Genomic DNA, 44,935 nt, shown 5'->3' on the forward strand with positions numbered 1-44,935 from the left:
GCGCCACCGCCCGGGCGGGCCGCCTCCGGCCAGTCGTCCTCGTCGTTCGCCGACGCGACCGGCTGCGCTGCGCCCGGCCGGGACGAAGCGTGCGCGGCGGGCGGCGTTCCGCCCTGCCGACCCGAACCGGGCGCACCGGGGCCTGCCCCGCCCCCCTCGGCACGCGCCCCCACGCCTCCCGGCAGGCCACCACGGGCACCCGAGTCGGCAACACTCGTCGAGTTCGGCGCTGTCACCGGGCCGGCGGCGCTGCTCGGGTTCGGCGCGCTGGGCGTCGCTGTCACCGAACCAGCGGCGCTGCTCGGATTCGGCGCGGCGGACGGTGCGCTCGGCCGGCCGGCAGCGGCCGACGGGTTCGGCGCGGCGGACGGTGCGCTCGGCCGGCCGGCAGCGGCCGACGGGTTCGGCGCGGCGGACGGTGCGTTCGGCGGGCCGGCAGCGGCGTTTGCGTTCGGCGCGGCGGTGGGATTCGTCGCGGGAGCCGGCGCGGCGGACTGGGCGCGCTGGGGGCCGGACAACGACACGCCACCGCGCTCACCGGCGACCTCGCAGCGGATCTGCCAGCGCCCGCCCAACTCCTCGTAGAGCGCGTCGGTGAGCACCGCCGCATGATCGGCCATCATCTTGGCCAGCACCGTTGACTTCACTGTCAGCACCAGCATGTCGCCGTCGAGTTCACGCACCACGGCGTCGCGCATCAGGGCGGCGATCCGCTTGTTGGTCCGGTTTACCTTGCCGACCACGTCGGGCCAGACGCGGCGGACCGCGACGGCGTCCAACGCGGCGGCCGGCGCGCCCGGTCGGGGTGGCTGGGGCGTGGCCGGGTCGGGCAGCACCGCCGACGGTGGCACCACCCGACGGGGGGCCGGCCCAGCGGGCGAGACGGGTGCCGGCCCGGTGCCGGCCGACGCGCCCGGTGACGCCGGGATCGGCGAGTCGGCGGCCGAGCCGTGCCCGGCCGGTACGCCGGACGTCGGACCGTACGAGGCCGGTGCAGCGGACGTCGGACCGTGCGAGGCCGGTGCACCGGCGGTCGGGGCACCCGGGACCGGGCCGGGCGAGGCGGGTGCGCCGGGGACCACGGCAGCCGACGCGGGCGCACCCGGGACCGCAGCGCCGGGGGTCGGGGACGCGGCCGGTTCGACCGCCCAGGGCGGTGCGGAGGTCGGGGCGTTCACTGGTGCTGGATGTGCGGCAGCCGGGACCGGGGTGCCGGGCTGTGGGCGTACTCCCTGGTGGGTGGGCGGAGCGGAGCCGGCGGCGGCCGACGGCGCGTCGGTGCCGCCCAGGGTGAGCCGACGTTCCATCCGTTCGAGGCGTTGGAGCAGGCCGCCGGTGGAGTCGTCCACGCCGGGCAGCAGCATCCGGGCGCAGATCAGCTCCAGCAGCAGGCGGGGCGCTGTGGTGCCGCGCATCTCCACCAGGCCGTCGTGCACGATGTCGGCGCAGCGGGAGAGCGTGGCCGAGCCGAGTTGTGAAGCCTGGGCGGCCATCCGCTCGATCTGGTCGGCCGGGCCGTCGATCAGACCCTTCGCGGCGGCGTCCGGCACCTGCTGGATCACGATGAGGTCGCGGAGCCGCTCCAGCAGGTCGGAGGCGAACCGGCGCATGTCGTGCCCGGCCTCGGCGACCCTGTCGACTGTGGCGTACGCGGCGGCGCCGTCACCGGCGGCCAGCGCGTCGCACATCTCGTCGATCAGCGCCGAGTCGGTGACCCCGAGCAGCGAGACGGCCCGGGCGTAGCTGACCCCCTCCGGGCCGGCGCCGGCGATGAGCTGGTCGAGCACGGAGAGGCTGTCCCGCATGCTGCCACCACCGGCGCGCACCACGAGCGGGAAGACCGCCGGCTCGACGGCGACGCCCTCGGCCTGGGTGAGCTGCTCCAGGTATGGGCGGACCACCTTCGGCGGAAACAGCCGGAACGGGTAGTGGTGGGTCCGCGACCGGATCGTGCCGAGGACCTTCTCCGGCTCGGTGGTGGCGAAGATGAACTTGACGTACTCCGGGGGCTCCTCGACCAGCTTGAGCAGGGCGTTGAAGCCCTGGGTCGAGACCATGTGCGCCTCGTCGATGATGTAGATCTTGAAGCGGCTGTTGGCCGGCGCGAAGAAGGCACGCTCGCGCAGCTCACGGGCGTCGTCGACACCACCGTGGCTGGCCGCGTCGATCTCGATCACGTCGATCGAGCCGGTGCCGTCGGCGGCCAGCGAGCGGCAGGACGCGCACTTGCCGCACGGCTCGGGAGTGGGGCCCTGCTCACAGTTGAGCGAGCGGGCCATGATCCGGGCGCTTGTGGTCTTGCCGCAGCCGCGAGGGCCGGAGAAGAGGTAGGCGTGGTTGAGCCGACCGCTACGCAGCGCCTGCGACAGCGGCTCGGTCACGTGTTCCTGGCCGATGACCTCAGCGAAGGTACGCGGCCGGTACTTGCGGTAGAGCGCCAGCGTCACTCGTCCCGCCTCCTCTCGACCGAGCCATTCTGCGCCGGTCGGGCGCGGGTGACCACCCACCCCGCCGGGGCGCCTGGGCCCTCGGGCTTGATCGACTCGGCTTCCTGGAAATCGGGGTGTCCATGTGCCCGGGATGCCCCGACATCAGGGATGTCGAGTGGATCAACCGGCCCACAGACAAAAAGGCCTCCCGTGCACCCGGCAGAGCTCGCTTATCCTTGCTGCCTTCCGGCCCTGGGGAGGTTCACGAGATACCGCCGCACGGGAGGTGCCGCCAAGCCTACCCGACCGCCCGTCGATCTTCAGGGGGTGGTGGGGTGGCCCGGCCGACGGGGGCCTGTATCCTGGCTCGCGGAGGATTCGCCTAGAGGCCTAGGGCGCACGCTTGGAAAGCGTGTTGGGTTTACACCCTCACGAGTTCGAATCTCGTATCCTCCGCTCGCCTCACCAGGCAAAGCATGAGGGTCGGCCCCGATCTGGGACCGGCCCTCACTCGTCTGTGGTGCCACGTCGTCTCAGTTGCCGTCTCAGTACGCGTCTGGAGGCCGCCCAATCCGACCACCGAAGCCAGGCGCAACCCACCTGGCGATCAGCCCACCACCTCCGCCATGGTGCAGCCGGAGCGGAGGGAGCTTGAGCGTAGGCACCAAGGCCGTTCGGCAGGGAAGCGCGATCGTTACTGCGGCGCGGTTGAGGAAGCCCTGCCTGGTCCGATTGCTCGCTCGGCGACTTGACTGCCAGTTCTTTGATCTCGTCCGGCAGATGGTGCATTAGTTCCAGGCTTCGAACGTGTTCATCGCCCACAATGTCGGTAACACGTAGCGAGAATTCAAGGCGTCGCAGTCGGCGTATCGTCCTGAGGTTCATCCTTACCAGACGTTTGCCCTCTCGCGGTCCGGCAGCTGGCACAAGAGGCGCGTTCTTCGCCAACCACAAGAGTTCAAAGTCAGACCCATGCGAAAGGCCGAGATCACCCAGGGCTCTACGTAACTCAAGGGGCGAAACCCAAGAGGAAGTGGAGAAAGTTCCGTCCGGGAGAACGAACTCGCCCCTATATGTAGCCGAGATCACCGTTGCGACGCCTGGGCCAGCGTTGAACATGTACGCCTCCCAGTAGTCGCTCTTCAACTCCTGCTCTTGGTCAGCACCCTCCACAGAGAAGCCTATCGACGGGCGGTGGGTTCTCGCGAACTGGGCACGAGCAAGAAGTAGACCGGCCAGAGCAGCGGCGATACTGGCCAGCGTCTCGGGTGGCAAGATCGTGAGGCGGTATGGCCACTCGGATCTCGTCTTGTCGCCAACATTTGCTCGAATCACCTCCCAAACGAGAAGGGTCAGCAGTAACAGCAGAACGGCCCAGGGAACGCCAACAAACAAAGGAGACCTTTTTAGCACCCGTTGTTGACTTGCTCCGCCGGTCCGCCCCTCCGGCCACCGTTCGCCCATGAACAGCACCGTACACAAGTCGGACCACTCGAGGACCCTTGAACAGGTAGCCGTGCAGGGAGATATCAGAAAAACGCAAGCGGGGCTAATCAAGGCCACCCTCGCCATTCGTCTTATTTGCCGCCTTCACCCCAGAAGAGGCCGCCGAACTGCTGGGCAATGTCGCGGCGCACTGGTCGGTTGAGTCGTCGCTGCGCCAGCCTCAGCCCAGCACCTGGACGCCCTGCGCGCCCTGCGCCGAGAGCCACCGTTCGAGTTCGGCACCGCCGAGGGACCGGGTCGCGGCCTCGTTGACGAAGACCGGGCCGACGACGGCCCCGGTCGCGCCGTCGAGCTGGCAGCCGAACATCCGCGCACCGCTGAGCACCGTCGGCATGCTCGGGCCGCCGAGGGTGCACCAGCGCAGGCTGGCGTACTCAAGGTTGGCGCCGCGCAGGTCCGTCTTGTAGAGCTTCGCGGAGTTGAGGATCGCGCGACTGAGATCGGCGTCAGCCAGCACCGCGTCGTCGAGGTGCGCCGCGAACAACCGCGCCGAACCGAACCGCGCCGCATCCGCCGCGCAGCCGACCAGGTCCGCCTTGGCCAGGTCGGCACCGGAGAAATCCGCGCCCTGCGCCTCGGCATTGCTCAGGTTGGCGTCGCCGAGGTTGGCGGCCTCGAACCGCACCCCGGCCAGCTGGGAACCGGCGAGGTAGGCGCCGGCCAGGTCGAGCCGGCTGAGGTCCGCGCCGCGAAAATCAAGAGAGTCACCCGACAGGTACGCCCCGACCGACGAGTCGGCGAACCATTCCGTAAGCGCTGCCCGAGCGTCGGGGCTGTCCGGCCACCGAAGAACGTCGCCGCTGGTCCGCATGTACGTACTCATCCGTCGAACACCACCCTGCCGTCCTACGCCGGAGAAAGGGTCCGCGACCCACTGCCGCACATCGGCAAACGCGCTCGCCGACCGGCCGGCGTTCACCACTGGCCACGCCGATCGCACCGCCCGGATCCAGCAGCCCGCCCGCGGGTGGCACCTCGGCAGTCATGTGTCCCCTCGGTCGCTCAAGGTGATCATGTGAGCGGACGGAGATTAACATGAGCCGCCCGTCGCAACTGTCCAGGCGAGACGCTGCTGTGGTCTCATCGACGTCGTGACCGAGGCGACGTGGCAGTGGGACGAGACCCTGTACGCGGGCAGCGCCCGCCACTACAGCGTCGGACGGATGCCCTACCCGCCAGGTCTCGCCGACGCCATCCGTACCGCGCTCAACCTCGACGGCACCGGTCGACTGCTGGACGTGGGCTGCGGACCCGGATCGTTGACGCTGCTGCTCGCGCCCCTGTTCGAGGCGGCGGTGGGCGTCGACGCCGACCAGGACATGCTCGCGGAGGGGCGGCGCAGAGCTGACGGCGTCGGGGTGACGAACGTCGAGTGGCGACACCTGCGCGCCGAGGCCCTGCCCGCCGACCTGGGTACCTTCCGGGTGGCCACATTCGCCCAGGCGTTCCACTGGATGGACCGCCCGCTCGTGGCGCGTCAGGTCCGCGACATGCTCACGCCCGACGGGGCCTGGGTGCACGTCGGCGCCACCACACATCAGGGCGTCATGGGAGACGACCCGTTGCCGTACCCCCGGGCACCCTGGCCACAGATCGACGAGCTGGTCGCCAGTTACCTGGGGCCGATCCGCCGGGCCGGGCAGGGCTTGCTCCCGGCGGGCACCCCCTCTGGCGAGGCCGAGATCATGCGCGGGGCGGGCTACGCCGGCCCTACCCGGATCACCATCGAACAGGGGATCGTGGTGGAACGCTCGGTGGACGAGGTCACCTCGGCGGTGTTCTCGCTGTCCAGTTCGGCACCGCACCTGTTCGGCGACCGACTCCCGGCCTTCTCGGCGGATCTGCGCCAGCTCCTGACGACGGCAGCACGGGACGGCCGCTTCGCCGAGCGGCGACAGGACATCGGCGTGACGATCTGGCGACCCTGACAGTCGCCCGCGCACGGCACCGGGCCCAGCGGCGCCGACGTCAGCTCAGCCACGGAAGCGGCCTCAGAAGGCAACGACCGGGCCAGGGGACAACGTCAGCTCAGCCACGGCAACGGGCCCAGGAGAGGAAGCGTTCGCTCAGCCGGGCGGGGTCCACCTCGGGTAACTGTTCGCCGGCTTCGGCCTGGAGCGTCGCCAGGTAGACGGTCAACGCCAGCCGGTCGTGCCGATACTCGCCGAGCAGCCGTAGCTTCGCCGCCGAGCACGGCCAGGCGATGCCGCACGCCGCGCAGCGCCAGGTGGGTCGGGTCGGTAGGTGGTTCCGGTGGCGACGGCGGGGCATGGGCGGGCTCCTTCGCTGTGGAAGCGGGTCGCCCCGCCCTCCCCGCCGGGGCGACCCGCTGACTGACGCCCACCGCCGGGCTGCTGCGCCTCCACCGGTCGCGCCGTCTTCTCCAAACCACTCTCGGTTGCGTCACGGGACAGATACACCGCGTAGCGATATGGTCCTCAGATATTCGAAACATTTCGATGGAGGGGCCGTGAACGACGCGTTGCGGGTGGCGCTCAGCGACACCGGGCACACCACCGAATCTCTCGCCGAGACCGTCGGCGTCGACCCGAAGACCGTGGGGCGGTGGTTGACCGAGGGGCGCATCCCGCATCCCCGGCACCGCCTGGCGGCGGCCGAGGCCCTTCGCAAGGACGTGTCGGACATCTGGCCGGACACTTCAAGACGTCGTGACCCCATTTGGTTTCGTCCGTGGCAGGAGATCGAGCGGGAGGCGGTGTCGCTGCGGTGGTTCGAGTCGACCGTCCTGCCGGGGTTGTTGCAGACCGAGGCGTACGCCAGGGCGGTGCTGAGCGGCGCGGGCCTGATCCCTCGCGGCGAGATCGAGCGGCATCTCACGGTCCGGCTCGGCCGACAGGGCGTGCTCAAGCGCGACGACCCGCCGCAGTTCACGGCGGTCGTCGACGAGGCGGTCATCCGTCGCCCGGTGGGCGGCGGGTCGACGATGCGCGAGCAACTGCTGGCCGTCGTCGCCGCGTGCGCCGAGCCGCACATCCGGGTGCACGTCGTGCCCAGCGCGGTCGGCGCGTACGCCGGGCTGAACGGGCCGTTCGTGATCGCGCACAGCCACGACCACCGGGTCGCCGGCTACCTCGACAACCAACTCCAGGGACAAGTCGCTAGCGACCCCGAGGACATCGCGGCCATGATGGCGGCATGGGAGAACGTGCGCGGGGAGGCGCTGTCCCACTGGCAGTCGGTCGACCTGATGAGGGAAGTGGCGGAGTCATGGAGCTGAACGGCGCCCGGTGGCGTAAGAGCAGCCGCAGCAGCGGCAACGGCGGCGCGTGTGTCGAGGTCGCCGACAACCTGCCCGGCGTGGTCGGCGTACGGGATTCCAAGGACCCGAACGGCCCGGCGCTCACCTTCGCGCCGACGGCCTGGCGGGCGTTCGTGAGCCGGCTCGCCACGCGAAGCTGACCGAGCCCCGACCCGTCGTACACATGTTCTATCCACAGGCTGTGGACGGCGGTGTCGGGCCTGCGTCAGGAGCCGTCGCGGAGGTCGGCGAGGCGTTCCGGTCGGAAGCTGACCTCCTCGAAGGTCACGCTGCATCCGTCGCCGGTCGGCGACTGGCCGGCGAAGCCGATCCGATCGCCTGACGTCTCGCCGTCGAAGCCGAACACGCGGATCAACTGCCAGGTCCGCCCGTCGACCGAGGCGTGGTAGGCGTAGACCCGACCGATCCGCGAGACCCGCAGCCACACCGTGCGGTCGGCCACCACGAAGGCGTTCGCGTCGTCGGCGACGCCTCGGCAGATGACGGACACGATCATGGGCTCACCCTTGGGTGAGAACTCGAAGCACAACTTGCCCCAGCACCGCTCGTCGCGCCAGAGCAGGAGCACCCCGGCGTCGAAGGTCGCGGCGAAGGCCACGCTGACCCGGGCGCTGAACTGGAAGTCGCCCTCCGGCGGCAGGTCGGCGAGCAGTGTCGCCGCGTTGAGGACGGGTGCCGCGTCGTCGCCGCCGCCGGGGTCGATGAAGATGTCAGTACGCGGCTGCGCCGACACCGTCACCGCCCCGGAAGTCTCGTCCACCCGCCAGAGCCCCTCGGGCGAGGGCACGAGCGGCGACGGCATACCGGGGACTGTCAGTTGGTCGACCATGACCAGGACGGTACAACGGGTCCCGGCAGCGAATCCGCCGCCGCCGGCCGGGTACGGTCCGGGAATCGACGACGACCAGCCCCGCTGGCGTCGTACACATGTTCTATCCACAGGCTGTGGACGGCGGAGGGTTCGATGACTTACCAGCTCAGCGCGGTGGTCGCGGACGTCGAACTGCTCCGTGAGCAGACCGCCGAGCTGGATCACGCGGTCCTCGGCGAGCTGCGCCAGGATTTCGGGCTGTTGCCGGTCACGCCGCAGTTGGTGGTGGAGCTGACCGGGTCGTTGCCGGATTTCGCGACGGACGACCGGAGCGCCGAGCACCCGTTCGGTCTGGTGCTGTCGCCGACGCTTGCCGAGTTATTGACCCGCTGGTCAGAGGCGGGGCCGGTGGCGTACCTGGAGGCGGAGTTCGGCGGTGGCGTCGGCTGCCAGTCGGCGGCGGTGTGGCTGGGTGGAGCGCTGTCGTGGGGTCCACACTTCGACGACGTGCTGGACGCGCCGCGTGGGCAGTGGCCGATAAACGCGGCGCTGACCCGGCTCGGTGTCGAGCCCGGCGAGTGGATCGACCCGTTCGCCGAACTGGGGTTGCACCTGGAACGGAACACCGACGGCTGGCTGGCGCACGGACGGCGTCGCCTCAGCGCCGACTACTGGGACGACCTGGTCGAGCAGTGGGAGGAAGACCGCTGACCGCCTCGGCCGTCCGGGCCAACCATCGCGACGCGCCCCGCAGCCGCTCAGAAATACACGGACTGGCAGCAACCTGAACGCCCGCGTTCCGTTGGGGACTGGGGGATTCCATGAAATTGCGACAATTTGCGTTTATTGCCACGCTGATGACGGCTGCCACGATTGCTGGCAGTGGAGTGCCGCCGACCGGGGCGATCCCGGACGGCCGGCCCGCCGGCAACGTGGAGATCATTGACCTGAACGGCCTGCGCAACATCGAGTTCGGTGACACCGAGGAGGAGCTGACCCGACGCGGCATCCTGCTCACCAATCTGGACGCCTGCGGGCCGACGCTCGCCGGCCATGACACGGTCAGCCCGGTCTTCGTGGAGGACAAACTGGTGCTGCTCTGGGTCGGCGACCCGATGCGGACACCGGAGGGCATCACCGCCGGCTCGCCCATCGGCCAGGTCTGGGCCCGCTACCCGCTGGTCACCCGACTGCCCGCTCCACAGGGGACACACCGCCTCGACGGGCTGCTCGCCCGCCGCGGCGACCGCGCGTACCTCTTCCTGCACGACGGGCGCACTGTCCAGAAAACCATCGCCGGGTACGCCGACTGGGCCCGCCGCCTCTTCGAGGAGGGAGCGGGCCCGTGCTGACCAACCGGCCGCCGTATCCAGTCGGGCGACGACATCAGCGCAACGACTCCGCGGCCGCGTAACCGGACCACGTCGGCCAGTGCGCCCACCACCGCCACATCACGGCTGAGGCCGTTCCCGGCGCTCAAGCGGGGGAACCTTGACGGCGTGTACGGCATATCCGCCGACGAGGATCGGATACCGGGGCCTCACTTGCGAGCCCGGAGGAAGGTCCGTCTCGGGATCGATGCAGCCGGTGGGCGGTGGCTCGCTGCCGTTCGTCGCCTGGGCGTCGACGATCTGATCCGGCCCCCGCCCGCCATCGATGATCTTCACATAGAAGCCGTGGTTCTTCGCAGCACCCTGCCCCTCCGGGACGATCGCGGTGAACACCGCAACGTTTCCGGTGACCCGCAGACACGTCACGTCGGCCCATCCCTGCGCCACGAGCGTGCCGTCCGCCCGTTCGTGCCGGTACCGAAACCGACCGTGCGCCGATCCCTCGGAGGCCGATACGGCGTGGACGCCGAACCAGATCCGGTGCCCCTCGGTGTTCGGCTCGTCGTACACGAAATGTCCCAACCCGACGACAGCCGACCACCCCGCGGCAGCGTTGCTCGTGCCGGGCCGGGCCTGGGCGGTGGTGGGCGCTGCCAACAGCCCCGCCACCGCAACCGCCGTCAGTGTCGTCGCCCGCAAACCAGATCTGAACACGTCGTTCCTTCCGCCCACCCGTCGCTGACGCGATTCAGCATCACCACCTGCGGAACCGACCAGATCCCTCCGATGAGCCAGCCGCGTCCCCTCCGCAAGGGAGCCGGCGCGGGTACGCGCTCAACCGAGGTGCCCCCCGGCCAGCGGCGGCGCTCGATAGATTGCCCGCCATGGCATCGCTGCACGAGCTCGACTGGTGGGAGTCGCTGTCGCCGGAGTTGCGGGACCGGCTGGCCAGCGTCGACCTGCCGGAATCACTGCGGCTCGACGAGTACTACCTGTTTCTCCTCGGCCCGGATCTGACCTTCCGGGACGGCCTGCTGCGATTCGGCTACGCCACCGCCGGGTTGAGCGGCGAATTCTGCCTCGATCCGGGCACCGGTGCCGTGCTGATCATCGACGACCTCCCGTCGCGGACGTTCGTGAACTCGTCGCTCGACCTCTACGCCCGCTCGCTACGCCTGGTCGCCGATCTCGCGCCAGCGATCGTCGGTGGCGACCCGGACCGCTGGGAAGACGCCAAGAACGAGATGCAGCGACTCATTGAGGAGTGGGACGCGCCGGCGATGATCGTGGACAGCTACTGGGACTTCATCTCGTGGGACGTCGCCGCCGGCAACTTCGCCGACCAGTCAGACCTCTGAACCGGGCCAACCTACCGAGAACGCCCGGCAGATCCGCGAGGATCGGCCGGGCGTTCTCGCACTTCAGAGCGGTGGCGGAGGGATTTGAACCCTCGGAGGGCGTTAACCCTCACACGCTTTCGAGGTCTGCGACCACCCGTACAGCGTGGGCCGACACAGTACGTGACCTGCGTCCATCCACCGACCTTGTGCCCCTACGGACGACGACGTACAGCCCTGAACGAGACCACAACCGAGACCACGGGTCCGCTACCCGCAGGCTGGCGGCCGGGAGGGAGGTGGACTCCCGTGTGCGGCCGTGCCGCCCCATGGGTGCCTCGCCGCTCGGCCCCGATCAGTGCCCCTGTGGTGCCTCTCGCCTGGCAAAGCAGAGGCGTCGACACCGAAGACGTGCAGCTTTTGAGATGTTCTGGGTTCCGCAACGTGACCACTTGGGTACTTAACGTAGAAGGCTCGATCGGCTAGGGTAAGACGTTGTCGGTTCGATTCGAATGCGGTCAGGAGAGGAACCAGGCATGCCTACGCGGGTCAATGTCGCGCCTGAGATGCTCCGCTGGGCGCGTCAAAGGTCACGATATTCCATCGCGGACTTGGCAAATCGGTTTCCGATGCTTGCGCAATGGGAGGCGGGCTCAGTGAAACCGACAATGAGGCAGCTAGAGAACTACGCGCAGGCGACCTACACTCCCGTAGGATTCTTCTTTCTGCCAAGCCCGCCGGAAGAGACGCTTCCCGTACCTGATTTTCGGACTTTCCGTGACGAAAGAAACCGGAACCCCACCCCCAACCTACTGGACACGATCTACGCCTGCGAACAGAGGCAGGAATGGTACCGGGAATACGCCGAGTCCCACGGCTATAGGCCCGCGCCGGTAGTCGGAAGCATGCATCTCGCAACACCCCCGGAGACAGCAGCAAACAGCCTGCGTGACTCCCTGGGGTTCAGCCTTGACATTCGCTCCGAATTCCCCACATGGACCGACGCGCTCCGTGGGCTATCGGAGCACGCTGAACGCCAGGGCATAATGGTGATGACCAGCGGCATCGTTGGGTCCAACACTCACCGCAAACTCGATCCAAAAGAGTTTCGTGGATTCTCACTTGCCGACCGCATTGCACCGCTGATCTTCATTAACGGGGCAGACACCAAGGCTGCTCAGATCTTCACGCTAGCGCACGAGCTGGCCCACATCAGCCTTGGCGGATCTGCGATCTCCAACCAGGATCTTGCGCATATCGCCAACGGTGACCGCACAGAGCGGTGGTGCAACGAGGTGGCCGCCGAACTCCTGCTTCCCTTGGCGTCCCTGCGAAGGGAATTCGCCGCAAGCCATAACCTGCCTGCGGAGCTACAACGACTAGCTCGGTTATACCGAGTGAGCACACTGGTCGTGCTGCGACGCATTTTTGACGCAGGATTCCTGCAACAACGCAACTTTGATCGCCTCTTCGAAGAGGAGCTGGAGCGAGTGCTTGCTCTGATGAAGAGGCAGTCATCCGGCGGAAACTTCTATACAACCCTTCCTGTTCGGGTAGGCAGACGCTTCGCCCGATCAGTTGTGGCCGACACTCTTGAGGGCGGCACCCTCTATCGCGACGCATTTCGACTTCTTGGCTTCAAAAAGACATCGACCTTCGAGCAGCTCAGCGAGAGCCTCGGGGTTGCCTAATGTATCTAATCGATACGAACGTTTTCATAGACGCGAAGAACCGATACTACCCTTTCGACATTGTGCCGGGGTTTTGGGATTGGCTCAAGTCTGCCCACTTGAGCGCCAAAATCTACACGGTGGAGGCCGTCTACGATGAAGTGGTGTGCACCGCAGACGAGCTATGCGACTGGATCAAGCGGATGCCGAAGTCATTTACTTTGCCAGCCAGTGATATCGGCGCGGCATCGCTTACTAGGCTCAGCGAATGGGCGAACAGCTGCCCTCAGTATACGAGGGCGGCCGTTTTTGAGTTCCTAGGCGCGGCCGATTACTTCCTGGTTGCGCATGCCCATAGCATAAGCGCGACAGTGGTAACGCATGAAAGGGCGGGGACAGGTTCGCGCAACCGAGTCAAGATTCCAGACGCTTGTGAGGCAGTGGGCGTAAGTTGGATGAACCCGTTCGACATGCTGCGAACCGAACAGGCAGCATTCAGGCTCTAGGACCCGCTGGTTCAGGGGCGCAAAAGCCCGGCTTCTACCGCCCGCGTGACGTGGCTAGCCAGGAGCTAGGCAACCGGCCATGCCTCCCAAGCATCCGCGAGAATCTCGCTCAGCTTGGATCTCCCTGGGGTCCAGCCAAGAACGGTGTGGGCGCGGTTGACGTCGGCGATCAACACCGGCGGTTCAGGCTTAGGTGGCTGACGGCGGACGGTCACCGGGTGGCCGGTGATCTGTTCGGCGGTGGCTACCACGGTGGCCATGCTCGTTCCGGTGCCTGAGCCAAGGTTGATGGTCTGGCTGGTGCCTGGTGTGCAGAGGGCCAGGGCGAGCCGCACCGCGGTAGCGACGTCGGCCACGTGCACGAAGTCCCGCACTGCCGCCCCGTCGCCGTTGAGGGTGACGTGGTCAAGGTCTCCGGTAATCGCGCGGAAGACGTTCGGGATGATCCGTGCGCGGTCGGTGTCGGTGACGCCGTCGACGGCTCCGGCGATGTTGAAGGGCCGGAAGGTAACCGCCCCGATGGCTCCGGTCGCCGCATACGCCGCGACCATGTGCTCAGCCGCGACCTTGGACGCTGCGTACGGGCTCTCGGGGTGCGGGTCGAGGTCTTCGGACAGTGCGCCGTGGTGCTGCGACCCGTAGACGATGTTGGTGGAGGCGAAGACCAGAGAGGCTGGGGCGGTGGTGGTCCGCGCGGTGTCTAGGGCCATGAGCAGGTTCAGGGTGCCGACCGCGTTGACGTCGAAGTAACCCAGCGGGTCAGCGAACGAGTCCCGCCCGCTTGTCAACGCCGCAAGGTGTACGACTCCGTCGTACCCGCCCTCCTGGACGATCTCGAAGACCCGCGTACGGTCCCGGATGTCTCCCGTCACCAGCTCGACGCCGGACGGTGCGGTGCGGTCACCGCGGCCTCGGCTCATGACCGTGACCCGGTGCCCGGCGGCAAGCAGGTCGCGGGCGACGGCGCGGCCGAGAAATCCCAGGCCACCAGTTACCAGTACGTGCACGTCAGCTTCTCCCCAGGATCGTGCGGCGGTGTTCCCACGCGAGTTCGAGGCATCCGGCCGCCGCCGGGGCCAGCCGCCCGCTGGCGGTCAGTTCGTCGATGGTGTGCCGGGTGAACGGCAGCGCCGAGGTTGGCCGTACCCGCCCGGTCTTGACCACAGTTCCCTCATCGTTGGAATCGACCATGTCGGCGAACAGGTGGTCATAGGTGGGACCGTCGTACACGGCGACGGTCAGAATCTCGCCCCAGAGGGTGAGTGCGTCCAGCGCGACGCCGAGGCAGAAAACCCGGACCCCGCCGGAGGTGTACGCGCGGTCGAAGGCTGCCAGCGGTTCGGCGCTGTAGTCCGCCGGTTCGCCGTCGCCGCCGTGCTCGGCACTGCCGAGGAATTCCTCGCTGTACTCCCGCATCATGTTGCGCCACAGGTCGAAGTCGGCCACTTGGGCGGCAGGCAGGACGCTCGATGGCTGGAACACTCCCGCCGGCATGATGTGCAGCATTCCCCCGGCTACGGCGACGTTGCCGGCTGCGCGGTTGTGCAGCACGAAGGACGCTCCGTCGTCGTCTACCCGCAGGGTGAGCGTGTCGGTTGACGGCGCTGTCGGTCGGCGGCTGGGCGTGAACGGGTCGCCCACGAGTCGCCGGAAGCCCAGGTTTCGCCAGGATGCCGGCAGGATGCCGCTCCCATCGCCGGCTACGTGGTACATGGCCATTTCGTGTGCGAGCGCTTCCGAGACATCGACACCGCCGAAGTACGTGCCGGTGGTGAACGTGAGCGCGTGGTCGGGCTGGCTCCAGTCGACTCCCGCAAGGTGCCACGCGAGCCGGTTCTCAAAGAGCCGCGGCTGTTCAACGTCCCGCAGGGCGAGGCTGTATCGCTGGTGCCGCCGCCCGTCTGAGGCCAACGGCCGTACGCCGGCCGCAGCGTCCTCGGTCCCGGTGACGAGGGGACCGGTTCCCTCCGGGGCGAGCCCGATTCCGAACTGCGCCAACTCGATCGGAGTCGACGGCAACCACTGCGGCGCCGCAATCAGGCCGCTGTCACCTAGGCGGTGCTCCACGTCATAGAGGCGCGCGGCCTCGCGTGCGAGCTGCACACGGTGAACGTTCAGCTTCCGCCGGACCGCACGCCACTCTTCCTGGCTGTCCTCGGCCTGCGGGTGAGACACCGGATCTTGGTAGATCGCGAAACCTCCGGAATCGTTCTCGGGACTGTCGCGCTGCTGGGGCGTGACGCGCTGCCTGGTTAGTCCAAGATCTTGCACAGAGACGCCGAAGTGCTCGGCAAGGAGCTGCCGGTAGAGCGCGGACGGATACGTGATCCCTCGCTCCCACCTGCTGACCTGATTGGCGGTTACGGCCAGTCTCTTGCCGCGCGCCACCCCCAGGCGGTTCAACCCATCCGCCACGTCCTGCTGAGTCTCGCCCGCCGCGTCGCGGAGGTTGTACAGCGCGAGATTCGGGGTGGCGTCCCTGGCGTGAGCAGGCACAACGGCCCTCCTTCGCTGGCGTAGACACCTGCCGACGCGCAACCGCGCCTAGTCGATGCCTAGCGGACGGCGGTTACCCGGCTGGTGAACGGCGTTCGGATGCGCGTTCGGAACTGGTGTCCTTATCGCCATGACCGACATCGACCGCCATCCGCTCTACGGCATCCGCGAGCCGCCGCACCTCGGCGTGCAGCTGGTCCAGCCTGGCGAGTACCAGCGACGAACTGTCCGCCCGCCCTACTCCCCCGCCACTGTCCGGCGGCGTGGCCCCGGTCAGCACGGCACGAAGATAGTCGTCCGGCCAGCCGAGAGCCTGCGAGATCGCGGCGAGCGTGCGCGCCGACCGCTTGCGGGTCGCGGTCGCCTTCTGCAGCTCACGCAGGGTGGCAACCGACACCTTGGACCGCTCGGCCAACTCCTGTTGCGACAGCGGCAAATCGGCCATCCGGCCGTTGATTGCGCTGGCCACAGCCTGCCAATCCTCCACCCGATGCCTCCCTGTCTGACTGCTTGATCCGCTGATCCTAGTCCTCCCACCTCGTTGACACCGCACAACTTCAGCGCTAATTTTAGCGCTGAAATCAGCTACGCCGGCCGGATGGTCCGGGGAACGACGGCACGTAGTTGCCGAACGCCCATGGGTCGCCGGATCAGGTCGTTATTTCTCAACTTCACAGCGACAGGAATGAGTACGCGTAGCGCTGCTGAGCAGCATCTCTGCCTTGAGCCACTTGGTGGTCGACCCCGGTAGGTCCCGGGCGAGCGGGGCGAGTGAAGCGGGTTGCGCGTACTGCATGACTTCCCCACTGCAACGACTCCCCGGAGGTTTTCCGTGCGGAACCGACTTGCCCTCATCACCGCCGAACCGACCGTCGCCGACCTCGCCGCGATCGACGCGGAGTGGCCGCTGATCGCTGCCGAGCTGGACCTGTTGGACGCCGAGATCACGCTGCTCTACGCCGAGGATCACGGCGGCCCGTCCCGGCTGGACTGGCGGCGGCTGCGCCGGGCCGAGGCCCGCGTCACCCGCGCCGCCACCGAGACGACCGTTACCCGTACCGACCCGCGCCGCGCGGCCTGATGTCGCGCATCCGCGCCGCCTACTTCGATCCGGACGGCACGCGGTACGGCATCCCCACCTACTGGTGGCAGGGTGCCCCGCCCGGCTACGCCACCCGCCGTCAACTGACCGCCGCCGGCCTACGCCCCGGTGGTCAACCCGTCGCCGCTCAGGTGCTCTGGCACGGGGTCGGCGGCACCCGGACCGCGTACCTGTACCGGGTCGACCTGGCTTCGCCGAAGCGCACCGCGACCCCCGCGCAGCGCGCCGCGATCGGCAAGGCGCTCACGGCCCGCCGGACCTGCCGTACCTGCCACCAGGTGCGGCCGTACTTCATTCCGCGCTCGCTGGGCGAATGCCTCGCGTGCGCCTTCCCCCAGGAGGACGCAGCATGACCGCCCCCACCATCAACGGCACCCGCTACCCCCAACCGATCGAGGACCTGTTGCCCGCCGCCCGCGCGTTGGACCTGCCGGACGGGGAAGCGTTCCCGTCACGGAACCGGCTCATGCGGGAGTTCCGCATCGGCGCACCGAAGGCCGGCGAACTGCTGACGCTGCTCAAGGCCGAGCCTGCCGCGCCGCCGGCCGACATCAGCGACCCGGCTACCTCGGACCCGGCACCCGCGCCGGCCGCACCCGAGGCCACGCCGCCGGTCGTACCGGACCCGACGCCCGCGCCGGAGATCACGCCGGCCGAGCCGGTCGAGCAGGTCGCGCCGGTCAGTCGCCCGGACACGCCCGCCCCGCCCGCGCTGGCCCGGTCGGCGGTGGTGTGGCCGGTGGTGCTGCTGGCCCTGCCGGCGTTCGTCGCGATCTGGTCCGGGTGGGTCGGGTTGGGCGGACTCACCGGATTCGGCATCGTGCACCCGCTACCGGGCATCTGGGACAGCTTCTCCATCAACAGCGCGATCACGCTCCCGATCGGGGTGGAGACGTACGGCGCGTACGCGCTCTACGTGTGGCTGTCCGGTCGGGTGCCCGAGCGGGCACGGCGGTTCGCCAAGTGGTCCGCCCTCGGTTCCCTCGCCATCGGCGCACTCGGGCAGGTCGCCTACCACCTGTTGGAGGCGGCCGGGATCACCTCGGCCCCGTGGTGGATCACCACCGCCGTTGCCTGCCTGCCCGTCGCGGTGCTCGGCATGGGCGCTGCACTCGCGCACCTGGTGCGCACGCACGACTAGTTCCGCCCGGCGGCGCGGCCCCTGGCTTCCCAACCTGCGCCGCGCCGCCGGCCCTCAACCCCCGACCCTCACGGATCAGATGGAGGAACACCATCATGACGTCCCCCAACGGAGACGACCGTTTCGACTGGCACGCTGCCGAGCGTGACCTGACTGACCCGGCCACCGGCCCAGATGCCGAGGTGGTCGACCTCGACGCGGCGCGCGCCGCCCGCACCCCCGACCCTGACGACGACGGTGGGCCGGTGCTGGTTGACTCGCCGGACGCGCAGCGGCCCCCGCGGTTCACGCTCGACGGCGTTCGCGCCGGGCAGCGGCGGCCGATCCTGCCGGCGTGGTTGCGCTCGCGCGCCGAGTTGCGCGACGTGATGCGGTGGGCGGTCGGGCACCTGCTGCACACCACCGGCTACCACGCGACCCGGCTGCCGAAGTACGCCGGCAAGCTGGCGTTGCGCGCCCCCGGTGGCGCATGGCGGATGGTGGCCGGGGCGACCCGGTGGCTGTTCGACTGGGAAGGTGAGCCGCACCGGCAGGCCACCTCCACCAGCAAAGACGGAGAGCTGTACCTGAAGCTGTCCAAGCAGCGCGATCGGCGGGTGCGGTGGCGCGGCATCGTCGTCACGTTCAGCCTCGCGGTCATGCTGGCCGGTGGCGTCGCCGTGGCGCTCGCCCCGTTGTGGGCGCGGTGGGCGGTGCTGGCGCTGCTGGTCACGCTGTGCGGGCTGCTCGGGCAACCGGCCGACAAGCCGCTGTTGGACACCGCCGTGGTCGTCCCGCGTGTGGCGCGGCTGACCTCCGATGTGGTGGTGCGCGCCCTGGCCGTGCTCGGAATCTCCGGTATCAGTCAGGCCATCGCCAAGCAGGGGCACCGGGCGATCGGCTTTACCGCGCCGATCGTGCGTGACGGCCCCGGCTGGCGGGCGGACATCGACCTGCCGCCCGGCGTGACGGCCGGGGACGTGATCGAGCGCCGCGACCGGCTCGCCGCCGGCCTCACCCGCCCGCTCGGGTGCGTGTGGCCGGAAGGGCAGCCGGAAGTGCACCCCGGGCGGTTGCTGCTCTGGGTGGGCGATCAGGACATGGCCGCGACCAAGCCGGCCGTCTGGCCGCTGCTCAAGGGAACGGGCGGGTTCGACCTCGGGAAGCCGGTGCCGTTCGGCACCGACCCGCGCGGGCGGGTCATCTCGTTCGAGCTGCCCTACACCAACGTGCTGATCGGGTCGATTCCCGGCTACGGCAAGACGGCCGCGACCCAGGTCCCGCTACTGGCCGCAGCGTTGGACCCGTACGCGGAGCTGTGGTGCTTCGACTTCAAGGGCACCGGCGGACTCGACCCCCTCGAAAAGGTGTCCGCCCGGTACGCGTCAGGTCAGGACGACGACACCGCCGAAGAGGGCTTGATGGCGTTGCGGGAGCTGCGCAAGGAGTGCCAGCGCCGCGCCGCGATCATCAAGGGCCTACCGAAGGCGGTGTGCCCGGACAACAAGGTCACCCCCGAGTTGGCCCGGCGCAAGAAGCTGGGTCTGCACTGGCTGGTGGTGGCCCTGGATGAGGTGCAAGAGCTGTTCTCGCACGCGACGTTCGGCAAGGAAGCCGGCGAGTTGGCCGAGAAAATCATCAAGCTCGGCCGCGCCCTGGGCGTGATCCTGGTCGTGGCGACGCAGCGGCCGGACGCCAAGAGCCTGCCCACCGGCGTGTCGGCGAACGCAGGGACGCGGTTCTGCCTGCGGGTCATGGGTCAGATCGAGAACGACATGATCCTGGGCACGTCGGCGTATAAGAACGGGATCCGGGCGACCATGTTCGCCAAGAAGGACAAGGGTGTTGGCTACCTGGTGGGCGCGGCCGACGACGCGCAGATCGTGCGCACGTTCTACATCGACGGGCCGACCGCCGAGAAGGTCACCGAGCGGGCGCGTGCCCTGCGGGAAGCGGCCGGCACGCTGACCGGCCATGCGATCGGGCAGACCCCGGCCACCCCGGCGGCGCGGCGAGACAGCCTGCTCGACGACATCCTCACCGTCCTGCCGGCAACTGAGCCGAAGGTGTGGGCCGAGACGCTGACCGAGCGCCTAGCCGACCTCAACCCGGAGGCGTACGGGGACCTGACCCGCGATCAGCTCACCGCCGCGCTCAAGCCCTACGGCATCACCACCGGGCAGGTATGGGGCACCGACCCGGCCACCGGCAAGGGCGCGAACCGGCGCGGCATCGACCGCGCCGACATCACCGACGCGGTTGCGGAGCGTAACAAGCGCCGAGGTGACAAAGCCGCCTAAGGCGGACAGCGATCGGCCGCTAGGTCTAGCACCACCCTCCGCTAGACCTAGCGGCCCCGCTAGCAACCAAACCCAATCCTGGCCAGCGCCCTAGTTCCTAGCGGCGTCAGCCTCACGCACCCACATTTCGGCCTGTGGAGGCATTCCATGACCCCCATCCTCCTGCTCGCTAGCCTCGCCACCATCGGTTACGCAGCGTGCTACCTGGCGGTGTGTGCCGCGTCCCCGTGGGGACGCTGCGGACGCTGCCACGGTGCCCGCTTCCACCGCACCACGATCGGCACCCGACGCGACTGCCACCGCTGCGACGGCACCGGCATCCGCGTCCGACCCGGCCGACGCCTCATCGACTTCATCCGCGCCGAATACCGCGACGGCCACCCATGACCCGCCGCGACGGGCACACCGACTGGTGCGGCAAAGACCACCGCTGCAATCTCGGCGAGCACCGCTCCGACGAAATCGTGGTCGACGTTGCCGGCCGCTCCCGCGCCGTCCTCGTCAGGGTGCGTACCGCCGCCGGCCGCGAGCACGCCGAGGTGCGCGTCAGGGTCGCGCTCGCCCCGACCGAGGTGGCCGCCCGCCGGCAGTTGGTCGGGCTGCTCGGTGACCTGCGGGAGACCGTGACCCGCGCTGCCATCGCGGGTCGCCCCCGACCGAGGCGGGCTGCCTGATGCCCGCCGCGCGCCGCGACGGGCCGTCTCCGCGTGACGCCCGGCTGTCCGGGTTGGAGGTGTGGCTTACCGGCACGCCGGCCGAGCTGGACGCCGTCACGGCCGCGCTGGTCGACGCCGGGCACCTCACACAGCACGGCACCCGCCACCCGCTGACCGGCACCGACGCCGGCCGCTACCGGCTCTATCTACGCCTGAACGTCACCGCCGGGCGGCAGCGGCCCACCGGCACCCCGGACGCCCCTGGCGGCGCGCTGATCGACCTCACGGCCGCTCGCGCCGCCCGCCGCCCGGCCTGACCCGATTCCCCCGAACCTTTGGGAGATCTCATGTCTGACCTGTTGACCGCCGCGCTCTCGCACGCTGCGCGCGGCTGGCACGTCTTTCCCCTGCGTCCCGACGACCAACCCGACAACCCGGATGCGGCCAAGCGGCCCGCGTTCCCCAACCGTTGCACCGCCGAGCGTTGCCCCCGCATCGACCCGCGCTGCCGCGCTGCCGGCCGTCACGTGGGGTGGGAGGAGCGCGCCACCACCGACCCGGACCGAATCCGCCGGGCGTGGTCGACCTGCCCCTATGGCGTTGGTGTTGCCTGCGGCCCGTCCGGGTTGGTCGTGGTCGACCTGGACGTGCCGAAGCACGCCGAGGACACCCCGCCGCCACGGTGGGCCGGAGCGTGTGACGGCCTGGACGTGTTCGCCACCCTCGCCGCCGGACACGGCGGTATCGACGCCACGTACACCGTGACCACGGCCAGCGGCGGCAGTCACCTCTACTACCGCCACCCCGCCGGCGGGCCGGAGCTGCGCAACACCACCGGCGACCGAGGCGGGTTGGGCTGGAAGGTCGACACCCGCGCCCACGGCGGGTACGTCGTCGCCGCCGGTAGCACCGTCGCCGGTCACCCGTACGCGGTGGCGTTGGACTGCGACCCGGCGCCGCTGCCCGCGTGGATGGCCGGGCTGCTCGCCCCCGCCCCGCGACCCGCGCACCGCCCGGCCCTGGTGGCGCTGCCGGCCGATCGGCGCGGCGCGTACCTCGCGGCAGCGATCCGCCGGCAGGTCGACCACCTCACCGCCGCACCGGAGGGGCAGCGCAATCACGCCCTGTTCGCCTCAGCCGTGGCGCTCGGGCAGCTCGTGGCCGGGGGCGCGCTCACCACCGCCGACGTAAGCGCCGTATTGGAACCCGTCGCGCTGTCGCTCGGCCTGTCCGCTGGGGAGGTCGCTCGCACGATCGCGTCCGGGCTGCGGACCGGGGCGAACAACCCGCGCACCCTCGCCAGGGTGGGAAGGGCGGCGGCATGACGACCCGGTTGCAGATCGGCTCTGGTCCCGAAACGATCCGCGTGCTCAAGGCCGCGCTGGTCGACGGGCTGCTACCCGACACCTACGTGTCTGCCGGTTCGCTCGTGCACATGGAGGCTGTGTCCGGTGGGCTGGCCACCGCCGCCGATGAGGACTCGCCGCTGCCGGTGTCAGCCAGCATGGTCAACCCTGCCGGGCTGGCCGGGCTGCTGGCCGAGCACGCCTACGTGTACCGGCTCAAGACCCGCAAGGGCGACACCGGAGATCCCGAGGTCTACGAAGACGAAGTGACCCCACCCCGGGACATTCTGTCGTCGGTGCTGGCCGGGAAGACGTGGCCGGGCGTGCCGCCGCTGCGCGGGATCATCGGCGCTCCGGTGCTGCGGCGGGACGGCACCCTGTTGCAGCAACCGGGCTACGACCCGGCGACCGGCCTCTACCTGGCGTCTAAGGTGGCGCTTCCCCCGGTGCCGGACGAACCGACCCGGGAGCAGGTCGACGAGGCGCGCACGTTCCTGCTGGATCGGTTCCTGCGTGACTTCCCGTGGTCCAGTCCGGCGGACCGGGCGAACTATGTGGCGTTGCTGGCCACGCCGATCCTGCGGCACTTCACCCGCTCCCTAACTCCGTTCGCGCTGATCGACGCCACCATGCCCTCATCGGGTAAGACGATCCTCACGGCGGGGCCGGGGATGCTCTACGGGCAGCGGGTCATGACCTGGGCCTACTCCGATGAGGAACTGCGCAAGTCCATCACGGCGGTGCTGGCCGAGCAGGTCGGCGTGGTGATCTGGGACAACCTGGCCGAGGGCACCGTCATCGACTCGGCCGTGCTCGCCCAACTCGTCACCTCCGGTGTCTGGTCCGACCGGCAGCTCGGTGCGTCGCGCAACGTCGCCACCGTCAACGACCGGCTCTGGATGGCCACCGGCAACAACCTCCAGGTAGGCGGGGACATGGCCTCCCGCACCGTGCGGGTGCGCCTCGACCCGGACATGCCCCGCCCCGAGCTGCGCGACCAACGCGGGTTCGGCATTCCCCACCTTGACCAGTGGATCACCGACCCGGCCAACCAACTCACCGTCCTGTGGCACCTGCTCGTGCTGGTGCTCGACTGGACGCGGCGGGGAGCACCTCGGGTGTCGGGGTTGTCAATGCGGCAGTTCACGCCGTGGGCGCAAGCCCTCGGCGGGTTCCTCGCCCATCACGGCATCGATGGGTTCCTGACCAACGCGGCCGATATCCGTGAGATCGATGAAGACGAAACGCGCTGGCGCGCGTTCCTCACCTGCTGGCACGACCGCCACGGCGGCCGTGCGATGACCGCCGCCGAACTGCGCCAAGACGGTGAGCCGATGCACCTCGGTAGCGATGTGAACGACCCGTGGGATGGGCAGTTCATCACCACTCACAACGGCCGCCTACCCAACCCGCTGCAACTCGGCCGACTCCTGACCGGGCAGGCCGGGCGATGGCGCGGCGAACACGTCGTCCGCGCTGGCCGCAACGACCGAGGCGACCGGTCCGTGTTCTGGGTCGAACGGCACGAGGGGTGAAACCCGCTGAACCATCTCCGCATCTCCGCAACGCCGCACCGACCCCTCGCCACCAGGGGAAACACTCTGCAGAGATCAGAACCATGAGGATCATCGATCTCCGCATCTCCGCAACCAACTGCGGAGATCCCGGCTCTTTGCGGAGATGACCCCTCACCACCCCGCTCTATCTCCGCAAGCATTTGCCCAGCTCACAGGCATGTTTGCGGAGATGCGGAGATGCGGAGATGGTTCAGCCGCTCTCACGCAGAACAACCGACCACCCGCCGCCGACCCACCACCGCGACCCGCTGAGAGCCACACAGCCAGATCCGCGCGTGGCCTAACCCCAACCCATCGCAGATCTTGGCTCTACGGCGTTCTCAGCGGTCGGCTCTACGCCCTCCTGCCGCACCACCACCCCGAGTCTCCACAACTGACCAGCACGGCCCGGAAGGCATCCACGATGCGAATCAGGCTGCACGGCACCCCTACCGAAACCGCCGCCACCCTCGCAGCGCTTGTCCACGTGCTCACCATTCGACACGCCGGCCGGCCTTACCCCGACCGGCCTCTCTCCACCCGCCACCGGATTTACCTCTTCACCATTCCGAGGGGCAGAAGTGACGACCACCGACACCCGCATTGTCCTGACCATCGAACAGGCCGCCCATCGTCTCGGAATCGGCCGCACGACGATGTACGCGCTCGTCAAGACCGGCCAGATTCGGACCGTGACGATCGGTCGTCTCCGCCGGGTTCCCGCGTTCTGCCTCGACGAGTATGTCCAAAACCTTCTGACCGACTCGACCACCTTGCCAAACGCCGCCTAGGAAAGGCTCGGAACTCATGGGGAAGCGCAAACCAAACGGGGCATCGAGCATCTACCAGGGCAGCGACGGGCATTGGCACGGCCGCGTGACCGTCGGCATTAAGGACGACGGCAGCCCCGACCGCCGCCACGTCCGAGGCAAGACCGAGGCCATCGTCACTCGCAAGGTGCGCGATTTGGAACGCGACCGCGACAAGGGCACCGTCCGCAAGGCGGGACAGTCGTGGACGGTCAAGAGCTGGCTCACGCACTGGGTAGAGAACATCGCCGCGCCGGCCGTTCGCGACAACACGATCGCCGGATACCGGGTTGCCGTGTACCGGCACCTGATTCCCGGACTCGGCGCGCACCGCCTGGAGAAGCTGCAACCCGAGCACGTGGAGAAGCTGACCCGCAAGATGCAGGCAGCCGGCAGCGCCGCCGCCACCGCCCACCAGGCCCACCGCACTCTGCGGACTGCCCTCAACGAGGCGGTGCGCCGGCAACACTTGGTGCGCAACCCCGCCAGCCTGGCGAAAGCGCCGCGCCTCGAAGACGGAGAGGTCGAACCGTATTCGGTAGAAGAAGTGCAGCGGCTATTGATCGACGCGAGCGAACGGCGAAATAGCGCGCGGTGGGCAATCGCGCTTTCACTCGGACTGCGGCAAGGCGAAGTGCTGGGCTTGAAATGGGATGACGTAGATCTCGGCGGCGGGACGCTTACCGTCCGCCGCGCCCGGCAGCGCCCCAAATGGAAGCACGGTTGCTCGAAACCGTGCGGCCGCAAGTTCGGCGGCCACTGCCCCGACCGGCAGCCGCTACGCGCGGAAACCGCCGACACGAAATCACGGGCCGGACGGCGCAGTATCGGAGTTCCGGATCCCCTGGTTGCCCTGCTACGCCAGCACCGGGAGGAACAGGATGCCGAGCGCGAAAAGGCCGCGCAACTCTGGACGGATACCGGCTATCTCTTCACCACACCGACCGGCGGCCCGGTCAACCCGCGCACCGACTACACCGAATGGAAGCGGCTGCTCACCCGCGCTGGACTGCGCGATGGGCGACTGCACGACGCCCGGCACACTGCGGCAACGGTGCTACTGATTCTCGGTGTGGCCGAGCGTGCCGTGATGGGCATCATGGGGTGGTCGGACTCCGGCATGGCACGGCGCTACCAACACATCACGGGGCAGGTTCGCCGGGACGTGGCTATGCGGGTGGGTGGTCTGCTCTGGCAACCGACGCAGAGCGCCGACAACGACCCGGACGACGGGGCAGCGGGGGTACTCAGCAAGGCGTCGTGAGAGCAACTGAGACCACAACTGAGACCACGACGAAGAAACGCCCGGTGACTCACGGAGAGTCGCCGGGCGTTTCGCCTGTTGCAGAGCGGTGGCGGAGGGATTTGAACCCTCGGAGGGCGTTAACCCTCACACGCTTTCGAGGCGTGCTCCTTAGGCCGCTCGGACACGCCACCGCCGACGAGGGTACAGGACCGCCGGTTCGGACGCCGAACCGGTATCGCCCGGGCCGGCCTGGCAGGATCTTTGCCATGAGTACGCACATCGGCGCGAAGCCGGGCGAGATCGCCGAGCGGGTCCTGATGCCGGGTGACCCCCTGCGGGCCAAGTGGATCGCGGAGACCTACCTCGAGGGCGCCACCTGCTACTCGACGGTTCGGGGCATGCTGGGTTTCACCGGCCGCTGGAACGGCGTCGAGGTTTCCGTCCAGGGCTCCGGCATGGGCATGCCGTCCGCCTCCATCTACGCGCACGAGTTGATCAACGAGTACGGCGTGAAGACGCTGATCCGGGTTGGCTCCTGCGGTGCCCTCAGCACCGACCTGCAACTGCGCGACGTGGTGGCCGCGATCGGGTCGTCCACCGACTCGAACATGAACCGGATGCGCTTCGACGGGTTGATCGACTACGCGCCGGTGGCTGACTTCGGGCTGCTGCGTACCTCGGTCGAGGTGGCCGAGCGGCGCGGCATCAGCATGCACGTCGGGCCGATCCTGGCGGCGGACGCCTTCTACACCGACCGGCCGGACCTCTACGACACCCTCGCCGACTACGGCGTGCTGGCGGTGGAGATGGAGTCGGCGGCGCTCTACACGATCGCCGCCCGGTTCAAGGCCCGGGCGCTCACCGTGCTGACCGTCAGCGACCACATCAAGACCGGCGAGAAGACCACCTCGGAGGAGCGGGAGCAGACGTTCAGCCAGATGGTCGAGATCGCCCTGGACACGATCATCGCCTGACCCGTGCCGAGAGCGGCATGACTCATTCGGTATAAGAATACCCCTGGGTCATGCCGCTCTTTCGGCTCATGCCAGCCAGACCGCCACACGCGCCGTCAGACAGCGGCCAGCGCCTCCGTCGGCGCTAGGCGGGCGGCGCGCACCGCCGGGTAGAGGCCCGCGAAACCGCCGATGACCAGTGTCGCGCCCACTCCGCCGAGTATCGCCCCGGCCGGGACCACAGTCGGCCAGTCCTGGGAGAACGCGTACCCCGAGGTGACAAGCACACCCAGCACCACCCCGCCGATCCCGCCGAGCGCGGAGAGCAGCAGCGATTCGGCGAGGAACTGGGTCCGTACCTGGCCACGGGTCGCGCCGAGCGAACGGCGTAGGCCGATCTCGGCCCGCCGTTCCAGCACGGAGATCACCATGGTGTTCGCCACGCCGACACCGCCGACCAGCAGGGCGACCGCGCCCAGACCCAGCAGCAGTCCGGTGAACGCGTCGTCGGTCGCCTCGGCGGCGGCGAGCGCGTCGGAGGGCCGGGACACCTCGACCTCGTTCGGCGCCTCCGGGTTGGCGGTCGCGCCGAGCACCGAGCGGACCGCCTCGACCTGTGCCTCCCGCGCCCTCGTGTAGATGGTGGTGGGGTGCCCGTCGAAGCCCAGGTAGTCGGCCGCCGCCGGCCAGCCGACAAGCGCCGAGGTGTCCAGCTCCGGCGCGAGTGGCGCGGCGGCGAGGACGCCCACCACCGTGAACGACCGCCCGCCCACCCACACCTGCACCTGCGGGTCGGCCGCGACGATCCCGAGCCGTTGTGCCGCGCCGGCGCCCAGCACCACCGCCGGATAGTGTTCGGTCGCCTCGTTGAGCCAGGTACCGCTTGTCAGCTCGGCCCCGACGGTGCCGAGCAGGTCCAGCCGGGCGGCCCGGGTGGCGATGCCTCCGGTCTCCGCGGCCGGGATCCGATCCGAACGGTAGACCTTGGCGTCGGTGACCTGCCCGGTTGCGGACACCTCGGTCACCGGGCCGATCCGCCCGATCATGGCGATCGACTCGTCGGGCAGTTGGGCGTCCGCCCCGAACAGGGTGTTGCCCGGCTCGACGGTGAGCAGGTTGGTGCCGAGGGCGTCGAGCGCGCGGTCCAACTCCGCCCGGGACGACGACGAGATCCCGACGACCGCGATCATCGCGGCGATACCGATGGCGATGCCCAGGGCGGAGAGGAACGCCCGGAGCGGACGGGTCCGTAGCCCCACCCCGCCGACCCGCAGGATGTCCGCCGGTCCCAGCCGGGCCGGGGTCAACGTCGCCATCAGCCGACCCCGCCTGGCGTACCGGCCGAGTCGTGCCGCACCGCGCCGTCGCGCATCCGCACCTGCCGGGGCAGCCCCGCCGCGATCTCCCGGTCGTGGGTGATCACCACGACGGTGGTACCGGCCCGGTGCAGCTCGTGCAGCAGCTCCAGCACCCCGGCACCGGACGCGGAGTCCAGGTTGCCGGTCGGCTCGTCGGCGAGCAGCACCGCCGGCTCGCCGACCACCGCCCGCGCCACTGCCACCCGCTGCCGTTCCCCGCCGGACAGTTCGTGCGGCCGGTGCCCGAGCCGGTGGCCCAGGCCGACCCGGACCAGCGCGGCCCGCGCGCGTTCGCGCCGCCGCCGCAGGGGTACGCCGGAGTAGAGCAACCCGTCCGCCACGTTGTCCACTATCGGAACGCCGGGGGCCAGGTGGAACTGCTGGAAGACGAAGCCGATCCGGGTGGCCCGCAGGGCTGACAACTCCCGGTCGGTCAGCTTCGCCGCGTCGTACCCGTCGATCAGCACGCTGCCCGACGACGGCCGGTCCAGGGTGCCGATCAGGTGCAGCATCGTCGACTTGCCCGACCCGGACGGGCCGACGATCGCCACCAGCTCGCCGTGGCCGATCCGCAGTGACACGTCGTTCAACGCCACGACGTCGCCGGCGTACCGTTTGCTGACCCGGTCGAGCACTATCACCTCGCCGGTCATCCCGGCACCACCACCAGCGTGCCCTCGGTGACGTCCGCGCCGGTGATTTCCACCCGGCCGTCGGCGAACAACCCGGTGGTCACCGCGACGACCCGGCTCGCCTCCCCCTCGGCGAGCTGGACGCCGTAGCCGCCCTCGGCGAGCGCGAGAAGCGCCGACACCGGCACGGTGAGGACGTCCTTGCGCTCCGCGGCGGTGAAGACGACGTCGGCGCTGGCCTGGTCGAAGCCGGCGAGCGCCTTCGGGTCGGCGACCGCGACCGTCACCTCGATCTTCGTCTCGGCCTCGCCGGACTGCCCGTTGGCTCCGGCGGCGCCGGCCTGGATGACGGTCTCGACAGTGCTGACCGTGCCCGCCACCGTCCGACCGTCCGGCAGCCGCACGGTGACCTTCGCGTTCCGCTTCGCCAGCCGCTGGTCGTCCACGTCCAACTCGACGGTGACCAGGCGGCTGGTGCCGGTGTAGGCGAGCACCGCCTGACCGGGTTGGGTGAGATCACCGACGTCCGCCTGGTGGCTCTCCACCCGGACCTCCCGGTCGGCGTAGATGATCCGCCCCGGCTCGACCCGACCGGTCTCGGCCAGGCCCAGGTCCTCCTGCCAGTCCCGGACCGCGTCGGCGGTGGCGCCGGTGTACTCGTCGTCGACCGTGAAGCCGGTGTAGCCCAACGCCTTGAGGTTCCGCTCGAACTGCGCGACGTCGGCACCCGCCAGCCCGGGGGCGAGGGTCCGGTACGCGGGCAACCCGCCGTAGAGGAGCACCACCTCCTCGTTGTCGACCGAGTAGAGCGCCCGCCCCCGCTGCACAGTCGACCCGGTCGGCGGCAACGCGGTGACAGTGCCGCTGAGCTTCGCCGTGGCGGTACGCGTAGCGCCGTACCCCAACTCGCCCTCGGCGGTCTCCGCGTCGGCGAGGGTCTGCCGGGTGACAGGCGCGGTGGCCGGTGGCGCGCTGCCGGCCTCGGCCCGGTCCCCGCCGCCGAAGCCCACCGCGGCGCTCACGCCCACGGCGGCGACCAGCAGCACGACTCCGCCGATGACGGCGGCGCGCAGCCGGGCGCGTCGGGAAACGCCGCTCACCGGCCACCTCCGAACTGTGGTGCGTGCTGCCGGCACTTCTCCAGTGCGGCCTTCATGGCCGGGTCGCCGATGTCGATCGCGTTGTCGCCCACCCCGATCCGGACCCGTCCGTCGGCGTCCGGATCCGGGAAGTCCGGCACCCCGTTCTCCCGCATGCACTTGGCCAGCGTGCGCATCTGCTCGGCCTGCTCGGGGTTGAGCTGCGGCCCCTGCCCACCGTTCGGCAGTTTGTCCTGGCACTTCTCCATGGCCGCCTGGACCTTCTGCCGGTCCACGTCCGCGCCGAACCGGAAGTTGGGACGGCCGCCCGGCTCCGGGTCGGGCAGGTCGACGCCGTTCTCCCGCATACAGCGGGAAAAGGCGAGCTGTTTGTCCGAATCGCTTACCGGCGCGCCGCTGGCCGTGGCGCTTGTCGTCGCCCCGCCGGCGGTCGCCACCCCGCCGCCGTCGTCGCCTCCCGCGCCGCACCCGGCCAGCGCCAGGGTGAGCAGGACAGGTACCGCGAGCAGTTGCCGCCGCATGGTGTCCACCTCCGCTGTGGGTCCGACGCGACTCGTCGGACGTCGACACCCAGTGCACGGCAGCGGGCGTATCCCCGGCGTTACCGTCGGCGGTTATGCCGCAGTTACCGCACCCCGGGGACCATGGAGGGGTGAGAGTGCTGGTGGTCGAGGACGAGACGGTGCTGGCGGACGCCATCGCGGAGTGGCTGCGTCGGGAGTCGTTCGCTGTGGACGTGGCGTACGACGGCGACGCCGCACTGGAGCGGCTCGGCGTCAACGAGTACGCGGTGGTGGTGCTGGACCGGGACCTGCCGGTGGTGCACGGCGACGACGTGTGCCGGGCGATCGTGGACGCGGGCGGGGAGACCCGGGTGCTGATGCTGACCGCGGCGGCAGCGGTCCGGGAGCGGGTGGCGGGGTTGGCGATCGGTGCCGACGACTACCTGACCAAGCCGTTCGCCCTCGTCGAGTTGTCGGCGCGGGTGCACGCGCTGACCCGGCGGGCCCGCCCGGCGGCTCCGCCGACGCTGCGCCGCGCGGGCATCCAGCTCGACCCGGCACGGCACGAGGTACGCCGCGACGACCGGCACGTGGCGCTGTCCCGCAAGGAGTTCGCGGTGCTCGTCGAGTTGCTGCGCGCCGACGGAGCGGTGGTCTCCGCCGAGGATCTGCTGGAACGCGCCTGGGACGAGCACATCGACCCGTTCACAAATGTCGTCCGGGTCACCGTGATGAAGCTGCGCCGCAAGCTCGGCGACCCGCCGGTGATCGAGACGGTGCCCGGCGCGGGGTATCAGATCCGATGAAGCGGCTGACCATCCGCGCCCGACTCACCCTGATCTACGGCGGGCTCTTCCTGCTGGCCGGGGTGGTCCTGCTGGCCGTCACGTACGTGCTCGTGGATCAGCGCACGGCGCAGCCGTTCGGGGTGAGCCTGCGCGACCTGCCGAGGACCTCCCCCACGACACCCAGCGGCCAGAACGTCGACAACCTGCGCAACCTGTTGCAGGAGGTGCAGGACGAGGCGAAACGCAACGCGTTGGAGTCGCTGCTCACCCAGGGCGGCATCGCGTTGATCGTGGTGTCGACGGTGGCGATCGCCTTCGGCTGGTTGCTCGCCGGCCGGGCGTTGCAGCCCCTGCACCAGATCACCGGAACGGCCCGACGGATCGCCGGCGCGGACACCGCCGGCCGGGGCCTGCACGAGCGGATCGCGCTCACCGGCCCCCGCGACGAGGTACGCGAACTCGCCGACACGTTCGACGAGATGCTGGAACGGTTGGACAGGTCCTTCGACGGGCAGCGCCGGTTCGTGGCGAACGCCTCGCACGAGCTGCGTACCCCACTGGCGCTCAACCGGGCCCTGGTGGAGCTGGCGGTCAGCCGGCCGGACGCGTCGGCGGAGACACGCCGGCTGGGTGAGTCGCTGCTGGCGATCAACGAGCGGCACGAGCGGCTCATCGACGGCCTGCTGACCCTTGCCGACTCGGAGAACGAGCTGACCGAGCGTACGCCGATCGACCTGGCCGAGGTCTGCGCGCACGTCATCGATCAGGCCGAGAAGCAGGCACCTGACGTCCCGGTGCGCCGATCGCTGGCGCCGGCCCCGGTCAGCGGCGACCCGGTGCTTGTGGAACGACTCACCGTCAACCTGGTGGAGAACGCGGTGCGGCACAACCTGCCCGCCGACGGTTGGGTCGAGGTTCGCACCGGCCGGACCGACGGCCAGGCCACCCTGACGGTGACGAACACCGGTCCGCCGATCGCCGGCTACGACATCGAAACGATGTTCCAGCCGTTCCGCCGGCTGTCGCGGGAACGGGTCGCCGGTGCGCGGGGCTTCGGGTTGGGGTTGTCCATCGTGCGCGCGGTGGCCCGCGCACACGGTGGCACGGTTGAGGCGCAGCCCCGCCCGGCGGGCGGCTTGATCGTCACGGTCACCCTGCCGGCGGCCGGACCGCCGGCCTGACCGGGTCGGGTGTCCCTCAGCGGAAGAAGGCGCGCAGGACCGCTGCGGTCTCGGCTTCCAGGACGCCGCCGTAGACCTCTGGTCGGTGGTTGAGCCGGCGGTCGCGGAGCACGTCCCAGAGCGAGCCGGCCGCGCCGGTCTTGGGTTCCCACGCCCCGAAGACGACTGTGGAGACCCGGGCCAGCACCAGCGCCCCCGCGCACATGGTGCACGGTTCCAACGTGACCACCAGGGTGCAGCCGTCCAGCCGCCACCGGCCAGACCGCTCGGCCCCCCGACGCAGGGCCAGCACCTCGGCGTGCGCGGTCGGGTCGCCGGTCAACTCCCGCTCGTTGCGTCCGCTTGCCAGCTCGGTCCCGTCCGGCCCGTAGAGCACCGCGCCCACCGGCACGTCGTCCACGTCACCGGCACCTGCCGCGACACCGCCGGTGCCGGTGACGGCGACCTCCAGGGCACGGCGCATCCACAGTTCGTGCCGCTGCCTGCGGCCGAGCTCACCCGGGTCGGCCAGGCCCTCGTGCGCGCCCGGCCCGGCCCGGCCCACCACACCGGGAGTCGGCTGCCCCGGTCGGATCGTCTCCAGTGCCGGGTCGGTGGCGTCGGCCGGCTCAGACCTCACGCAACTCCTCGACCTCGTCGGCGCAGCCGAGCACCTGGCAGATCTCGGCGGTGACATCCGCCGGCAGCATCCCCTCGTGCGTACACAGGGCGAGCAGCTTCTGCGCGGAGATGCCCAGGTTGGCCAGCAGGTCGGCCTCACCCACCGGATCGGCCTCCGGGTCGACGGCGGGCTGCTCGCTCTCCTCGTCACCGGTGGTCGCCGGGCGGGCCTCCTCGTCGCCGTCGAGGCCGGTGACCGAGGTCTTCAGGTCACCGACGAGCAGTGCGCCCAGCGGGGACTCCTCGGCGTACGCGGAATCCGAACCGAACACCCGCAGATCCTCGCCCTCGTCGAGACGCAGGATCACCAGGTACGCGTCATCTGCCTCGACGAAGAGCAGCGACACGTCGGCCTCCTGGTCGACGTCACGCAGCCGCTCGGCGACCTCGTCGATGTCGGTGGCGCCACGCAGGCTGACCTCGGCGGCGGTCCAGCCACTGTCGTCGCGCACAACGGCCGCAGCGAAGTACGACACGGTCCCCCCAATAGCCCTCGACACAGCGTCGACTCGTTACGCGTGCACGTTAGCCGGTCGGGTCGGCAGGCGACTCGTCAACGCCCCGAAGGGTCGGTCATTCCTGACAAAGTCGAATCAGCCGGCTACCCGACGGCGGGTAGCGATGAGCTGGCGCAGACGCTCGGTGCGCTGCCGCTGCGGTCGGCTGCGCTGGCGGACCGCACGGGCGCCCGCCAACTCGGCAAGCAACTGCAGGCGGCGGCGACAGCGATCGGGGTCCTGTCGCGGAGTGGTCCAGGCCATAGTGCCGAGCGTGCCGAGTCTCGGCGGCCACGTCAAGACGGCGTTCGCTACGCAGCCAACCGGGCACGCGGCGCAGTCGTCGGCGCCCCTCTGATCACCACAGCGGCCAGTCACCGCTGGTGGCCCAGCGGACCGCCACCACGGCGGCGGCGATGCTCCAGCCACCCGCCGTGACGATGGCCACCCCGGCGGCGACCCCGCGATCGCCGTAGCGGACCAGCACCAACGCGGTAAGCCACGCCAGCAGACCCGCCAGCACCGTCCACCACGCGTAGCTCATCACATCGGTGCCCAGCAGGCCGAACAGCAGCAGCCAGGTGGTCGCCGCGCCACCACCGGCGGCGACGCCACCACCGGTGACCGGGTGCGGCTCGCGGTAGGTGGGGCGGGACGGGGGCCCGGCCGGGAAGAGTCCGGACGGGATCCGCGCCACCTGAGGTGCGGCGGCACCGGGATCCGGGCCGGGGTCGGGTCGGGTGATCGCCACCGTCGCTGCCCTCCCTCACGCGCGCCGCTCGTGCTCACGGTACCGGCTCTGCCAGGATGACCGGATGCCCTCGCCGACGATCAGCCAACGCGTGCGCCCGGCGTACCCGATCCTGCTGCTTCTCGTCCCGGTGCTGGCCGCCGGCTGCGCGACCACCCGGCCGGGAGTGCCGCCCGAGGGAGCACCACAGACGCCGTCGGCGGTCTGGGCGACCGCCGACCAGCCGGCGTCGCCGACGGCCGCGCCGACGCCGACCGGCCCGGCCCGCCCGAAGCCGTCGCCGGCCAGCCCGTCGGCGACGGCACCGCGCAGCGGGCTGCGGCATGTCTTTCCGGTACGCGCCGGCAACGTCGACTATCACCCGACCCACGGGGCGTACCCCGCCACGGATCTCTTCGCCAACTGCGGTGAACCGTTCGTCGCGGTGACCGACGGGACGGTGCTGGAGGTCAGCCGCGTCGACAAGTACCGCAAGGGTGGGCCGCAGGGTCCGGACAACGGCGGCCTGTCGGTCTCCCTGCTCGGCGACGACGGCGTGCGTTACTACGGCTCGCACCTGAGCGTCGTGTCCAGCGGCGTCGACGCCGGGGTGCGGGTCCGTGCCGGGCAGCAGCTCGGCAAGGTGGGCCGCACCGGCAACGCCAACAACGTCTGCCACGTGCACTTCGGCATCTCGCCGCCCTGTGCCGGCAAGGACGGCTGGTGGATCCGGCGCGGCGTGCTCTGGCCGGCGCGGTACCTGGATTCGTGGCGCGCCGGCGGCAATCGGGAACCGGCCGCCGAGGTCGTCGCGTGGCAGCGTAAACACGGCTGTCCGAAGGCTCCCTGACCGGTCCCGCAGGGACTAGGTTCGGTGGGATGAAGGCCCGGGACCCCATCGCCGACCTGCGCCGCATCGCGTTCCTGTTGGAGCGGGCGAACGAGGCGACATACCGCGTCCGGGCGTTCCGGTCGGCGGCGACGGCGTTGGCGGGTCTGCCGGCGACCGAGGTGGCCGCGCGGGCCGGCAACGGCACGCTCACCGAGTTGGCCGGTGTTGGCGACGTGACGGCCCGGTGCGTGGCGGAGTCGCTTGCCGGCGAGGAGCCGGTCTACCTGCGCCGGCTGCTGGCGACCGAGGGCAGTGACCTGGATGCCGAGGCCACGGCGCTGCGCGCCGCCCTGCGGGGCGACTGCCACACCCACTCGGACTGGTCCGACGGCGGCTCGCCGATCGAGGAGATGGCGCTGGCCGCTGTCGAGTTGGGCCACGAATATCTGGTGCTTACCGACCACTCGCCGCGACTGACGGTGGCCCGAGGGCTGACCGCCGAGCGCCTACGCCGGCAGCTCGACCACGTGGCGCAGGTGAACGCGGCGCTGCCCGAGGGCTTCCGGATCCTCACCGGCATCGAGGTGGACATCCTCGCCGACGGTTCCCTCGACCAGGACGACGAACTGCTGGCCCGGCTGGACGTGGTGGTCGGCTCGGTGCACAGCGGCCTGAAGGACGAACGGTCGAAGATGACCCGTCGCATGCTGAGGGCTGTCGCCAACCCGCACCTGGACATCCTCGGTCACGTCACCGGCCGGATGGTCTCGTCCCGCCCGGCCGGGGTGACCGGCCCGGGCGACCGGGGGCACCGCGCCCGGACCAGGGCGGAGAGTGACTTCGACGCGGACGCCGTCTTCGCCGCCTGCGCCGAGCACGACACCGCCGTCGAAATCAACTCGCGGCCGGAGCGGCAGGATCCGCCGAAGCGCCTGATCCGCCGGGCGCTGGAGGCCGGCTGCCGGTTCGCCATCAACACCGACGCGCACGCGCCCGGCCAACTCGACTGGCAACGGTTCGGCTGTGAGCGGGCCGCCCGCTGCGGCGTCCCCGCCGATCTGGTGGTCAACACCTGGCCGGCGGAGCAACTGGTGGCCTGGACGCACAACCGCGGCTGACCTACCCACCCCGCCAGGTGGGCGCCGGCCGCCGGGGCGGTGATCCACTCGGGTTTCTTGACGTCGGGGTATCCCGGTCCGCCGGATACCCCGATTTTCAGGAAGTCGAGTCGATCAGCTGGTCGGTCAGCGGCGGGCCGGTTCGGCGGCGGGTGCGGCGGGAACGCCGACGCCGACCACCGGACGAGGCTTGCGGCGACCGAACACACCCTGCGCGACAGCGACCCCCAGCAGCACGATGAGCGCGCCGACCGGCTGGTGCCAGTTGAGCCGCTCGTCGAGCGCCACCGCCCCGATCAGCACCGCGAAGATCGGGATCAGGTACGTGACGGTGGACGCGGTACTCGCGCCAGCCACCCGGATGTTGCGCATGTTGATCACGAAGGCAAGCCCCGTGCCGAGCGCGCCGAGCGCCAGCACGCTGGCGACCACCCCCGCCGACAACTCGGTGGGCAGCGGCGGCAGGCCGGCGACGAACGGGGTGACGACTGCCAGTTGCGCGGCGGCGAGCAGCAGTTGCGCCGCGGAGAGCGACAGGCCGGAGTGCGTGCTACCGGCGACGAACCGCTTCTGGTACGGGATGGCGACGCCGTAGCAGGCGGCCGCGCCGAAGCACATCAACTGCCCGGTGAAGTGCGCCCCGCCGATGCCCTCCCAGACCCCCAACACCACAAGCACCCCGAGGAAACCGAGCCCGAGCCCGATCGCGCGACGCACTGTCAACTTTTCGGTGCGGAAGACCAGCACCGCCAGCGGCAGCACGATCAGGGGCGTGGTGGCGTTCCAGATGCCGGCGAGCATCGACTCGACCCGCTGCTCGCCGTAGCCGAAGAGGGTGAACGGCACGGCCACACCGAACGCGGCGACGACGGTCAGGTGCGCCCAGATCCGCGGCTCGCGGGGCAGCCGGTCGCGCACCACGGCGAGGACGACCAGGAGCGTCAACGCGCCGGCGACGACCCGGTAGAGGGTGAGCTGGACCGGGTGCAACTCGGCCACCCCGACCTTGATGAACAGAAAGCTGGAACCCCAGATCGCGGCGAGGGCGACGAAGCCTGGCAGCCAGGCGCGAGCCGGCGCCTTGTCAGGAGTGGTATCGGCAGTCACCCCTGACACTCTGCCGGAGCCCACCGACAAAGTCGCGTGCCTTTTCACTGTTGCGCCGCGAGTCACGTCACCGGCCTGATCACGACAAACGTCGTCGACACGAAGGCGGGGGGGTCACGTAGGGTCGCACCGTGGGACGAATCGATGAAATCGCCAACCGTTATGTGGCCGAGTGGGCGCCGTTGAGCCCGACCGGCGCGACCTTCGTCGGCATCGCCGGCCATGACGATCAGCTCGACGACCTCTCGCCGGAGGGTTACCGGGCGCGTGCGGACCTCACCCGCCGCACGCTCGCCGAACTCGAGGTGACCGAACCGCAGGATGAGTCCGAGCGGATCGCCAAGGAGGCCATGCAGGAACGGCTCGGCCTGGACCTGGCCCTGTACGACGCCGGTGAGACGACAAGCGGCGTCAGCGTGATCGCGAGCGGGCTGCACGAGATCCGTATGGTGTTCGACCTGATGCCGACCGCGACAAGCGACGAGCAGGCGAACATCGCGGCCCGGCTCAACGGCTTCGCCGGCGCGCTGGAGAACTACAAGGTCACCCTCCGGGAGGCCCTCGCCGCCGGTCAGGTCAGCTCGAAGGTGCAGCTGGTCGAGGTGGCCAAGCAGTGCGACATCTGGGTCGACCCGAGCGGGGACAACTTCTTCCACGGGCTGGTCGAGCGGCTGGGCGCAGCGGGCTCGCTCGACGCGGAGCTGCGGCGGGGCGCGGCGGCGGCGACCGCGGCGACAGCGGAGTTCGGTCAGTTCCTGCGTACCGAGCTGGCCCCGCACGGGCGGGACAAGCAGGCCGCCGGCCGGGAGCGCTACGAGCTCGCCTCGCAGTACTTCCTCGGTGCCAAGATCGACCTGGACGAGACGTACGCCTGGGGCTTCGCGGAGCTGGCCCGCCTGGAGGCGGAGATGCGGACCGTCGCGGGGCGCATCGCCGGCTCCGGGGCCACCGTCGACGAGGCCGTGGCCAAGCTGGACGCCGACCCGACGCGGACCATCCAGGGCAAGGAGGCGTTCCGGGACTGGATGCAGGCCCTCGCCGACAAGGCGATCGCCGAGCTGCACGGCACCCACTTCGACATCCCGGAGCAGGTCCGCCGGATCGAGTGCTGCCTCGCCCCGACGAGTGACGGGGCCATCTACTACACCGGCCCGAGCGAGGACTTCTCCCGGCCGGGCCGGATGTGGTGGGCGGTGCCGCAGAGCATCACCGACTTCTCCACCTGGCGGGAGGTGACGACGGTGTACCACGAGGGCGTGCCCGGTCACCACCTCCAGGTGGCGCAGACCGCCGTCCGAGCCGACCTGCTCAACCGCTGGCAGCGACTGCTCTGCTGGGTCTCCGGGCACGGCGAGGGCTGGGCGCTCTACTCGGAGCGGCTGATGGACGAGCTGGGCTACCTGGAGGACCCGGGCGACAAGCTGGGCATGCTCGACGGCCAGGCGATGCGTGCCGCCCGGGTGATCGTCGACATCGGCATGCACCTGGAGTTGGAGATCCCCAAGGACAATCCGTTCGGCTTCCACCCGGGCGAGCGGTGGACACCCGAGTTGGGTTGGGAGTTCATGCGGGCGCACTGCCGGGTGCCGGACGAGAATCTGCGCTTCGAACTGAACCGCTACCTCGGCTGGCCGGGGCAGGCGCCGTCGTACAAGGTGGGTGAGCGGATCTGGCTCCAGGCCCGCGAGGACGCCAAGGCCCGCAAGGGTGCGGATTTCAACCTGCGGGAGTTCCACCGGCAGGCGCTGGACCTGGGCGGGCTGGGCCTCGACCCGCTGCGTCGGGCGCTGGCTCGACTCTGAGTTCATCGGCGGTTCGAGCGCCGGCGGTACGCCAACCGCCGGCGCTCGGACCATACGGCGGGTGCGGTTCAGCCGAGGGTCAGCGCCAACGCCGGTCGGGCGGTAAGCGTGTTACTTGTGACGTATGCCAGGTCGATGACCGGGTCGGTGAACGTGATCGGGATCGGCGAGGTGATCGGCACACCGTCCGGCAGCGGCAGATCCGGCGTCAGTGTGATCTTGATGCCAACGAGCCGGCCGACGAACCGGGTGGCGTAGAACGCCACGTCTCCGCTGACGGTCAACCGGTCCGTCGCGTACCGCTGGTTGCGCCCGGCGGGGCCGTCGGCGCTGAGCAGGAAGTCGTCGGTCACCGCCTCACTCATGCTGAACTTCAGCACCTTGAGGTCGCCCCGCTCGGTACGCAGGTCGGTGACCCCGTCGAACCGCAGGCCGGTCATCCGGACCGACGATCCGGTGAGCTTGGACGGCGTCTGCGCCACCTTCGGCAGGGTCGGATCGGCGGCGATGCGCGGCAGCGGCGTGCCCGGCTCGACCTTGCCCGGCTCGTCGGGCGTCGGCGTACCCGGCTGGCCCGGGGTTGGGGTGCCCGGCTTGCCGGGGGTCGCCGGGCTGGACCCGTCCGGTGCCGGCGTCGAACAGTCGCCAGGCCCGTCCGTCGGCGTACCGGTCGGTCCCGCTATGGGCGTGGCGGCCAGGCTCGGCAACGGTTCCGGGGCCTGCGCGCGACGCCCACCATCAAGCAGATCGCCGATTCCGTCCAGGATGTCGGTGACCACGTTGCCATCCGGTTCCGGGCTCGGGGTCGGCGCGGCCGGGCTGTCGCTGGGCGACGGGCTGGCATCCCGGGACGGGGTGGGGCAGTCGGTCGAGGCGACCCGGATCGGGGCTGCCCGTACCCCTTGGGGTTGGATGGCCAGCCCACCGGCGGCCAGGCCGAGCACCACGAGAACGACGCCGAACGCCCGGTGCGGGTCGGTCGGTCGTTCCGTCCTGGTGGGCGGCTCGCCGTCGTCGGACGTCTGGGACGCGGTCGGGAGGACGCCCCACCCGCCGTCGTCGGACGCCCGGGCCGCCGGGAGGACGCCCCGCTCGACGGTGGCCGGCTCGGCATCCGACCACGCATCGCCGGCCTGCTCCGCACCGGCAGGCCCGGCGGCAGTCGGCTCGGCATCCGACTGCTCACCGCCGGCCGGTTCGACGCCAGCGAGCTCACCGTCAGTTTGTGGCGGGCCCGGCGTCCACGCGAAGGCGAGCGCACTGCCGACAATGCCGAGCAGCAGACCGACGAAGAAGCCGCCGAGGTTGAGCCCGATCAGCGAGTAGACCGCGGTGACCGCCGCGACTATCGAATAGAACAGGCGCTGCGCCGGGGTGATCCACAGCAGCAGCCCGCAGGTGACCAGAATGATCGGGATCAGCAGCGAGAGCAGGCCGCTCGCCCCACTGTGGAAGCTGAGACCGTTGAGGGTCATCCGGGTGGACGCAAACATCTCCAGCCCGGCCAGTGCGGTGAACAGGCCACCGAGGAACGGTCGACTGCGCCGCCAGCGGCGGAAGAGCCGCCACGCCTGCGCCAGACCGCCGGGCCGGGCGTGGGACGGGTTCGCGGTTGTCACGTACTCCTCCTGGCCACGCGGGGAAGGGGACACGGGCCGGACCCGCGGCGTTGGCGCGCCGCGGGCCACGGCTCACCTTAGAAGCACTCCTTGCCCTTGGCGTCCTCGCCCACGTTGACCTTCAGCCGAAGCCCAACCAGGTTGAACGTGGCCGCCGTGGTGTAGCGGGACACCTGCTGCAGGTTGGTGATGGTCACGTGGTCGGAGTTCTGGCCGAACGAGCCGGCCTGCGCCGTCGGGTTCAGGTCGGTGGCGTCCCGACCGATCTTGATGTTGGTGAAGGTCGCGTTGCCGTTCAGCGAGTCCATGGCGATCAGCAGGTCCTTGGCCCGTGCGGGCTCCTTGCCCTCGCCGGCGTTGATGGTGAGCACCACCGGCAGGCCCGGCAGGTCGGCGCGGACGGACTGGCAGAGGCTGTACAACTCGGCGTCGCTGATCTCGGAGAGCGCGACCGGGTGGACCTGGCCGGGCTTGCCGTCCTTGCCCTTCTCCCGGACGATGCCGCCGTACTGCTTGAAGCCGTCGCCCTCAAGGCGTTCGGCGCCGATCTTGAAGGTCTGGCCGGAGACCGTGATGTCGGAGGCGATCGCGCCCGTCGACATTCCGAAAAGGATGGCCCCGGCGGCGGCCGTAGCGGGCACCGCCATGGCGGCGAACCGCCGCCACCGGGTGCGACCCTGATTCTTCAACCGATCCTGCACGGGGTTCCTCCTCGAGGTGGATGCGCGCGGCTTGCCGGTGACGAACTGGCGGCCCTACACCGGGCTCGGCATCTGTTACCGGCGGGTAACGATCGGGGTTGATGGTGCACCCGTTGGGGCGTAGCTCACAACCCCCCGATTACTCGGCAGTAATAGGGGGCCACCTGGAGGCCAGCGCCGCGTCACGATGGGTTGCGGCATATGCCGGCTAAAAAACGGCAAAAGTGACGGCGATTGGGGCGATTTCTCGGAATCGCTGCGGAGCGTGACCAGTCATGGCCCGATCACAATAATGTAACGACGACACGGCGGTGGTTTGGCTGCGGCTGGGGTCCCTATCGGACAAGGTCAGACCTCGGTCAACCAGTCCTCGAGCAGGCGGTGGTCGATCGCGTCCACCCGACCGAGCGTACGGCCGGAAGCCACCCGATCCCGCAGCTCCGCTCGGGTGAACCAGCGCGCCTCCAGCAACTCCTCGCCGTCGACGCGTACCTCGTCGGACGTGGCGGTGGCCCGGAAACCAACCATCAGGCCGGCGGGGAACGGCCACGCCTGCGACCCCTGATATGTCACGTCGGTGACGGCCACGCCCGCCTCCTCGGCCATCTCCCGACGGACCGCGTCCTCCAGGCTTTCGCCGACCTCCACGAAGCCGGCAAGCGTCGAGAACGCGTCCTCGGCCGCACCGGCGTGCCGGGCCAGCAGGCACCGGCCCGGCGGGCCGGGCGCCTCGACCAGCACGATGATCGCCGGTTCGATCCGGGGAAAGAGGAGACGGCCACAGCCAGCGCCGGTGCAGGTGCGCATGTGTCCGCCGCCCGCCGCTTCGGCCGGCGCCCCGCACGCCCCGCAGTACCGCTGCTGCCGATGCCAGTGCAGCAGACCCCTGGCGTACGCCTGAACGGCCGCGGCACCCGGTTCGAGCTGCCCGACCAGGGCGCGCACGTCGACGGAACGTGCCGCACCGGCCATCTCGACGGCGGCCCGTTCAGAAAGTGCGGACAGGTCAACGGCGAACATCGCCACCGCACCGTCGAGCCCCAGGAAGACCGTCTCACCCGCAGCGGACCGGACGAGCGACGCCCGCTCCGCAGTGAGCCGGACCGGCCCGTCCGCGTCGACGAGGCAGCGGTCCCGCCACAACGCCAGCACCACGGTGCTCGACTCGCAGAGCAGTGCGCTCAACCGGGCCGGATCGGTGCGCAGGGCGGCCGCCCGGTCCAGCCAATCGCCGCCGTACGCCAACACCCGCTCCGCAGTGTCCACCCGGTCACCGTGCCACGCGCGTGCTCCGCCGTTGGCACCGCCCCCATGCCCCAACGAAACGCCGGGCGACACGCGGTGGCAGCACCGGATGGGCGCAGCCGGCGGACGGCCCGGCATTCGTTACCGTAGGTGCCTCCGGGAGGGCGTACCTCCCGCGGCACCCTGGCGATCGAGGTTGCAGTGACGCTGTACGGCGAAAAGAATCCCCCCGCCGACGACCGGCCCACCGTGCAGGTCACCGCGGTCACCTGGCCGGAAGACGAACCGGCGACCACCTCAGCTGCGGGTGAGCCCGAGGGTGGCCCGAGCCGTCCCCGCCGGGTACGAATGCTGCTCGCCACCGGCGTCACCGGCGGCGTCCTCGCCGCCGTGGCGGGTGCCGGCGCCTGGGCGTACGCCGGGGACGTCCCCCGAGGCACCAACGTGCTCGGCACCGAACTGGGCGGCCGGAGCCGCGCGGACGCCGACCGGGAACTACGCGCCGAGCTGGACCGGCGGGCGGCGGCTCTCGCCGGCCCGCTGACGATCACCGTCAACGGGCGGACCGCCGAGATCAACCCGGCCGAGGTGGGCTTGGCCGTCGACGTGCCGGCGACCGTCGCGGCAGCGGCTGCCGCCGACGCGCACCCGGTCAGCCGCCTGGTCGGCTCCCGCACCGTCGACCCGGTGGTCACCGTCGACGTGGACCGGCTGGACGACGCGCTCCGCAAGGTACTCGGCGACCAGGTCCAGGGCATGACGATGCCGGCGATCACCTACCAGGGCACCACACCGAAGGTCGTACCGCCCAAACCCGGGTTGGCCTTGGCACCGCAACGCTCGGCCGAGGTGGTGCGGGCCGGCTGGCTGGCCGGCACCCCGATCACCGTGCCGCTTGTGGAGAGCCACCCGGCAACCACCCCGGAAGAGTTGGACCGGTTGGTCACCGAGCTGGCCAAGCCCGCGGTCGCCGCGCCGGTCACCCTGCGTACCGACAAGGGTTCGATGCAGGTCCCGCCCGCCGCCATCGCGAAGAGCCTGCGGTTCGCCGCAGACAAGACCGGCAAGCTGACCCCCTCGGTGGACGTCAAACGGCTCCGGGCGGCGCTCGGCGACGACCTGGCCGCCATCGAGGTACCGCCCCAGAACGCCACGATGACCATCGTCGGTGGCCGGCCCACCACCAAGGACGGGCGACCCGGTCAGCAACTGGACACCACGACGCTGAGTCAGGACCTGCTGGCCGTACTGCCCAGGACGGACGGCCGCGAGGTGAGCGGCGAACTGAAGCCGACGCCACCCGAACTGACCGCCGAGAAGCTGACCGGACTCGGCATCAAGGAGCGGGTGTCCACCTTCACCACCCGCTTCACCGGCGGCCTGGCCTCCTCGCGCAGCCAGAACATCGCGACAATCGCGAAGCAGGTGGACGGCACGGTGGTCCTGCCGGGGAAGACGTTCTCGCTGAACGGTCACACCGGCGAGCGCGGCTACGCCCAGGGCTACCGGGACGCACCCGTCATCCTCGGCGGAAAGCTCGTGCCGGGCGTCGGCGGCGGCACCTCACAGTTCACCACCACGCTGTTCAACGCGACGTACTACGCCGGGCTGGAAGACGTCGAGCACAAGCCCCACTCGTACTGGTTCGACCGCTACCCGGCGGTCATCGAGTCGACGATCTTCTGGCCGGACCTGGACTTCAAATTCCGCAACAACACCGAGTACGGCGTTCTCATCGACACGTCGTACACGTCGAGCACTATCACCGTGTCGATCTGGAGCACGAAGATCTACGACAGCGTGAAGACGGAGTACGGGCCGCGTCGCAACATCACCACACCGAAGCTGATCCACCTGGAGCCCGGCCCGTCCTGCATCGCGACCAATGGCATAAACGGCTTCACCCAGGACGCCTTCCGGGTCATCAAGAAGAACGGCGCTGTGGTCAAGCGGGAGAAGTTCACCTGGCGCTACGACGCGGAGCCCCGTTACGTCTGCGGGCCGAAGCCCTCCTGATCCGGTCTTGTGGTTCTGGGGTCCGGCGGGGCCCGGGTCCGGTCGGGCTCCGAGGCCGGCAAGGGCTCTGGGATCCGGTCGGGGCTTCGGGGCTCCGGGCCGGCGGGGCTCCGGGCCGGCGGGGCTCCGGGTCGGCCCGTTACGCGACCTGCGCGAGTGCCCCGGCGGTGACCTGGGCGGGGTGCTGAAGTGCGGCAGCACCAGTGGCGACGGTGGCGAATTCGCGGTGTGGCTGGGCCGACCACGGCAGCGTCGTGATGGTGTTCCCCGGCCGTTCGATCGCCGACGCCAGCGGGCTGATGCGTAACCCTCCGCCAGGAGATGCAGACCCGGGGGGGTGATCCACGCCCGCCCTACCCCTTGATCGACTCCTCGCCGCCGGCTGATCGACTCGGTTTCCTGATACCCGGGGTGTCACCCGGTCGCGGATACCGCGGTTTCCGGGAACCCGAGTCGATCAGGTAACACGCGTCGACCGACCCCGGCCGGGAACCCCGCCCGGGGGGGGAATGCAGATAGGGCCACCCCGCATGGGGTGGCCCTATCTGGAAGATTGTCCGGCGGCGTCCTACTCTCCCACACCCTCACGAGT

At 70.0% G+C, this 44,935-nt stretch carries 45 protein-coding genes, 2 tRNA genes and 1 other RNA gene (1 of these 48 cut by a window edge); 27 read left to right on the plus strand and 21 right to left on the minus strand.

Translation table 11 applies throughout. The features are described 5' to 3' along the window. A protein-coding gene (locus tag AB0B86_RS19565; RefSeq protein WP_357403818.1) for a DNA polymerase III subunit gamma and tau crosses the window boundary here: on the minus strand, positions 1 to 2,447 show its 5' portion. The gene continues 658 nt to the left of window position 1, outside the view; 2,447 of the gene's 3,105 nt are visible here — the first part of the coding sequence; the start codon lies at positions 2,445 to 2,447; its stop codon lies off the left edge, out of view. A 181-nt stretch (positions 2,448 to 2,628) separates the two neighbouring features. Further along, positions 2,629 to 2,718, minus strand: an RNA gene (ffs, locus tag AB0B86_RS19570) — signal recognition particle sRNA small type. 82 nt (positions 2,719 to 2,800) lie between these two features. Here ffs and AB0B86_RS19575 point away from each other — a divergent pair. Continuing rightward, positions 2,801 to 2,885: transfer RNA gene (locus AB0B86_RS19575), tRNA-Ser, on the plus strand. Positions 2,886 to 4,095: 1,210 nt separating this feature from the next. Here AB0B86_RS19575 and AB0B86_RS19580 read toward each other — a convergent pair. After that, positions 4,096 to 4,758, minus strand: a complete 663-nt coding sequence (locus AB0B86_RS19580; RefSeq protein WP_357418904.1) for a pentapeptide repeat-containing protein — start codon at positions 4,756 to 4,758, stop codon at positions 4,096 to 4,098. Positions 4,759 to 5,026: 268 nt separating this feature from the next. On the opposite strand from AB0B86_RS19580, the gene AB0B86_RS19585 reads away from it, so the two are divergent. Then, on the plus strand, positions 5,027 to 5,863 hold the full coding sequence (locus AB0B86_RS19585) for a class I SAM-dependent methyltransferase (protein ID WP_357403814.1): 837 nt from the start codon (positions 5,027 to 5,029) through the stop codon (positions 5,861 to 5,863). 100 nt (positions 5,864 to 5,963) lie between these two features. On the opposite strand, the gene AB0B86_RS19590 is transcribed toward AB0B86_RS19585, so the two are convergent. Beyond that, complete coding sequence (locus AB0B86_RS19590; RefSeq protein WP_357403811.1) at positions 5,964 to 6,206, minus strand: flavin reductase; 243 nt, start codon at positions 6,204 to 6,206, stop codon at positions 5,964 to 5,966. A 199-nt stretch (positions 6,207 to 6,405) separates the two neighbouring features. Between AB0B86_RS19590 and AB0B86_RS19595 the strand changes: the two genes are divergently transcribed. Both AB0B86_RS19595 and AB0B86_RS19600 read left to right on the plus strand, forming a co-directional pair. Continuing rightward, positions 6,406 to 7,173 carry a helix-turn-helix transcriptional regulator gene (locus AB0B86_RS19595; RefSeq protein WP_357418907.1) on the plus strand — a complete coding sequence of 256 codons (768 nt, stop codon included), beginning with the start codon at positions 6,406 to 6,408 and terminating at the stop codon, positions 7,171 to 7,173. After that, complete coding sequence (locus AB0B86_RS19600) at positions 7,164 to 7,355, plus strand: DUF397 domain-containing protein (protein WP_357418910.1); 192 nt, start codon at positions 7,164 to 7,166, stop codon at positions 7,353 to 7,355. The genes AB0B86_RS19595 and AB0B86_RS19600 overlap by 10 nt, the downstream gene beginning before the upstream one ends. A gap of 65 nt (positions 7,356 to 7,420) precedes the next feature. Here AB0B86_RS19600 and AB0B86_RS19605 read toward each other — a convergent pair whose 3' ends face one another. Then, a complete protein-coding gene (locus AB0B86_RS19605) occupies positions 7,421 to 8,044 on the minus strand; it encodes a DUF1349 domain-containing protein (RefSeq protein ID WP_357418913.1) in 624 nt (207 codons plus the stop codon). 135 nt (positions 8,045 to 8,179) lie between these two features. On the opposite strand from AB0B86_RS19605, the gene AB0B86_RS19610 reads away from it, so the two are divergent. Further along, on the plus strand, positions 8,180 to 8,737 hold the full coding sequence (locus tag AB0B86_RS19610) for a hypothetical protein (RefSeq protein WP_357418917.1): 558 nt from the start codon (positions 8,180 to 8,182) through the stop codon (positions 8,735 to 8,737). A 146-nt stretch (positions 8,738 to 8,883) separates the two neighbouring features. Further along, on the plus strand, positions 8,884 to 9,378 hold the full coding sequence (locus tag AB0B86_RS19615) for a hypothetical protein (protein ID WP_357403801.1): 495 nt from the start codon (positions 8,884 to 8,886) through the stop codon (positions 9,376 to 9,378). A 99-nt stretch (positions 9,379 to 9,477) separates the two neighbouring features. Here the strand turns inward: AB0B86_RS19615 and AB0B86_RS19620 are convergent, their stop codons facing one another. Next, complete coding sequence (locus AB0B86_RS19620) at positions 9,478 to 9,927, minus strand: hypothetical protein (RefSeq protein ID WP_357418919.1); 450 nt, start codon at positions 9,925 to 9,927, stop codon at positions 9,478 to 9,480. Positions 9,928 to 10,241: 314 nt separating this feature from the next. On the opposite strand from AB0B86_RS19620, the gene AB0B86_RS19625 reads away from it, so the two are divergent. The 3 genes from AB0B86_RS19625 (at position 10,242) to AB0B86_RS19635 (ending at position 12,870) form a co-directional block, all read left to right on the plus strand. Continuing rightward, positions 10,242 to 10,715: an SUKH-4 family immunity protein gene (locus AB0B86_RS19625; RefSeq protein WP_357403797.1), complete on the plus strand. Its 474-nt coding sequence runs from the start codon at positions 10,242 to 10,244 to the stop codon at positions 10,713 to 10,715. 515 nt (positions 10,716 to 11,230) lie between these two features. Beyond that, on the plus strand, positions 11,231 to 12,385 hold the full coding sequence (locus tag AB0B86_RS19630) for an XRE family transcriptional regulator (protein ID WP_357418923.1): 1,155 nt from the start codon (positions 11,231 to 11,233) through the stop codon (positions 12,383 to 12,385). Beyond that, complete coding sequence (locus AB0B86_RS19635) at positions 12,385 to 12,870, plus strand: DUF4411 family protein (protein WP_357418926.1); 486 nt, start codon at positions 12,385 to 12,387, stop codon at positions 12,868 to 12,870. The genes AB0B86_RS19630 and AB0B86_RS19635 overlap by 1 nt, the downstream gene beginning before the upstream one ends. Before the next feature lie 65 nt (positions 12,871 to 12,935). On the opposite strand, the gene AB0B86_RS19640 is transcribed toward AB0B86_RS19635, so the two are convergent. From AB0B86_RS19640 to AB0B86_RS19650, 3 genes are all read right to left on the minus strand, one after another. Beyond that, positions 12,936 to 13,877, minus strand: coding sequence for an NAD-dependent epimerase/dehydratase family protein (locus AB0B86_RS19640; protein WP_357418929.1), 942 nt, complete (start codon positions 13,875 to 13,877; stop codon positions 12,936 to 12,938). A gap of 1 nt (position 13,878) precedes the next feature. Continuing rightward, positions 13,879 to 15,366: a helix-turn-helix transcriptional regulator gene (locus tag AB0B86_RS19645; protein ID WP_357418932.1), complete on the minus strand. Its 1,488-nt coding sequence runs from the start codon at positions 15,364 to 15,366 to the stop codon at positions 13,879 to 13,881. Positions 15,367 to 15,439: 73 nt separating this feature from the next. Further along, positions 15,440 to 15,853 (minus strand): helix-turn-helix transcriptional regulator, encoded by a 414-nt coding sequence (locus tag AB0B86_RS19650; RefSeq protein ID WP_203174341.1) that lies wholly within the window; start codon positions 15,851 to 15,853, stop codon positions 15,440 to 15,442. 345 nt (positions 15,854 to 16,198) lie between these two features. Between AB0B86_RS19650 and AB0B86_RS19655 the strand changes: the two genes are divergently transcribed. The 11 genes from AB0B86_RS19655 (at position 16,199) to AB0B86_RS19705 (ending at position 25,519) form a co-directional block, all read left to right on the plus strand. Continuing rightward, positions 16,199 to 16,447 carry a DUF6284 family protein gene (locus AB0B86_RS19655; RefSeq protein WP_357418937.1) on the plus strand — a complete coding sequence of 83 codons (249 nt, stop codon included), beginning with the start codon at positions 16,199 to 16,201 and terminating at the stop codon, positions 16,445 to 16,447. Next, on the plus strand, positions 16,447 to 16,821 hold the full coding sequence (locus AB0B86_RS19660) for an RRQRL motif-containing zinc-binding protein (protein WP_357418940.1): 375 nt from the start codon (positions 16,447 to 16,449) through the stop codon (positions 16,819 to 16,821). The genes AB0B86_RS19655 and AB0B86_RS19660 overlap by 1 nt, the downstream gene beginning before the upstream one ends. Continuing rightward, a complete protein-coding gene (locus tag AB0B86_RS19665) occupies positions 16,818 to 17,609 on the plus strand; it encodes an ABC transporter permease (RefSeq protein ID WP_357418942.1) in 792 nt (263 codons plus the stop codon). The genes AB0B86_RS19660 and AB0B86_RS19665 overlap by 4 nt, the downstream gene beginning before the upstream one ends. Positions 17,610 to 17,704: 95 nt before the next feature. Then, positions 17,705 to 19,888 carry a cell division protein FtsK gene (locus AB0B86_RS19670; RefSeq protein ID WP_357418945.1) on the plus strand — a complete coding sequence of 728 codons (2,184 nt, stop codon included), beginning with the start codon at positions 17,705 to 17,707 and terminating at the stop codon, positions 19,886 to 19,888. Between the two features lie 147 nt (positions 19,889 to 20,035). Further along, entirely contained in the window at positions 20,036 to 20,275 is a 240-nt protein-coding gene (locus tag AB0B86_RS19675) for a hypothetical protein (protein WP_357418949.1), read from the plus strand. After that, complete coding sequence (locus AB0B86_RS19680) at positions 20,272 to 20,562, plus strand: hypothetical protein (RefSeq protein WP_357418952.1); 291 nt, start codon at positions 20,272 to 20,274, stop codon at positions 20,560 to 20,562. Before AB0B86_RS19675 ends, AB0B86_RS19680 begins: the two co-directional genes overlap by 4 nt. After that, positions 20,562 to 20,861: a hypothetical protein gene (locus AB0B86_RS19685; protein ID WP_357418954.1), complete on the plus strand. Its 300-nt coding sequence runs from the start codon at positions 20,562 to 20,564 to the stop codon at positions 20,859 to 20,861. The genes AB0B86_RS19680 and AB0B86_RS19685 overlap by 1 nt, the downstream gene beginning before the upstream one ends. A 30-nt stretch (positions 20,862 to 20,891) precedes the next feature. Then, positions 20,892 to 21,869: a bifunctional DNA primase/polymerase gene (locus AB0B86_RS19690; protein WP_357418956.1), complete on the plus strand. Its 978-nt coding sequence runs from the start codon at positions 20,892 to 20,894 to the stop codon at positions 21,867 to 21,869. Continuing rightward, entirely contained in the window at positions 21,866 to 23,425 is a 1,560-nt protein-coding gene (locus AB0B86_RS19695; protein WP_357418958.1) for a hypothetical protein, read from the plus strand. Before AB0B86_RS19690 ends, AB0B86_RS19695 begins: the two co-directional genes overlap by 4 nt. Before the next feature lie 602 nt (positions 23,426 to 24,027). Beyond that, entirely contained in the window at positions 24,028 to 24,237 is a 210-nt protein-coding gene (locus AB0B86_RS19700; protein ID WP_357418961.1) for a helix-turn-helix domain-containing protein, read from the plus strand. A gap of 16 nt (positions 24,238 to 24,253) precedes the next feature. Next, complete coding sequence (locus AB0B86_RS19705; protein WP_357418964.1) at positions 24,254 to 25,519, plus strand: tyrosine-type recombinase/integrase; 1,266 nt, start codon at positions 24,254 to 24,256, stop codon at positions 25,517 to 25,519. An 86-nt stretch (positions 25,520 to 25,605) separates the two neighbouring features. On the opposite strand, the gene AB0B86_RS19710 is transcribed toward AB0B86_RS19705, so the two are convergent. Further along, positions 25,606 to 25,692: transfer RNA gene (locus tag AB0B86_RS19710), tRNA-Ser, on the minus strand. A 75-nt stretch (positions 25,693 to 25,767) separates the two neighbouring features. On the opposite strand from AB0B86_RS19710, the gene deoD reads away from it, so the two are divergent. Continuing rightward, the gene (gene deoD / locus AB0B86_RS19715; protein WP_030328147.1) at positions 25,768 to 26,475 is read left to right on the plus strand and encodes a purine-nucleoside phosphorylase; all 708 of its coding nucleotides are present in this window, start codon (positions 25,768 to 25,770) and stop codon (positions 26,473 to 26,475) included. A 95-nt stretch (positions 26,476 to 26,570) separates the two neighbouring features. Here deoD and AB0B86_RS19720 read toward each other — a convergent pair whose 3' ends face one another. From AB0B86_RS19720 to AB0B86_RS19735, 4 genes are read right to left on the minus strand one after another with little or no spacing between them, the layout of a single operon-like run. Continuing rightward, on the minus strand, positions 26,571 to 27,770 hold the full coding sequence (locus tag AB0B86_RS19720) for an ABC transporter permease (protein ID WP_357418971.1): 1,200 nt from the start codon (positions 27,768 to 27,770) through the stop codon (positions 26,571 to 26,573). Beyond that, complete coding sequence (locus AB0B86_RS19725) at positions 27,770 to 28,465, minus strand: ABC transporter ATP-binding protein (protein ID WP_357403793.1); 696 nt, start codon at positions 28,463 to 28,465, stop codon at positions 27,770 to 27,772. Before AB0B86_RS19725 ends, AB0B86_RS19720 begins: the two co-directional genes overlap by 1 nt. Beyond that, the gene (locus AB0B86_RS19730; RefSeq protein ID WP_357418974.1) at positions 28,462 to 29,544 is read right to left on the minus strand and encodes a peptidoglycan-binding domain-containing protein; all 1,083 of its coding nucleotides are present in this window, start codon (positions 29,542 to 29,544) and stop codon (positions 28,462 to 28,464) included. Before AB0B86_RS19730 ends, AB0B86_RS19725 begins: the two co-directional genes overlap by 4 nt. Next, positions 29,541 to 30,065 (minus strand): hypothetical protein, encoded by a 525-nt coding sequence (locus tag AB0B86_RS19735; RefSeq protein ID WP_357418977.1) that lies wholly within the window; start codon positions 30,063 to 30,065, stop codon positions 29,541 to 29,543. Before AB0B86_RS19735 ends, AB0B86_RS19730 begins: the two co-directional genes overlap by 4 nt. A 131-nt stretch (positions 30,066 to 30,196) precedes the next feature. On the opposite strand from AB0B86_RS19735, the gene AB0B86_RS19740 reads away from it, so the two are divergent. Continuing rightward, positions 30,197 to 30,853 carry a response regulator transcription factor gene (locus tag AB0B86_RS19740; protein ID WP_357403787.1) on the plus strand — a complete coding sequence of 219 codons (657 nt, stop codon included), beginning with the start codon at positions 30,197 to 30,199 and terminating at the stop codon, positions 30,851 to 30,853. Continuing rightward, positions 30,850 to 32,016: a HAMP domain-containing sensor histidine kinase gene (locus tag AB0B86_RS19745; RefSeq protein WP_357403785.1), complete on the plus strand. Its 1,167-nt coding sequence runs from the start codon at positions 30,850 to 30,852 to the stop codon at positions 32,014 to 32,016. Before AB0B86_RS19740 ends, AB0B86_RS19745 begins: the two co-directional genes overlap by 4 nt. 16 nt (positions 32,017 to 32,032) lie before the next feature. Here AB0B86_RS19745 and AB0B86_RS19750 read toward each other — a convergent pair whose 3' ends face one another. The 3 genes from AB0B86_RS19750 to AB0B86_RS19760 form a co-directional block, all read right to left on the minus strand. Beyond that, positions 32,033 to 32,479 carry a nucleoside deaminase gene (locus tag AB0B86_RS19750; protein ID WP_357404148.1) on the minus strand — a complete coding sequence of 149 codons (447 nt, stop codon included), beginning with the start codon at positions 32,477 to 32,479 and terminating at the stop codon, positions 32,033 to 32,035. 145 nt (positions 32,480 to 32,624) lie between these two features. Further along, positions 32,625 to 33,152, minus strand: a complete 528-nt coding sequence (locus AB0B86_RS19755) for a tRNA adenosine deaminase-associated protein (RefSeq protein WP_357403783.1) — start codon at positions 33,150 to 33,152, stop codon at positions 32,625 to 32,627. A gap of 379 nt (positions 33,153 to 33,531) precedes the next feature. Beyond that, a complete protein-coding gene (locus AB0B86_RS19760; RefSeq protein ID WP_357404146.1) occupies positions 33,532 to 33,918 on the minus strand; it encodes a hypothetical protein in 387 nt (128 codons plus the stop codon). A gap of 70 nt (positions 33,919 to 33,988) precedes the next feature. Here AB0B86_RS19760 and AB0B86_RS19765 point away from each other — a divergent pair, with 70 nt between their 5' ends. Together AB0B86_RS19765 and AB0B86_RS19770 are read left to right on the plus strand one after the other, a co-directional pair. Continuing rightward, entirely contained in the window at positions 33,989 to 34,753 is a 765-nt protein-coding gene (locus tag AB0B86_RS19765; RefSeq protein WP_357403781.1) for a peptidoglycan DD-metalloendopeptidase family protein, read from the plus strand. 29 nt (positions 34,754 to 34,782) lie between these two features. Next, positions 34,783 to 35,853, plus strand: a complete 1,071-nt coding sequence (locus AB0B86_RS19770; RefSeq protein ID WP_357403779.1) for a PHP domain-containing protein — start codon at positions 34,783 to 34,785, stop codon at positions 35,851 to 35,853. Between the two features lie 126 nt (positions 35,854 to 35,979). Here the strand turns inward: AB0B86_RS19770 and AB0B86_RS19775 are convergent, their stop codons facing one another. Beyond that, positions 35,980 to 36,960 (minus strand): DMT family transporter, encoded by a 981-nt coding sequence (locus tag AB0B86_RS19775; RefSeq protein ID WP_357403777.1) that lies wholly within the window; start codon positions 36,958 to 36,960, stop codon positions 35,980 to 35,982. 131 nt (positions 36,961 to 37,091) lie between these two features. Here AB0B86_RS19775 and AB0B86_RS19780 point away from each other — a divergent pair, with 131 nt between their 5' ends. Next, positions 37,092 to 38,762 carry a DUF885 domain-containing protein gene (locus AB0B86_RS19780; protein WP_357403775.1) on the plus strand — a complete coding sequence of 557 codons (1,671 nt, stop codon included), beginning with the start codon at positions 37,092 to 37,094 and terminating at the stop codon, positions 38,760 to 38,762. 68 nt (positions 38,763 to 38,830) lie between these two features. On the opposite strand, the gene AB0B86_RS19785 is transcribed toward AB0B86_RS19780, so the two are convergent. The 3 genes from AB0B86_RS19785 to nudC form a co-directional block, all read right to left on the minus strand. After that, positions 38,831 to 40,381, minus strand: coding sequence for a DUF6114 domain-containing protein (locus AB0B86_RS19785; protein WP_357403773.1), 1,551 nt, complete (start codon positions 40,379 to 40,381; stop codon positions 38,831 to 38,833). A gap of 77 nt (positions 40,382 to 40,458) precedes the next feature. Further along, positions 40,459 to 41,082, minus strand: a complete 624-nt coding sequence (locus tag AB0B86_RS19790) for a DUF6230 family protein (protein ID WP_357403771.1) — start codon at positions 41,080 to 41,082, stop codon at positions 40,459 to 40,461. Between the two features lie 348 nt (positions 41,083 to 41,430). After that, positions 41,431 to 42,348, minus strand: a complete 918-nt coding sequence (nudC, locus tag AB0B86_RS19795) for an NAD(+) diphosphatase (RefSeq protein WP_357418991.1) — start codon at positions 42,346 to 42,348, stop codon at positions 41,431 to 41,433. Positions 42,349 to 42,528: 180 nt separating this feature from the next. Here nudC and AB0B86_RS19800 point away from each other — a divergent pair, with 180 nt between their 5' ends. Next, positions 42,529 to 44,343 carry a VanW family protein gene (locus AB0B86_RS19800; RefSeq protein WP_357403767.1) on the plus strand — a complete coding sequence of 605 codons (1,815 nt, stop codon included), beginning with the start codon at positions 42,529 to 42,531 and terminating at the stop codon, positions 44,341 to 44,343. The last annotated feature ends 592 nt before the right edge of the window (positions 44,344 to 44,935 follow it).

It is taken from the genome of Micromonospora sp. NPDC049047 (assembly GCF_040649135.1).
Classification (GTDB): domain Bacteria; phylum Actinomycetota; class Actinomycetes; order Mycobacteriales; family Micromonosporaceae; genus Micromonospora.

Coding starts and splice junctions, on each gene's coding strand:
- AB0B86_RS19665 (WP_357418942.1), top strand. CDS start 16,818: ATGACCGCCCCCACCATCAACGGCACCCGCTACCCCCAACCGATCGAG.
- AB0B86_RS19630 (WP_357418923.1), top strand. CDS start 11,231: ATGCCTACGCGGGTCAATGTCGCGCCTGAGATGCTCCGCTGGGCGCGT.
- AB0B86_RS19750 (WP_357404148.1), bottom strand. CDS start 32,479: ATGCGCCGTGCCCTGGAGGTCGCCGTCACCGGCACCGGCGGTGTCGCG.
- AB0B86_RS19635 (WP_357418926.1), top strand. CDS start 12,385: ATGTATCTAATCGATACGAACGTTTTCATAGACGCGAAGAACCGATAC.
- AB0B86_RS19770 (WP_357403779.1), top strand. CDS start 34,783: ATGAAGGCCCGGGACCCCATCGCCGACCTGCGCCGCATCGCGTTCCTG.
- AB0B86_RS19685 (WP_357418954.1), top strand. CDS start 20,562: ATGCCCGCCGCGCGCCGCGACGGGCCGTCTCCGCGTGACGCCCGGCTG.
- AB0B86_RS19705 (WP_357418964.1), top strand. CDS start 24,254: ATGGGGAAGCGCAAACCAAACGGGGCATCGAGCATCTACCAGGGCAGC.
- AB0B86_RS19580 (WP_357418904.1), bottom strand. CDS start 4,758: ATGAGTACGTACATGCGGACCAGCGGCGACGTTCTTCGGTGGCCGGAC.
- AB0B86_RS19745 (WP_357403785.1), top strand. CDS start 30,850: ATGAAGCGGCTGACCATCCGCGCCCGACTCACCCTGATCTACGGCGGG.
- AB0B86_RS19590 (WP_357403811.1), bottom strand. CDS start 6,206: ATGCCCCGCCGTCGCCACCGGAACCACCTACCGACCCGACCCACCTGG.
- AB0B86_RS19615 (WP_357403801.1), top strand. CDS start 8,884: ATGACGGCTGCCACGATTGCTGGCAGTGGAGTGCCGCCGACCGGGGCG.
- AB0B86_RS19670 (WP_357418945.1), top strand. CDS start 17,705: ATGACGTCCCCCAACGGAGACGACCGTTTCGACTGGCACGCTGCCGAG.
- AB0B86_RS19720 (WP_357418971.1), bottom strand. CDS start 27,770: ATGGCGACGTTGACCCCGGCCCGGCTGGGACCGGCGGACATCCTGCGG.
- AB0B86_RS19725 (WP_357403793.1), bottom strand. CDS start 28,465: ATGACCGGCGAGGTGATAGTGCTCGACCGGGTCAGCAAACGGTACGCC.
- AB0B86_RS19680 (WP_357418952.1), top strand. CDS start 20,272: ATGACCCGCCGCGACGGGCACACCGACTGGTGCGGCAAAGACCACCGC.
- AB0B86_RS19675 (WP_357418949.1), top strand. CDS start 20,036: ATGACCCCCATCCTCCTGCTCGCTAGCCTCGCCACCATCGGTTACGCA.
- AB0B86_RS19735 (WP_357418977.1), bottom strand. CDS start 30,065: ATGCGGCGGCAACTGCTCGCGGTACCTGTCCTGCTCACCCTGGCGCTG.
- AB0B86_RS19765 (WP_357403781.1), top strand. CDS start 33,989: ATGCCCTCGCCGACGATCAGCCAACGCGTGCGCCCGGCGTACCCGATC.
- AB0B86_RS19695 (WP_357418958.1), top strand. CDS start 21,866: ATGACGACCCGGTTGCAGATCGGCTCTGGTCCCGAAACGATCCGCGTG.
- deoD (WP_030328147.1), top strand. CDS start 25,768: ATGAGTACGCACATCGGCGCGAAGCCGGGCGAGATCGCCGAGCGGGTC.
- AB0B86_RS19605 (WP_357418913.1), bottom strand. CDS start 8,044: ATGGTCGACCAACTGACAGTCCCCGGTATGCCGTCGCCGCTCGTGCCC.
- AB0B86_RS19625 (WP_357403797.1), top strand. CDS start 10,242: ATGGCATCGCTGCACGAGCTCGACTGGTGGGAGTCGCTGTCGCCGGAG.
- AB0B86_RS19660 (WP_357418940.1), top strand. CDS start 16,447: ATGTCGCGCATCCGCGCCGCCTACTTCGATCCGGACGGCACGCGGTAC.
- AB0B86_RS19600 (WP_357418910.1), top strand. CDS start 7,164: ATGGAGCTGAACGGCGCCCGGTGGCGTAAGAGCAGCCGCAGCAGCGGC.
- AB0B86_RS19610 (WP_357418917.1), top strand. CDS start 8,180: ATGACTTACCAGCTCAGCGCGGTGGTCGCGGACGTCGAACTGCTCCGT.
- AB0B86_RS19690 (WP_357418956.1), top strand. CDS start 20,892: ATGTCTGACCTGTTGACCGCCGCGCTCTCGCACGCTGCGCGCGGCTGG.